The organism is Bacillus sp. MMSF_3328 (genome assembly GCF_030733525.1).
Classification (GTDB): domain Bacteria; phylum Bacillota; class Bacilli; order Bacillales; family Cytobacillaceae; genus Bacillus_AB; species Bacillus_AB infantis.
Genome location: NZ_JASHIV010000022.1, coordinates 1 through 55889, shown reverse-complemented (window position 1 = coordinate 55889; position 55889 = coordinate 1). Strand labels below are relative to the sequence as shown.

Genomic DNA, 55889 nt, shown 5'->3' with positions numbered 1-55889 from the left:
TCCGGCTCCGCCATCTGGTCCGCCATGTCCTGGATCCAGGAGGATGATTTCTCCTGTGAGCGGCAAATTCCATGACTTCCAGGAGTTATTTTCGAGAAAATCGTATCGAAAGATTAAAAATAAGATTATAAGTCCGGCCGCAAAAGCAGCCATCTGCAATTTTCGCTTCATCGTCCTAACCCATCCCTCCGCTTGTCCTCATTCATATATATGGGACAAGGGAAGGGGTTAGAACATTTTTAAAGAGATCAATGAAGTCTCAGCTTATGGCGCCGCTGGCCCTTTTGAAAGCCCTCCATCCACCAATGGCGCACATAATGCTCACAGGTGCCAGCCAGTGACTCGTTCGCAGCCGCTTCTTCACCGCTCCCCCAGTAAAGAAGGAAATTATAGAGCGTATCAACAAAATGCTTTTCCTCGCTCCTGCATCTTTCGAGGACCTGTTCAACGCCTTCTCCATAATAGCCGAACCGGCTGAAGTGGGCCCCAAGGAGGTAGGCTTCGATTGCGACATCATAACAGGCCTCCTCCACTCCTGTATTCATCAGGAGCCCCGACGTAAACCTTATACTTCCAAAATGCCCTTTCACACTTTCCTTCAGAGATTTTATCGAAATGTCCTTTAGGACCGTTTTTTCATATTTGATCTGCTTTTCACGCTGTTTATCTGTAAAGGTTGTAATCACACTCATAGCTTTCTTCACCCCTTAAAGATAGTCTTCATCCGCCCAATGGGTGTCATTCAAGAAAGCACTGGCAATTTTGACAGAGAATAAAGCGGATGAAGGCCACCCATTTTTCAAAAGCTATTGGTGAATCTTTGCAAAGACAGCAAAAAAGACCCCCAGACGTAAGCCTGGGAGCCTTTGATAGAGTAATGATTAACGCTTTGAGAACTGAGGAGCACGACGAGCACCTTTAAGACCGTATTTCTTACGCTCTTTCATACGTGCGTCACGAGTCAATAGTCCAGCGCGCTTTAATGTTGGACGGAATTCTGGATCAGCTTGAAGCAATGCACGAGCGATGCCGTGACGGATTGCGCCAGCTTGGCCAGTGTATCCACCGCCATTAACGTTTACCAGGATATCGTAGCTGTTTAGTGTTTCAGTAGCAACAAGCGGCTGCTTAACTACTTCACGCAAAGCTGCGAATGGGATGTAGCTTTCGATCTCACGACCATTGATGATGATTTTGCCATCGCCAGGAACTAAACGAACACGGGCAACGGAGCTTTTACGACGACCAGTACCGATATATTGAACTTGTGCCAAGATAATAACCTCCCTTTAAAAATTATCCACGAAGTTCGTAAACTTCAGGTTGTTGTGCTTGGTGCGGATGTTCGCTGCCAGCATATACGTGTAATTTTTTGAACATTTGACGGCCAAGTGAATTCTTTGGAAGCATGCCTTTGATAGCAAGCTCAAGCATTTTCACAGGGTAGTTTGTACGCATCTCAAGAGCAGTTCTTGTTTTAAGACCGCCTGGGTGCATTGTGTGACGGTAATAGATCTTGTCAGTAAGCTTCTTACCAGTCAGTTCGATTTTCTCAGCGTTGATGATGATCACATTGTCACCAGTGTCAACGTGCGGTGTGAAAGTTGGTTTATTTTTGCCGCGCAGGACTGCTGCTACTTCACTTGCAAGGCGACCTAGAGTCTTGCCTTCAGCGTCAACAACATACCATTTACGCTCGATATTGTTTGCGTTAGCCATAAACGTACGCATGGGTTTCCCTCCTAAATAATCAATCATATTCATGTTCTTTGATTTCGTATATTATCACACAGATAAGTTCCGGGGCTTATTTGTGGGGTTAAAATACATACCATATTATGATATATCCTATATAGTACAATGTCAAGGGAATGTTACGCCAGGTTTAGTTGTTTTGAAAAAAATAATTTTTTCCTTTTTCCCTTTAATAGAATACCTTCCATAGATACAACCCCTCGGCAGGAGCTGTCTTGCCAGCCAGGCTCCTGTCCCTGCCTGAAATGACTTCCGGGAAGCTCCCCGGATCTCTCGTTCCTGCTCCTGCTTCGAGGAGCGTGCCCGTCAGGATGCGGACCATATTATATAAGAAGCCGCTGCCCGTAAAATGGAGCTCCAGCATCTCCCCTGCCTCCTCGACATGAACCTTCCGGATTTCCCTTACTTTGTCCTCCACATCTGTCCTGGAGGCGCAGAAGCTTGAGAAGTCATGGGTGCCGAGAAGATGTTCCGCAGCTTCCCTCATCGCTCGGATATCAAGGGGGTGAGGATAGTGATAGCTATAGTGCCGCTCAAACGGGCTTCGAATTTTCCCTCTGTAAATAAAGTAGCGATATTCTTTCCCGCATGCATCAAAGCGGGCATGAAAGCCTTCAGCGGCCTTCTCAGTGCTCTCCACAGCGATGTCCTTCGGCAAGAGGGAGTTCAGGGCTGTCACCCATCTGTCCTCAGGAATGGCGAGCGGCGAGTCAAAGTGGATGACCTGCCCTCTCGCATGCACCCCGGCGTCTGTCCTGCCTGAGGCAAAGATCTTCACCGGGTTTCCTTTATGGATTTTGGCCAGTGCCCTTTCCACTTCAAGCTGCACAGTCCGCTTTCCCGGCTGCACCTGGTATCCGGAGAACTGTGAGCCGTCATAGGCAATCTTGCATTTGAATCTTTGCATTTTTACACCCCATTATGTGCGGAATACAGCAAGCAGTGCCGCAACTGCCAGGAGCAGGAGCAGCATAAGGGTGTCCCTTGTGCTCCAGTTCAGCTGCCGGTATTTCGTTCTGCCTTCCCCTCCGCGGTAGCCTCTTGCCTCCATAGCGGTGGCGAGCTCCTCAGCGCGTTTGAACGAGCTGACGAATAAAGGGATCAGCAGCGGAATGATCGACTTTACACGGTCCTTGATCGGTCCGCCTGAAAAATCGACTCCCCTGGCAGTCTGCGCCTTCATGATCTTATCTGTTTCCTGCATGAGGGTCGGGATGAAGCGAAGCGAAATCGACATCATCAGAGCCAGCTCATGTACAGGGAACTTCACCTTGTTCAAAGGACCCAGCAGGCTTTCCAGCCCATCGGTAATTTCAATGGGGGTCGTTGTCAGGGTTAATAGCGACGTCATCATGATCAGCAGGAAAAAGCGCATAGAGATGAACAGACCCTGCTTCAGGCCTTCTTCATAAATTTTCAGCCAGCCAAGGTCGAGGATGACCTCTCCGCCCTTTGTCATGAATACATGCAGCAGCAGGGTGAAAAGCACAAGCCACAGCACCGGCCGCAGCCCCATATAAATGAACCTCGCAGGGACCCTGGATGAACGGACCATCATCAGCGTGTAGACAGTGAGAATGGCATAAGTCAGGATATTATTGGCTAAAAAGACGACACAAACAAATAAAAAGATAATGGCAAGCTTCGCACGGGGGTCCATCCGGTGAAGGACGGAGTCAGCAGGCACATAGCGGCCAAAAATCATTTTCTCCATCATTTGGCCTCACCCCGCTTCACTGCGCCTGCTATCGCATCTGTCAGCTGCTCCATCGTCAGGCAGGTCATTCCGAGCTTCAATCCGAATGCCTTCTCGAACTTCTGCTGAAATTTTACAATCTCCGGTACATCCAGGCCGAGCTCAAGAAGTCCTGCCGGATCCGCAAAGATTTCTACCGGAACGCCTTTTCTGTATACCTCGCCTTTATGCATGATCACAATCTGATCGGCGTAGGCGGCAGCGTCCTCCATGCTGTGGGTCACCAGGATAGTGGAAAGGCCTCTTTCCTTATGGAGCGAATAGAACATCTCCATGATCTCTTTCCGCCCGCGCGGGTCCAGGCCAGCTGTCGGTTCATCCAAAACGATTACATCAGGGTTCATGGCAAGCACACCGGCAATGGCCACTCTCCGCATTTGGCCACCGGATAGATCAAAAGGAGACTTCTCAAGAACCGACTCGGTCAAGCCGACCTGAATGATTGCCTTTCTTGCCCTTTCCTTAGCCTCGGCCTCACTGACGCCAAAATTCATCGGGCCGAAGCAGATATCCTTTTCGACTGTTTCTTCGAAAAGCTGGTGCTCTGGGAACTGAAAGACAATCCCGACCTTTTGGCGGACCGCCTTTAGGTTTTTCTCCTTTTTCCCTGCAGTAATTTCCCTGTCCCCTATTTTGACACTGCCTTTTGTCGGCTTTAACAGGGCATTCAAATGCTGAAGGACAGTAGACTTGCCTGAACCGGTATGGCCGATTAGGGCGAGATATGTGCCTGATGGGATATCAATTGATACATCCTGGATGGCCAGCCGCTCAAATGGTGTGTTTATCTGGTATCTATGCTCTACATTTTGGAGTGAGATGTCCATAGCTTTTCCACCAACTCTTCTTCTGTTAAATAAAATTTTGGGATGGCCAGCCCTTTTTCACGCAGTGCCTTGCTCATTTTTACCGGGAATGGAATGTCCAGGCCGAGCTTTACGAGCTCCTCATCCATCTGGAAAATTTCCTCCGGTGTGCCTTCCCTGTATAATTGCCCCTGGTTCATGACGATGATCCGATCTGCCTTGGCCGCTTCTTCAAGATCATGGGTGATGGAGATAACCGTCATCCTGTGCTCGCTCTTTAACTCTCTTACCGTCTGCAGAACCTCTTCTCTTCCGCGGGGGTCCAGCATGCTTGTAGCTTCATCCAGTATGATCAGCGACGGCCGCAGGGCGATAACCCCTGCAATGGCGACTCTTTGTTTCTGGCCGCCTGAAAGATGGTGCGGCTCTTGATCTAGAAATTGGCCCATATTGACCATCTCTAATGAGGAACTCACTCTTTCTTTCATCTCTTCCTGCGGGACTCCATTGTTTTCTAAACCAAAAGCCACATCATCCTGCACCGTTGTTCCGACAAACTGGTTATCGGGATTCTGGAACACCATCCCTACAGCCCTTCTGACGTCCCAGACGGTCTCTTCTGTCAGTTCAGTCCCCTTCACCAGGATCCTGCCTTCCTGGGCATACTGCAGCCCATTTAAGAGCTTGGCCAATGTAGACTTGCCTGATCCGTTGTGGCCGACAATGGCAAGCCATTCCCCTTCCTGTATGTTAAAGGAAACGTTTCTTAAGGCATACTGGCTGCCGGCATCATATTGAAAAGAAATGTTTTCTAATTGAACAAGTGGATTTGACATAGGGATCCTCCTCTCTGCTCTTCTTGCAGCTGCATAAACAGCCTTGACTTCACTGCTTCAGCGCCTGTCATTTTAAAGTGGGATGAGGCATTACATCATTATCTCCCGGAAATAAAAATAACTCGCCTTTTGGCGAGCCTGATTTGCAGAAGACATTGAATTATTAGCTGAAGTCAGATGGCTGCCGGCACATATGCGCTTGTGTCGTTAATTGCATCAAAGCTCAATAATCGCTTTAGCTGCCTCTCTAATCTGTGCTCTCTGCCAAAAAACCTGAAACTTATAAAAAAGCCTGCACCTCATTCCGGCTGCAGAATATTTACATTCTGTGCGCATAAAACAGTTCCGGAAGAGGTGCATGAGCTAGACGAGACAAGTCCGGGATGCGTATACTGCATCCGTCAGTATGGAACTTGCACTGAGAGGCCCGAGATTCAGGCGCAGCGGAATCTTGCTCATCGTAACGCTCTTGTTTGGCTTGAATATAAGGCTTATGAAGAAAATGGAAGATAAGCCTTTTACAGAAAAAGGGCAAAGAACAAGTTCATGATAAACTGTCCAGCGCCCTTGTTGTCTGCTGCAGCAATTATACTAACTCGATGATAACCATTGGTGCTCCGTCTCCACGACGAGGCCCAAGCTTCATGATTCGAGTGTATCCACCTTGGCGCTCTTCATAACGAGTTGCGATGTCGCTGAATAACTTTTGTACTGCATCTTGGTTTGTCTCAGCATTAGCTACCTCATTGCGAATGAATGCAGCTGCTTGACGGCGAGCATGCAGGTCTCCGCGCTTGCCTAAAGTGATCATTTTCTCAACAACTGAACGCAGCTCTTTCGCACGAGCTTCAGTTGTTTCGATGCGCTCACTGATGATTAAGTCTGTAGCTAAGTCACGTAGCATAGCTTTACGTTGAGCACTAGTGCGTCCTAACTTTCTGTATCCCATGAAAGTTTCCCTCCTTTGTTGAAGTGATCAGTCGGTGATAGACCTAAGAGTGATAGATCCTAAGATCAGTCATCCTTGCGTAAGCCTAATCCCAGCTCTTCTAATTTATGTTTTACCTCTTCAAGAGATTTTCTGCCAAGGTTGCGGACTTTCATCATATCCTCTTCGGTTTTGTTGGCCAATTCCTGAACAGTATTGATGCCTGCGCGCTTTAAGCAGTTATATGAACGGACTGAAAGATCGAGTTCTTCAATGGTCATTTCAAGAACTTTTTCCTTTTGGTCCTCTTCTTTCTCAACCATGATTTCAGCATTTTGCGCTTCGTCAGTAAGGCCGACAAAGATATTCAAATGCTCAGTTAAAATCTTCGCTCCAAGAGCAACCGCATCTTGTGGACCAGTGCTTCCATCAGTCCAAACATCGAATGTTAACTTATCATAGTTAGTCATTTGCCCGACGCGTGTATTTTCTACCTGGTAGGAAATACGCGATACTGGAGTGTAGATGGAATCGATAGGAATGACACCGATTGGTTGATCTTCTCGCTTGTTTTGATCAGCTGGTGTATAACCGCGTCCTCTTTTGGCAGTCAAGCGCATGCGCAAGTGCCCATTGGACCCAAGGGTAGCAATATGAAGATCCGGATTGAGGATCTCGACATCACTGTCATGCGTTACGTCAGCTGCAGTAACCGCACCTTCACCTTGAATATCAATTTCCAGCGTCTTTTCATCATCAGAATAGATTTTAAGAGCCAGTTTTTTAATATTTAAGATTACAGATGTTACATCTTCTACGACGCCTTCAATTGTTGAGAACTCATGAAGTACCCCATCAATTTGAATAGATGTGACAGCGGCACCAGGGAGTGAGGATAAAAGGATACGACGTAAGGAGTTACCCAAAGTAGTACCATACCCACGCTCAAGCGGCTCTACGACGAACTTTCCATACTTGGCATCATCGCTGATCTCAACCGTTTCGATTTTTGGTTTTTCTATTTCGATCATCAAAATATACCCTCCTTCAAAACGTCGAAACCCCGGCTAGCTTCTGCCTGCCGAAATTCCCCCATGTATACGTTCCCGTTTGTGCACAACAACTGGAATAAAGTTTCTGTATAACGGAAAATTGTATCATAACCCATTATAGACAAGGATACAAATTCTATACAGAAAAAATTATACGCGGCGACGTTTTGGCGGGCGGCATCCGTTATGAGGAACCGGAGTAACATCTCTGATAGCCGTTACTTCTAGACCAGCAGCCTGAAGGGCACGAATGGCAGCTTCACGTCCTGCACCAGGTCCTTTAACAGTAACTTCAAGAGTTTTCATACCATGTTCCATAGATGTCTTCGCTGCAGTTTCAGCAGCCATTTGAGCAGCAAATGGAGTAGATTTACGAGAACCTCTGAATCCAAGAGCTCCAGCACTTGACCAAGAAAGAGCGTTACCATGAACGTCTGTGATTGTTACGATAGTGTTATTGAATGTTGAACGGATGTGGGCGATACCACTTTCAATATTCTTTTTAACACGGCGTTTGCGTGTATTAGTTTTACGAGCCATTGTATATTACCTCCTTTACCGATTATTTCTTCTTGTTAGCTACAGTCTTACGAGGACCTTTACGTGTACGGGCATTGTTCTTAGTGTTCTGTCCGCGTACAGGAAGGCCACGACGGTGACGAAGACCGCGGTAAGAACCGATTTCCATAAGACGCTTGATGTTGAGTGAAACTTCACGGCGAAGGTCACCTTCAACTTTGAGTCTGTCGATTACTTCACGGATTTTGTTAAGCTCATCTTCTGTAAGGTCGCGAACGCGAGTGTCTTCAGAAACACCAGCTTCAGCCAAAACCTTTTGAGCAGTATTTTTACCGATACCATAAATGTAAGTCAATGAGATTACTACACGTTTTTCACGTGGAATATCTACACCAGCAATACGTGCCATTCTATGCGCACCTCCTTGTTATTAGCCTTGTTTTTGTTTATGCTTAGGGTTTTCACAGATAACCATAACTTTACCACGTCTGCGGATAACTTTGCACTTTTCGCAGATCGGCTTAACTGATGGTCTTACTTTCATTATCCTAACCTCCTTGATATTACGGAGTGCAATCAGTCTATTTGAAGCGGTAAGTGATTCTTCCGCGAGTCAAGTCATATGGTGAAAGCTCAACTGTTACTTTATCTCCTGGCAGGATGCGGATGAAGTGCATGCGGATCTTGCCGGAAACATGAGCCAAAACAGTATGACCGTTTTCCAATTCTACCTTAAACATAGCATTTGGCAAAGTTTCAATAACTGTGCCTTCTATTTCGATTACATCGTCTTTCGCCATCGAACATGTCTCCCTTCTTCTTTTCAGAATCTCACCTATTCATACGCTGCTTACGCAAAACGTAATTTTCCCTTCATTGCACGGCCGGTTTCATTTATGCTGCACTCGATTTCCGGAGAAACATAATCAGTCAGCTCCAGATGCCGGACGCTCTTCAGCAGCGGATTGCCTGACTTTCGTCTGGCCCCTTCGGCTATTGAGACAAACCGTCCATCTATCAACCTTATAATTATATCATATTCGCCGTCATCCCGCCCATTTTTAATCAAAACAATTTGACCAGAGATCAAATTGATCTTGTCAGGGCCGCAGACCATTTTCAGAATGAGCCTATGCAATCACCTGCACATCAAGCTTTAGTGAGGATTTCATAGCCTGTTTCAGTAATGGCAATGGTATGTTCAAAATGCGCACACATGCTGCCGTCCACTGTAACGACTGTCCAGTCATCAGCCAAGGTTCTTACATACCTGCTTCCGGCATTGACCATCGGCTCGATGCACAGTACCATCCCCGGCTTAAGCACCGGCCCTTTATTAGGCGGACCGTAGTGAGGGATTTGCGGTTCCTCATGTAAGTCTTGCCCGATTCCGTGGCCAACATACTCACGCACAATGGAAAAACCGTTTGCTTCCGCATACGTCTGAATCGCATGAGAGATGTTCGATAAACGTACATCCGGCTTTGACTCTTTAAGCCCTTCATACAATGACTGCTCTGTGACATCCAGCAGTTGCCGGACTTGTCTGTCAACAGTGCCTACAGGGTAGGTCCAGGCGGAATCGCCATGGTAGCCATTATATTCAGCACCTATATCGATGCTGATAATGTCGCCTTCGTTAAGCACCCGATCCCCGGGAATCCCGTGCACAAGTTCATTGTTCACAGATGCACAGATGCTGCCACGGAAACCATTATAACCTTTAAAAGATGGAATTGCATCATGTTTACGTATAAACGCCTCGGCAATTGTATCCAGCTCTCCGGTTGTAATGCCCGGTGCAACATGCTTCTGCAGCTCCTGGTGAGTCAGGGCAACAATACGCCCGGCTTCACGCATGATTTCAATTTCACGCGGTGTTTTACAGATGATCATTAACGCAGGCCTCCGAGGAGCGCATCAAGATCAGTGAACACCTTGGAAATTTCCTGCTGGCCATCAATATTGCGCAGGTACCCTTTTGTTTCATAGAAATCAAGAAGAGGCTTAGTCTGCTTAATGTTGACATCAAGTCTGTTTTTAACAGTTTCGGCGTTATCATCAGCACGCTGATAAAGTTCGCCGCCGCACCGGTCGCATTCGTCTGCCTTTGCCGGGGGATTGAATACCAAGTGGTAAGTTGCCCCGCAGTTCTTGCAGATGCGTCTGCCAGTCAGGCGCTCCATTAAAATGCTTTGATCAACATCAATGTTGATGACATAATCAATCTTTTTATCCAGTTCTGAAAGAATGTCTTCAAGGGCATCAGCCTGGGCAACCGTTCTTGGGAAGCCATCAAGCAAAAAGCCTTTATTGCAATCTTCCTTGCTTAACCTTTCGCGGACTATGCCGATTGTCACCTGGTCAGGGACAAGCTCGCCTTTATCCATGAAAGATTTAGCTTCTAAACCTAGTTCCGTGCCTTCTTTTATAGCTGCACGAAACATATCTCCTGTTGAGATATGAGGGATGCCGTACTTCTCGACAATTTTCTCGGCTTGCGTACCTTTGCCGGCACCTGGGAGCCCCATCAATACTAAATTCACAAGATTTCCCCCTCAGTCTCTAATAAGGTTAATGGGAACTAAAAGTTCCCAAAACCGAATTATTTTATGAAACCTTTATAGTGACGCTTAACCATTTGGGCTTCAAGCTGCTTCATTGTTTCGAGCGCAACACCCACAACAATCAGAAGGCTTGTTCCGCCAATCTGGGCTGATTGCGGCAGTCCGGCGAAATTGATGAAGAAAACCGGAAGGATCGCAATGGCAGTCAAGAAAAGCGCACCGACAAATGTCAAACGATATAAGACACGAGTCAGATATTCCTGAGTGTTTTTACCTGGGCGTATACCCGGGATATAGCCGCCTTGCTTTTTCAAGTTGTCGGCAACCTGCTCCGGATTAACCTGGATAAAAGCATAGAAATACGTAAAGGCAATGATCAATGCACTATACACGATCATACCAATTGGGTGGGTATAGTCGAACACTCTTTGAATCCACATCGTCACATCGTTCTGCTCGAAGAAAGAAGCAATCGTTCTTGGCGTTACGATGAACGAGACTGCAAAGATGACTGGAATAACTCCGGCAGCATTCACCTTTAAAGGCAAATGAGTTGATTGTCCGCCCGCAGGATTGCCTCCTGTGGCCATACGCTTAGCGTATTGGATCGGAATTTTCCTTAATGCCTGCTGGATGAAGATCGTTCCAACAATGATCGCAATGACTGCAACCAGGATCAGGACTACTGTAACAATGCTAAGGAAAAGCTGCTCACCAGCATCTTCAATTTTCTGGGCGTAAATCTGGTTGACCGTGGAAGGTATGGCCGCTACGATACCAGCAAATATGATGATGGAAATGCCGTTTCCGACACCTTTAGATGTGATCTGCTCTCCAAGCCACATTAAGAAGGCTGTTCCTGCTGTCAGTACAGTGGCAATCAGAAGGTAAGTTCCGATGCCCGGATTTTCAATCAGCATGCCGCCAGCCATGTTATTAAAGCCGTAGGACATACCCAGCGCCTGGATGAAACCAAGCACGATTGTAAAGTAACGGGTGAATTGAGCCAGCTTACGGCGTCCCACTTCCCCTTGCTTTGACCATTCAGTAAACTTCGGGACTACGTCCATCTGCAATAGCTGAATGATGATCGAAGCCGTAATATACGGCATGATTCCCATTGCAAGGATAGAGAAGTTGAGAAGCGCTCCTCCGCCGAATGTATTCAGGATTCCAAATACACTCAAGTCATCCTGTGCTTTTAACAGATCAGCATTCACATGCGGTACAGGAATGAATGTACCGATGCGGAATATGATCAGCATTAAAAGGGTGAATAGGATCTTTCGTCTTATATCACCCACGCGCATAAAATTGGAGATTGTCTGAAACATTAGATCACCTCTGTTTGACCGCCGGCAGCTTCAATAGCTTCCTTTGCAGCAGAGGAGAATTTATGAGCTTTAACAGTAAGCTTTTTCTCTACTTTGCCTTTAGCAAGAACTTTCACTCCTGCTTTTTCGTTGCTTACGACTCCTGTTTCGATAAGAAGTTCTGGTGTAACTTCTGTTCCGTCTTCAAAACGGTTAAGTGCATCAAGGTTAACAACTGCATATTCTTTGCGGTTGATGTTTGTGAAACCGCGCTTAGGCAAGCGTCGGAATAAAGGTGTTTGACCACCTTCGAAACCAAGACGTACACCGCCGCCTGAACGTGCGTTTTGACCTTTATGACCTTTACCAGCAGTTTTACCATTGCCTGAACCGATACCGCGACCTTTGCGCTTGCGTTCTTGACGAGAACCCTCTGCAGGTTTTAATTCATGAAGTTTCATTTTGGCACCTCCTTATTGAAAAAATCGAACTTATTTCTCAGAGACCTTTACAAGGTGAGCAACCTTGTTGATCATGCCGCGGATAGCAGCATTATCCTGGTGCTCAACTGTTTGGTTCATCTTACGTAATCCTAGAGCTTTAACTGTTTCGCGCTGGTCTTGAGGACGACCAATCACGCTGCGAGTGAGGGTAACTTCTAGTTTATTCGCCATTTGATTTCCCTCCTTATCCTAACAGTTCTTCTACTGATTTACCGCGTAACTTAGCTACGTCTTCAGCACGTTTTAAGTTATTTAGTCCTTCAAGAGTTGCGCGAACCATGTTGATTGGTGTGTTTGTGCCTAATGACTTAGACAGGATATCAGCTACACCAGCCAATTCAAGAACCGCACGAACCGGACCACCAGCGATAACTCCAGTACCTTCAGAAGCAGGCTTCAAAAGGATTTCGCCAGCACCGAAATGACCGATGATTTGGTGTGGAATAGTTGTTCCAACCATAGGTACTTCGATAAGGTTTTTCTTAGCATCTTCAATTGCTTTGCGGATCGCATCCGGAACTTCCTGGGCTTTACCAGTTCCAAAGCCTACATGTCCGTTCTTATCGCCTACTACTACAAGAGCAGTAAAACGGAAGCGACGTCCACCTTTAACAACTTTCGCTACACGATTGATTGTAACTACGCGTTCTTCAAGTTCAAGTTTGTTTGGGTCAATACGAAGCATCTTTATGTGTCCCTCCTTCTATTAAAATTCTAAGCCGTTTTCACGAGCAGCATCTGCTAATGCTTTAACACGTCCGTGATACAGGTAGCCTCCGCGGTCAAAAACAACAGCTTTAACACCTTTTTCAACAGCGCGCTTAGCAACTAGTTCTCCAACCTTAACAGCAGCATCTGTGTTTCCTGTAGCAGTAAGTTCAACTTCCTTATCAAGTGTTGAAGCACTTGCAACAGTCACTTTGTTCACATCATCGATCAGCTGAGCATAGATATGCTTGTTAGAGCGGAACACGTTTAAACGAGGACGAGCTTCAGTACCGCTAAGTTTAGCACGCACGCGGGCATGTCTTTTTTTGCGGACTTGATTTTTATCAGCCTTCGTAATCATTTAGGTCACTCCTTTCGTTTGCCTATGCGGCATTACTTACCTGTTTTACCTTCTTTACGACGCACATATTCGCCTTCGTAGCGGATACCTTTACCTTTGTAAGGCTCTGGAGGACGAACGTCACGAATGTTAGCAGCAAGTGCACCAACACGTTCTTTGCTTGTGCCTTTTACGATAACCTTCGTGTTAGAAGGCACTTCGATTTCGATTCCTTCTTCAGGAACGATTTCAACAGGGTGAGAGTAGCCAACGTTCAGGATCAGGTTTTTCCCCTGCTTTTGAGCACGGTAACCGACACCGATAAGCTCAAGGCCTCTTTCAAATCCTTTAGAAACACCTTCAACCATGTTTGCGATCAGGGCGCGAGTAGTTCCGTGCAGTGCGCGGTGCTCTTTCGCTTCTGATGGACGGGAAACATTAATGATGTTCTCTTCCACGCTGATTGCCATATCAGGGCTGAATGAACGAGTCAATTCGCCTTTAGGGCCTTTAACTGTCACATTGTTATTATCTACAGTGATTGTAACTCCACTTGGAATTTCAATTGGTTTTTTACCTACGCGAGACATTTATTGCACCTCCATTCTTGAGAAACTCTATTACCAAACGTATGCTAATACTTCTCCGCCAGTTTGCTTAGCGCGGGCTTCTTTATCTGTAAGAACTCCTTGAGAAGTAGATACTAATGCGATTCCTAGACCGTTTAACACGCGAGGAACTTCGTTTGATTTTGCATATACACGAAGACCAGGCTTACTGATGCGCTTAAGACCAGTGATAACGCGCTCGTTGTTTGCACCGTATTTAAGGAAAATGCGGATGATGCCTTGTTTATTGTCTTCGATAAACTCTACATCACGAACGAAACCTTCACGCTTAAGGATTTCAGCGATTTCTTTCTTGATATTAGAAGCAGGAACCTCTAATTTTTCGTGACGTACCATATTCGCATTACGGATGCGTGTAAGCAAATCTGCAATTGGATCTGTCATGACCATTGTTTTTACCTCCTTCCCAGACTTTGGGTTTTACCAGCTAGCTTTTTTCACACCAGGAATTTGTCCTTTGTATGCTAATTCACGGAAACAGATACGGCAAAGCTTAAATTTACGGTATACGGAATGTGGACGCCCGCAGCGTTCGCAGCGAGTGTATTCTTGTACCGGATATTTAGGCGTGCGTTTTTGTTTCGCAATCATTGACTTTTTAGCCACGTTGTCGCCTCCCTCTATTTAGCGATTACTTTTGGAATGGCATTCCAAATTGAGTTAAAAGTTCACGAGCTTCTTCATCTGTGTTAGCTGTAGTAACGATAACGATATCCATACCACGAACTTTGCTTACTTTATCGTAATCAATCTCAGGGAAGATTAACTGTTCTTTCACACCAAGAGTGTAGTTGCCACGGCCGTCAAAGGATTTCTTTGAGATCCCGCGGAAGTCACGTACACGTGGAAGAGATACAGATACTAATTTATCAAAAAACTCGTACATGCGCTCTCCGCGCAGAGTAACTTTAGCACCGATAGGCATGCCTTCACGAAGACGGAACCCAGCGATTGATTTTTTAGCACGGGTTACAACCGGCTTTTGGCCGCTGATAACCGCAAGCTCTTCAACAGCATTGTCAAGCGACTTTGCGTTTGCAACAGCATCGCCGACACCCATGTTGATAACGATTTTTTCAAGCTTTGGTACTTGCATGATTGATTCGTAGTTAAACTTGCTCATAAGAGCAGGTGTAATTTCATTTGAAAACTTCTCTTTTAGGCGGTTCATTCTTGTACCTCCCTTCTTCAATTACTTATTTATCTAGAACTTCACCGGATTTTTTCGCAACGCGAACTTTCTTGCCATCAACCTCTTTGTAACCAACACGTGTCGGGTTACCTGACTTAGGATCGATTGGCATCACGTTTGATACATGAATAGGTGCTTCTTGGCTGATGATTCCGCCTTGCGGATTCACTTGGGATGGCTTAGAGTGCTTCTTTACTACGTTCACACCTTCAACAAGCACACGGCTTTGTTTTGGGAAAGCAGCAAGGATCACACCTGATTTGCCTTTATCCTTACCAGAAATGACCATGACTTTGTCACCTTTTTTTACATGCATCTGTCGCACCTCCTTAAAGGCAATTTGTTTGAATTATAGTACTTCTGGAGCTAGTGATACGATTTTCATAAAGTTGCTGTCGCGCAATTCACGTGCAACTGGGCCAAAGATACGAGTTCCGCGTGGACCCTTATCGTCACGGATAATTACACATGCGTTTTCATCAAAACGGATGTAAGTACCGTCATCACGGCGGACACCGCGCTTAGTTCTAACGATAACTGCTTTAACGACATCACCTTTTTTAACAACGCCACCTGGTGTTGCTTGTTTTACAGTACAAACGATAACATCACCGATATTAGCTGTTTTGCGGCCAGAGCCACCAAGGACTTTAATTGTCAGTACTTCACGAGCACCTGAGTTGTCAGCAACTTTCAAACGTGATTCTTGTTGAATCATGCGTGTAACCTCCCTTCGGGATGAAGCTTATTCCGAACCATTAGATTATAACTGCTTTTTCTACTACTTCTACAAGACGGAAGCGTTTAGTCGCAGAAAGTGGACGAGTTTCCATAATACGAACCACATCGCCAATTTTTGCTTCGTTTTGCTCGTCATGAGCTTTAAACTTTTTAGAGTACTTAACGCGCTTACCATAGAGCGTGTGCTTTTTGTATGTTTCTACAAGAACAGTGACTGTTTTGTCCATCTTGTCGGAAACAACGCGTCCAGTGTAAACCTTGCGTTGGTTACGTTCACTCATTGTGCGAACCTCCTATCAATTATCGATTGTTAACGCCGATCTCTCTCTCACGAATAACAGTTTTCATGCGAGCAATCGCTTTGCGTACTTCACGAATGCGAGCTGTATTTTCAAGTTGTCCAGTCGCCAATTGAAAGCGCAGGTTGAATAGCTCTTCTTTTAAAGATTTTACTTTTTGTTCTATTTCAGCAGTGGTAAGGTCACGAATTTCATTAGCTTTCATTTGATTCACCACCAATTTCTTCTCGTTTTACAAACTTGCACTTTACAGGAAGTTTGTGTGATGCAAGACGTAATGCTTCACGAGCTACCTCTTCAGATACGCCGGCAATTTCAAACATGATTTTCCCTGGCTTAACTACTGCTACCCATCCTTCAGGAGCACCTTTACCAGAACCCATTCGGACTTCTAGAGGCTTTGCAGTGTATGGCTTGTGAGGGAAGATGTTGATCCATACTTTACCGCCACGTTTCATGTAACGAGTCATCGCGATACGGGCAGATTCAATCTGACGGTTAGTGATCCAAGAAGCCTCAAGAGCTTGAAGGCCAAATTCACCGAAGTTCACTTCAGTACCGCCTTTTGATTGTCCACGCATTTTTCCGCGGTGTACACGGCGATACTTAACGCGTTTTGGCAATAACATATTATTTGCCTCCTTCCTCAGTTTTCTTCTTTGTAGGAAGCACCTCTCCACGATAGATCCATACTTTAACGCCTAATTTACCGTATGTTGTGTCTGCTTCTGCAGTAGCATAGTCGATATCAGCACGAAGTGTATGAAGTGGAACAGTACCTTCGCTGTAAGATTCAGAACGAGCGATATCAGCACCGCCAAGACGGCCAGATACCATTGTTTTGATACCTTTAGCGCCAGCGCGCATTGCACGTTGGATAACTTGCTTTTGAGCACGACGGAAAGATACGCGGTTTTCCAATTGACGAGCAATGTTTTCCGCAACTAATTTCGCGTCGATGTCTGCTTTTTTGATTTCAAGAATGTTGATGTGAACACGTTTGCCAGTAAGTGAGTTAAGAGCTTTACGAAGAGCTTCAACTTCAGAACCGCCTTTACCGATAACCATACCAGGCTTAGCAGTGTGGATAGTGATGTTTAAACGGTTAGCTGCACGCTCGATCTCAACTTTAGAAAGTGATGCATCGCTTAAACGCTTCGTAATGTACTCACGCACTTTAAGGTCTTCGTGTAAAAGTTCAGCATAGTCTTTGCCTGCGAACCATTTTGACTCCCAATCACGGATGACACCGATTCGCAAACCGACTGGATTTACTTTTTGACCCACTGATTATCCCTCCTTCTTTTCTGATAAAACGATAGTAATATGACTAGTACGTTTGTTGATTGCACTTGCACGGCCCATAGCACGCGGACGGAAACGCTTCAAAGTTGGTCCCTCGTCAACGAATACTTGAGATACTACTAAATTGTTTACGTCCATTTCGTAGTTATGCTCAGCATTTGCCAATGCGGATTTCAATAATTTTTCAACGACAGGAGAAGCTGCTTTTGGCGTATGGTTTAAGATAGCCACCGCTTCACCTACTTGCTTACCTCGAATTAAATCTACGACTAAACGAGCTTTACGAGGAGCAATACGAACTGTTCTTGCAACAGCTTTAGCTTGCATCAGGATGCCCTCCTCTCATTAACGTCTTGTTTTCTTATCATCATTGCCATGGCCTTTGTAAGTACGAGATGGAGCGAATTCTCCAAGCTTGTGCCCTACCATGTCTTCTGTCACATATACAGGTACATGTTTACGACCATCATAAACTGCGATAGTGTGACCAATGAATTGCGGGAAGATCGTAGAACGGCGTGACCAAGTCTTTACCACTTGCTTGCCTTCGTTTTCATTTAACTTTTCGATCTTTGTCATTAAATGCTCATCAACAAAAGGTCCTTTTTTTAAGCTGCGACCCATGATTGAACCTCCCTTCGTGATCGTTCTACGGTTCTCTTGTGGAACCGTAGCTCAATCCCGTTATTTTTTACGACGACGTACGATAAACTTGTCGGATTTGCTCTTCTTCTTGCGTGTTTTGGCACCAAGAGTTGGTTTGCCCCAAGGAGACATTGGTGATTTACGTCCGATAGGAGCGCGACCTTCACCACCACCGTGCGGGTGATCATTCGGGTTCATTACAGAACCACGGACAGTTGGGCGCTTGCCTAACCAGCGTGAACGACCGGCTTTACCGATGTTGATCAGTTCGTGCTGCTCGTTGCCCACTTGACCTACTGTAGCGCGGCAAGTAGCAAGGATCATGCGAACTTCACCAGAGTTTAAACGAACAAGAACATATTTGCCTTCTTTACCCAATACTTGAGCAGAAGTACCTGCTGAACGTACAAGCTGTCCGCCTTTGCCAGGTTTCAGTTCGATGTTGTGGATAACAGTACCCACTGGAATATTTGCAAGTGGAAGTGCGTTACCCACTTTGATGTCAGCTTCAGGTCCAGACATTACTTCAGTGCCCACTGAAAGGTTCTTAGGAGCAAGGATGTAACGCTTTTCTCCATCCACGTAGTTGATTAGTGCGATGTTGGCTGAACGGTTTGGATCATATTCGATCGTAGCAACGCGTCCTGGAATGCCATCTTTATCACGTTTGAAATCGATGATACGATATTGACGTTTATGTCCGCCGCCTTGGTGACGAACTGTTAACTTACCTTGGTTGTTACGGCCGCCTTTACGCTTTAAAGGAGCTAATAGTGACTTTTCCGGTTTGTCTGTAGTGATCTCAGCAAAGTCAGAAGTAGTCATGCCGCGACGACCGTTGGAGGTAGGTTTATACTTTTTAATCGCCATTTCGTTTCCCTCCTCTTCTAGTTATGGTTATTAGACTTCAAAGAATTCGATTTCTTTGCTGTCTGCAGTTAGTTTTACGATAGCTTTACGGCGTTTGTTTGTATAGCCGCCGAATTTACCCATGCGCTTGAACTTACCTTTGTAGTTCATGATGTTTACTTTCTCAACTTTTACGCCAAAGATTTCTTCGATAGAATCTTTAACTTGAGTTTTGTTAGCTCTAACATCAACTTCAAAAGTATACTTTTTGTCAGCCATCAGGTCAGTAGAACGTTCAGTGATAACGGGGCGCTTAATGATATCGCGTGCATCCATTATGCAAGCACCTCCTCTACTTTTTCAACCGCTGCTTTAGTCATGATAAGCTTATCATGGCTTAGAACATCCAAAACATTGACGCCTGTTGCAGTTACAACAGTCACTCCGGGGATATTGCGCGCAGACAATGCTACGTTCTCATCAAGATCAGCTGTTACGATAAGAGCTTTCTTATCAACAGACAGTCCAGTAAGGACACCCTTGAAGTCTTTTGTTTTAGGAGTTTCTAAAGCAAGGTTTTCTAATACTAGAATGTTTTCTTCTGCCACTTTAGAAGATAGTGCAGATTTGATTGCTAAACGGCGTACCTTTTTAGGCAGCTTATAGCTGTAGCTGCGTGGAGTAGGACCGAATACTGTACCGCCTCCGCGCCATTGTGGTGAACGGATGGAACCTTGACGAGCGCGTCCAGTTCCTTTTTGGCGCCATGGCTTGCGTCCGCCGCCGGCTACTTCAGAACGAATTTTAGTTTTATGAGTTCCTTGACGTAAAGAAGCTCTTTGCATTACAACAGCTTCGAATAGTACGTGGTTGTTAGGCTCAATACCGAAGATGGTTTCATTTAGTTCGATTTCTCCAACTTGTGAACCAGCTTGGTTTAACAATGCTACTTTAGGCATTCTATTTCCTCCTTTCTGACTGGATTAATTATGCTTTAACCGCAGTTTTGATTTTTAGAAGAGCTTTCTTCGCTCCAGGTACGTTTCCTTTGATCAGAAGCAGGTTGCGTTCTGCATCAATTTTAACGATTTCCAGGTTTTGAACAGTGATCTGGTCTCCGCCCATGCGTCCTGGCAATGCTTTACCTTTGAATACACGGTTAGGAGCTACAGGTCCCATTGAACCAGGGCGACGGTGGTAGCGTGAACCGTGTGACATAGGTCCGCGTGATTGTCCGTGGCGCTTGATAGAGCCTTGGAAACCTTTACCTTTAGAGATTCCTGTTACATCAACAGTATCGCCTTCTGCGAAAATATCTACTTTGACTTCTTGACCAACTTCATATGCTGCTAAGTCAACTCCGCGGAATTCGCGAACGAAGCGCTTAGGAGCAGTATCAGCTTTCGCGACATGTCCTTGTTCAGGTTTGTTGGAAAGCTTTTCGCGCTTATCTTCAAAGCCAAGCTGGATCGCTTCATATCCGTCAGTGTCGACAGATTTCACTTGAAGAACAACGTTTCCTGTAGCTTCTACAACAGTTACCGGGATAAGGTCGCCATTTTCAGCAAATACTTGAGTCATACCGATCTTTCTTCCTAAGATTCCTTTGGTCATTAGTCACACCTCCTGAGAATTTAATAATTTATTTCATTATAATTTGATTTCGATATCTACACCTGATGGCAGGTCTAAGCGCATCAGTGAATCAACTGTTTGTGGAGTTGGGTTGATGATGTCGATCAGACGCTTATGCGTACGCATTTCGAACTGCTCACGTGAATCTTTGTACTTATGGACCGCACGCAGGATTGTGTAAATTGACTTTTCAGTCGGCAATGGGATCGGGCCGGACACAGCCGCACCAGAACGCTTTGCAGTTTCAACAATCTTTTCAGCAGACTGATCAAGGATCCTGTGATCATACGCTTTTAAACGGATACGAATTTTTTGTTTTGCCATTATTTTCCCTCCTTTTCGCCTATATTGATATAGACATTCTCCGTGAAAATTTCCCACACACTCGCCATGGCAAAGCGGCCGGGTGTGTCAGCAACCTTTCACTTCATCGCAGTCAAAGACCAACATTGTCTATTATACAGAAACCATTTAAGAATTGCAACATGAAATGTTATATTCTTTTATGTTTCGCACACTTTTACTATTATAGCGGGTATATCGCAGGTTTTCAAGGGGATTGGAAGAAGTCTAACAATTCACTGTGCCTGTTGTATATTTATATATTGAAACTAAAAAGCCTGCTGTCACTCATGCTGGACTCGTTACTGTTTCCTCTCTCTTCTTAAACAGCGCAACCTGTTTCTTCTATACTATAGAGCAGTTTTGCATGGGCAGACATCAAGGGCAACACCATCCAGCATTCCGATAAGTAAACGATTACCCCCTGGTATTGTTATGGAACAGAAATTCAAGCTTGAAACGCAAGCTTTTATCTATTTTCTTCTGGAGCCAGCTTCCACTCACGGCAGGTTGAAAGAGCAACCCTCATGTATGAAAGACCTAAGGTTAGTTCGGAGATAAAAGCAAAAAAGAAGCAGATGGAATTGATCCATCTGCTTCTTTATATATCAATCAGAGATTACTCAGTGATTGTAGCAACAACGCCAGCGCCTACAGTACGTCCACCCTCACGGATAGAGAACTTAGTACCTTCTTCGATAGCGATTGGAGCGATAAGCTCAACAGTCATTTCGATGTTGTCGCCAGGCATAACCATTTCTACACCTTCAGGAAGGTTGCAGATACCAGTTACATCAGTTGTACGGAAGTAGAACTGAGGGCGGTAGTTAGTGAAGAATGGAGTGTGACGTCCACCTTCTTCTTTAGATAGAACGTAAACTTCAGCTTTGAATTTTACGTGTGGAGTGATTGAGCCTGGCTTAGCCAATACTTGACCACGCTGGATGTCTTCACGTGCTACACCACGAAGAAGGGCACCGATGTTGTCTCCAGCTTCTGCAAAGTCAAGAAGCTTACGGAACATTTCAACACCTGTTACAGTTGTTGATTTTGGCTCTTCAGTAAGACCGATGATTTCGATTACGTCACCGACTTTAACTTGTCCACGCTCAACACGTCCTGTAGCAACAGTACCACGGCCAGTGATTGAGAATACATCCTCAACAGGCATCATGAATGGCTTGTCAGTGTCACGTGTTGGAGTTGGGATGTACTCGTCAACTGCAGCCATAAGCTCGTTGATTTTCTCTTCCCAAGCAGCGTCACCTTCAAGAGCTTTAAGAGCAGAACCTTTGATTACAGGAATGTCATCACCAGGGAACTCATACTCAGAAAGAAGGTCACGGATTTCCATTTCTACTAGTTCAAGAAGCTCTTCGTCGTCAACCATGTCACACTTGTTCATGAATACAACAAGGTAAGGTACACCTACTTGACGAGAAAGAAGGATGTGCTCACGAGTTTGTGGCATTGGGCCGTCAGAAGCAGATACTACTAGGATACCGCCGTCCATTTGAGCAGCACCAGTGATCATGTTTTTAACATAGTCAGCGTGTCCTGGGCAGTCAACGTGCGCATAGTGACGGTTAGGAGTTTCGTACTCAACGTGTGCAGTAGAGATTGTGATTCCACGCTCTCTTTCTTCTGGAGCACCGTCGATTTGATCGTAAGCGCGTGCTTCAGCTCCGCCAGACTTAGCAAGAACTGTAGTGATAGCAGCTGTTAGAGTTGTTTTTCCGTGGTCAACGTGACCAATTGTACCAATATTAACGTGGGGTTTTGAACGGTCGAATTTAGCTTTACCCATTAGGAAAATCCTCCTTTAATTTTAAAAAGTTAAGTATTTTTAGAGCTGCTGACAGGCAAGCCGATCAGCAGCTTGGTTCTACAATAGTAGTTATACTTGATTATAAAGGTAAAATCAATTATTCACCTTTATTTTTTTTGATGATTTCTTCAGAAATCGACTTCGGTACTTCTTCATAGTGGTCAAAGTGCATGGAGAATACTCCACGGCCTTGTGTGCTTGAACGCAGGGAAGTTGCATATCCGAACATTTCAGACAGCGGAACCATTGCACGGACAACTTGAGCATTGCCGCGGGCATCCATACCTTCTACACGTCCACGACGGGAAGTGACGTTACCCATGATATCTCCCAGATATTCTTCTGGAATGATAACTTCTATCCTCATGACTGGCTCAAGGATAACAGGGTTACATTTAGAAGCAGCGTTTTTCAGTGCCATTGAAGCGGCAATTTTAAACGCCATTTCTGATGAATCGACATCATGGTAAGATCCATCGAACAGTCTTGCTTTAATATCAACTAGCGGATATCCAGCAAGAACACCTCTGTCAAGGGAATCTTCCAGTCCAGCTTGAACAGCCGGGATGTATTCACGTGGAACAACACCGCCGACGATGCCGTTTTCAAATTCAAAGCCTTTACCTTCTTCGTTTGGAGAGAATTCAATCCAAACGTGTCCGAATTGTCCGCGTCCACCAGATTGGCGTGCGAATTTACCTTCAACCTTAGCTGAAGCACGGAAAGTTTCACGGTATGCAACCTGAGGCGCACCAACGTTTGCTTCCACTTTAAATTCACGTTTCATACGGTCAACAAGGATATCAAGGTGAAGTTCACCCATACCCGCGATGATAACCTGTCCAGTTTCCTGGTCAGTATGCGCACGGAATGTAGGATCTTCTTCCTGAAGCTTTTGAAGAGCAGTTGTCATTTTGTCCTGGTCAGCCTTTGACTTAGGCTCGATGGACAATTGGATAACCGGCTCAGGGAATTCCATGGACTCAAGGATTACAAGGTTCTTCTCATCACAGAGAGTGTCACCTGTAGTAGTATCCTTAAGACCTACGGCAGCAGCAATGTCCCCTGCGTATACTTGAGAGATCTCTTCACGGGAGTTGGCGTGCATCTGCAGGATACGTCCTACACGCTCACGCTTGCCTTTAGTAGAGTTCTGTACGTATGAACCTGAGCTCAATGTACCAGAGTATACACGGAAGAATGTAAGCTTACCGACATAAGGGTCAGTCATAACTTTAAATGCAAGAGCTGAGAATGGCTCTTCGTCACTTGAAGGACGAGTAACTTCTTCTTCAGAATCCGGAAGAGTACCTTTGATTGCAGGTACGTCCAGTGGAGACGGAAGATAGTCGATTACTGCATCAAGCATTTTCTGAACACCTTTGTTTTTGAACGCTGATCCACAGATTACAGGATAGAATTCAACGTTTACAGTACCTTTACGAATAGCTGCTTTCAGCTCGTCGTTAGTGATTTCTTCACCGCCAAGGTATTTCTCCATTAATTCTTCATCAAGCTCTGCTACCGCTTCAATCAGCTTTTCACGGTATTCTTCAGCTTGCGCCTTGTATTCCTCAGGGATTTCACGGTCTTCGATGTCTGTTCCAAGGTCGTTGCCGTAGAAAGTCGCTTTCATCTCGATCAGGTCGATGATTCCTTCGAACTGGTCTTCAGCACCGATTGGCAGCTGGATAGCTGCTGCATTGGCTTGCAGACGATCGTGGAGTGTACCGAGTGAGTAAAGGAAATCTGCACCCAGCTTATCCATTTTGTTTACGAATACCACACGTGGTACACCGTAAGTAGTAGCCTGGCGCCAAACTGTTTCAGTCTGAGGCTCAACCCCTGATTGTGCATCAAGGACTGCTACTGCACCATCAAGTACACGAAGTGAACGCTCAACTTCAACTGTGAAGTCTACGTGTCCTGGTGTATCGATGATGTTTACACGGTGGCCCTTCCACTGTGCAGTTGTTGCTGCAGAAGTGATTGTGATACCGCGTTCCTGCTCCTGTTCCATCCAGTCCATCTGTGAAGCACCTTCATGTGTTTCACCGATTTTGTGGATACGGCCAGTGTAGTAAAGTACGCGCTCAGTCGTAGTTGTTTTACCGGCATCGATGTGGGCCATGATGCCGATATTACGAGTATTATCCAAGGAGAACTCTCTTGCCATTGGGTCTTTCTCCTTCCTAGTAAATGTAATAGTTTGTTTGTGGGTTCAATCCTACCAGCGGTAGTGAGCGAATGCTTTGTTAGCTTCAGCCATTTTATGAGTATCTTCACGCTTCTTCACAGATGAACCTGTGTTGTTGGCAGCGTCAAGGATTTCGTTAGCCAAACGCTCTTCCATTGTTTTCTCACCGCGAAGACGAGAATAGTTAACCAACCAGCGAAGACCAAGAGTCGTACGGCGGTCTGGGCGCACCTCAACTGGTACTTGATAGTTTGCACCACCTACACGGCGCGCTCTTACTTCAAGAACCGGCATGATGTTCTTAAGTGCTTGATCGAACACTTCCATTGGCTCTTTTCCGCTGCGCTCGCTGATGATATCAAATGCTGAATAAAGAATAGCTTGAGATTTACCTCTCTTGCCATCAACCATCATTTTGTTGATAAGACGGCTAACTAGCTTTGAATTGTAAATCGGATCTGGTAATACGTCTCTTTTTGCTACAGGACCTTTACGTGGCATGTAATTTCCTCCTTTCGAAAAAACTGAATATTATTTGTGGTCAATCATTATTTTTTAGCTGCTTTAGGACGCTTAGTACCGTATTTAGAACGGCCTTGCATACGGTTGTTAACACCGGCAGTGTCAAGCGCGCCGCGCACGATGTGGTAACGTACCCCTGGTAAGTCCTTTACTCGTCCGCCGCGGATTAATACTACGCTGTGCTCTTGAAGGTTGTGTCCGATACCAGGAATGTAGGCAGTAACCTCGATTCCGTTAGTCAAGCGTACACGAGCATATTTACGCAACGCTGAGTTTGGTTTCTTCGGAGTCATTGTACCAACACGAGTACATACACCGCGTTTCTGTGGAGATGATACGTTAGTTTGTGCTTTTTTGAAGCTGTTGTAACCTTTGTTAAGCGCAGGTGATTTTGACTTTTCCTCTTTTGTCTTACGAGGCTTGCGCACTAATTGGTTAATTGTAGGCATGATTTTTCCTCCCTTCGTCTTTTGTGTAAGCCCACACATCCAGGTGGTTCATTTTGTTGCAAAAACAAAGTCCTTGCAGATCTTCATCTACAAAAACAGTTTTTAAATAGATATTGCAACAGCTGCCGCACCTACGTCGATTCCGCAGGCCTTTCCCAATGATTTCATCGAGCCGGCCCGGGTGACCGGAACTTTATATTCAAGCGCCGCATTGATCACTTTTTCAACAGCTCTATGGTCTGCATCTTCTGCGATCAGCACTTCGCTGATTGTTCCTGATTTCAGAGCTTTTACTGTTTGCTTTGTTCCTACTATAATATTTCTTGCCTGCAATACTTTATCATAAGACATGATATATCCTCCAAAGTATCCGGTAAATAGGAGCACCTTTGCTATAGTACCATCGCACAAGAATATTGTCAACATCACGGCAAATATTTTTTTAGATTCATGCATATTTCCATTTAGTCTATCTATGAACCTGTGCGTCCTCCTGTTTTGCTATTACTATAAAATGCGGTGCCTCCTTTTCGGCAGGCACCGCATTTCCATTATTCCACTGTAACTGTTTCTTCGGATGCTTCTTCCGCAGTGAAAGGTTCTGCCCTGCGGTAGCGCTGCATTCCAGTTCCGGCAGGGACCAGTTTACCGATGATGACATTCTCTTTAAGCCCGAGCAATTCATCTCGCTTGCCTTTGATGGCAGCATCTGTAAGTACCCTTGTTGTTTCCTGGAAGGAAGCAGCTGACAGGAAGGAATCCGTCTCAAGTGAAGCCTTGGTGATACCGAGCAGTACAGGACGGCCGGTCGCAGGCATTTTGCCGTTTAACAGAGCCTTTTCATTGGCATCTGTGAACTGGTGGATATCAAGAAGCGAGCCAGGCAGCACTTCTGTTTCCCCTGCATCGATGACACGCACCTTGCGAAGCATCTGGCGGACCATTACCTCGATATGCTTATCGCCGATTTCAACACCCTGCATACGGTATACCTTCTGCACCTCGCGAAGCAGATACTCCTGTACAGCATTTACATCTCTTACTTTAATCAATTCTTTAGGGTCAATAGAACCTTCGGTCAATTCCTGTCCGCGGTCTACCCTGTCATCAACAGCCACTTTCAGGCGTGCTGTATATGGAGCAGTATATGTGCGGGATTCAACCTCGCCCTGCACCACAATTTCATGCTGGCGGTCACGGCCTTCATTGATGCCCACGACAACACCTTCAAGCTCTGAAATGACAGCCTGCCCTTTAGGGTTACGTGCTTCGAAAATTTCCTGGATACGCGGAAGACCTTGTGTAATATCGTCTCCTGCTACGCCTCCTGTATGGAAAGTACGCATTGTAAGCTGTGTTCCAGGCTCACCGATGGATTGGGCTGCGATGATTCCGACAGCTTCGCCCACTTCAACCTCCTGGCCTGTTGCCAGGTTGCGCCCGTAGCATTTCTTACATACGCCATGGCGCGTGTTGCAGGTAAAGGCGGAACGGATCCATACAGTCTCAATGCCTGCTTCCACGATTTCAACAGCCAGATCTTCTGTAATAAGATCATTTTCTTTTACGATTACAGCGTTTGTTTCAGGATGCTTGATATCTCTGCGTGCATAGCGGCCAATGAGGCGCTCATCCAGTGCTTCGATAACTTCGGTGCCATCCTTCAGCGCGCTGATCTGCAGTCCTCTGTCTGTTCCGCAATCATCATCACGTACAATGACATCCTGCGCAACGTCAACAAGGCGTCGGGTCAGATAGCCGGAGTCAGCCGTCTTAAGGGCTGTATCCGCCAATCCTTTACGCGCTCCGTGTGTGGAGATGAAGTACTCAAGTACTGTCAGTCCTTCACGGAAGCTGGACTTGATCGGAAGTTCGATGATCCGGCCGGCCGGGTTGGCCATGAGTCCGCGCATACCGGCTAACTGTGTAAAGTTAGATGCGTTACCACGGGCACCGGAGTCACTCATCATAAAGATCGGGTTGGATTTATCCAGGGACTTCATCAGCTTGGCCTGGATAGTGTCCTTCGCAGCACTCCAGATGGAAATGACACGATCATAGCGTTCGTCCTCAGTGATGAGACCGCGCCTGAATTGTTTAAGGACATTATCAACCTTGCCTTGGGCTTCCTGAATGATTTCCTGCTTTTCTTTAAGAACGACGATATCTGCCACACCGACTGTGATGCCGGCTTTAGTGGAATGTCTGAAACCGAGATCCTTCATGCGGTCAAGCATTTTGGATGTTTCAGTGATCTTAAAGCGCTTGAACACTTCCGCAATGATGTTTCCAAGGATTTTCTTCTTGAAAGGATCAACAAGCGGCATATTTTTAATAGCTTCTTTTACATCCGTTCCCCGTTCTACAAAGTAGCGGGCAGGCGTTTCTTCTTCAAGATTCGTCTTAGTCGGCTCATTGATATACGGGAATGAAGTCGGCAGGATTTCGTTGAAAACGAGCTTTCCGACAGTCGTGATCAGAAGCTTTTTCCTTTGTTCCTCTGTGAATGTTTCATTGTTCAGTGTACCTGCATTCACTGCTACACGGGTATGAAGGTGGACATAGCCGTTCTGATAAGCAAGCAGTGCTTCGCTTGTATCGTTGAAGACCATTCCTTCTCCTACTGCCCCTTCTCTTTCCATAGTCAGGTAATAGTTACCAAGCACCATATCCTGGGAAGGTGTAACAACAGGTTTTCCATCCTTAGGGTTCAGGATGTTCTGAGCCGCAAGCATTAGAAGGCGTGCTTCTGCCTGTGCTTCAGATGACAGCGGTACGTGGACTGCCATTTGGTCACCGTCAAAGTCGGCATTGTATGCTGTACATACAAGCGGATGGAGACGGATTGCGCGCCCTTCAACCAATGTTGGTTCAAAGGCCTGGATTCCGAGCCTGTGAAGAGTAGGTGCACGGTTCAGCAGAACTGGGTGCTCTTTGATTACCTCTTCAAGCACATCCCATACCTCAGGCTGGACTCTTTCAATTTTGCGCTTTGCTGATTTGATATTGTGAGCCAGTCCTTTTTCCACCAATTCCTTCATGACGAAAGGCTTGAAAAGCTCAAGCGCCATTTCCTTCGGCAGACCGCACTGGTACATTTTCAGGTTAGGACCTACTACGATAACAGAACGTCCGGAGTAGTCAACACGCTTACCAAGCAGGTTCTGACGGAAACGGCCCTGCTTCCCTTTCAGCATGTGTGAAAGAGATTTAAGCGGCCTGTTCCCCGGGCCTGTGACAGGACGTCCGCGGCGGCCATTGTCAATCAGGGCGTCTACAGCTTCCTGGAGCATGCGCTTTTCGTTCTGGACGATGATGCTTGGAGCACCGAGGTCCAGCAAGCGCTTCAGACGGTTGTTCCGGTTGATGACACGGCGGTACAGATCGTTCAGGTCAGACGTCGCGAATCTTCCTCCGTCAAGCTGAACCATTGGACGAAGCTCAGGAGGGATGACAGGAAGCACGTCCAGGATCATCCATGATGGTTCATTTCCAGATCCACGGAAGGCTTCAAGTACCTCAAGGCGCTTGATGGCGCGTGTGCGGCGCTGGCCCTGGGCAGTTGTCAGTTCTTCTTTAAGCGCGTCTACTTCTTTGTTCAGATCGATATCAGAAAGCAGCTTCTTGATGGATTCTGCACCCATGGATGCCTGGAACTTATTGCCGTACTTCTCACGGTAAGCGCGGTATTCCTTCTCAGACAGAAGCTGTTTTTTCTCTAGTGCTGTATCGCCGGAATCAGTTACTACATATGAAGCAAAGTAAATGACTTCTTCAAGCGCACGCGGTGACATATCCAGAACAAGGCCCATGCGGCTTGGGATGCCTTTGAAATACCAGATATGCGATACAGGAGCAGCAAGCTCGATATGGCCCATTCTTTCGCGGCGAACCTTCGCGCGGGTGACTTCCACTCCGCATCGGTCGCAGACTACGCCTTTATAGCGCACCCTTTTGTATTTTCCGCAATGGCATTCCCAGTCTTTCTGAGGTCCGAAAATACGCTCGCAGAATAAGCCGTCTTTTTCAGGCTTTAATGTACGATAGTTGATTGTTTCAGGTTTTTTGACTTCACCAAAAGACCAGGAACGGATCTTATCAGGTGAAGCAAGACCGATCTTCATATACTCAAAATTGTTTACATCCAGCAAGGGGCCTACCTCCCTTTCAATCTCGGGTTATACCCTTATTGCTAATCCGGCAATAATATGCCGCCCTCCGCCTTAGGCGGAGCGGCAGTCAAATTTATATAGTTATTCTATTTATTCTTTGCTAGCTACTTTTTCAGTGTTTGCTTCCTCTGTATCCGGCGCGATGGTCAGCGATTCAGCCTGCTGTACATCATCATCGTCCTCAAGGTCGCGCATTTCAATTTCTTTCTCATCGCCTGACAGGATCTTAACATCCATACCCAAGCTCTGAAGCTCTTTCATCAATACGCGGAAGGACTCCGGCACTCCCGGCTCAGGTACATTCTCGCCTTTGACAATCGCTTCGTACGTTTTCACACGTCCGACTACGTCATCTGATTTAACTGTCAGGATTTCCTGCAATGTATAGGCGGCACCGTAAGCTTCAAGCGCCCAAACCTCCATCTCCCCGAAACGCTGTCCGCCGAACTGGGCTTTACCGCCAAGAGGCTGCTGCGTAACAAGTGAGTAAGGGCCGGTTGAACGGGCATGGAGCTTATCATCAACCATGTGGGCCAGTTTGATCATGTACATGACGCCGACAGATACACGGTTGTCGAACGGTTCTCCCGAACGGCCGTCGTACAGGACTGTCTTCGCATCACGGGCCATGCCGGCTTCTTCAATTGTTGACCAGACATCTTCCTCGCGCGCTCCATCAAATACCGGTGAAGCAACGTGAATGCCCAGCGCTCTCGCAGCCATGCCGAGGTGAAGCTCAAGCACCTGCCCGATGTTCATACGGGAAGGAACCCCCAGCGGATTCAACATGATGTCGACTGGTGTGCCATCTGGAAGGTAAGGCATATCTTCTTCCGGAAGGATCCGGGAGATAACCCCTTTATTTCCGTGGCGTCCTGCCATTTTATCTCCCTCGGAGATTTTACGCTTCTGAACGATATAAACACGTACAAGCTGGTTCACGCCTGGCGGCAGCTCATCTCCGTCTTCACGGTTGAAGACTTTGACATCAAGCACGATTCCGCCTCCTCCGTGAGGAACACGAAGGGAAGTATCACGCACTTCACGGGCTTTCTCGCCAAAGATGGCATGCAGGAGGCGTTCTTCTGCTGTCAGCTCTGTTACACCCTTAGGAGTAACCTTACCGACAAGCAGGTCGCCATCCTTTACTTCAGCACCCGTACGGATGATTCCGCGCTCATCAAGATTGCGGAGTGCATCTTCACCGACATTCGGGATGTCGCGGGTGATTTCTTCAGGCCCTAGCTTTGTATCTCTTGATTCTGATTCATATTCTTCAATGTGGATGGATGTATAAACGTCGTCTTTTACAAGGCGTTCGCTCATGATGATCGCATCCTCATAGTTATAGCCGTCCCAAGTCATGAAGGCAACAAGCACATTGCGGCCCAGCGCAAGCTCGCCAAGCTCCATGGAAGGGCCGTCGGCAAGGATCTCGCCTTTTGTCACACGGTTCCCGACAGCAACAATCGGACGCTGGTTATAGCATGTTCCCTGGTTGGAACGGATGAATTTCAGCATCCTGTATTTATCAAGGTCGCCTTTGACTTCCTGGCCATTGACCTCGGAAATGCGGCGCACCCAGACTTCACGAGCTTCAACATGCTCGACGATTCCTTCGTGCTTGCAGATGACAGCCGCACCGGAGTCTTTTCCGGAAACATACTCCATTCCTGTACCTACACGAGGTGCTTCAGGCTGCAGCAATGGCACAGCCTGACGCTGCATGTTCGCCCCCATGAGGGCACGGTTGGAGTCATCGTTTTCAAGGAAAGGAATACAAGCTGTTGCAGCTGATACTACCTGTTTAGGAGAAACATCCATATAGTCGACGCGGTCTTTCGGCACAACTGTATTTTCCCCGCGGAAACGCGCAACGACTTCATCGTCAAGGAAAGTACCGTCATCGCCAAGACGCGCATTCGCCTGTGCAACAACATAGTTATCTTCTTCATCAGCTGTCAGGTAATCGATCTGGTCTGTCACTCTGCCTGTCTCAGGGTTGATGCGGCGGTAAGGCGTTTCGATGAATCCGAAGCGGTTTACCTTCGCAAAGGATGACAGTGAGTTGATCAGACCAATATTCGGTCCTTCCGGCGTTTCAATCGGACACATGCGGCCATAGTGTGAATAGTGAACGTCACGGACTTCAAAGCCGGCGCGCTCACGAGTCAGACCGCCAGGCCCCAATGCAGATAGACGGCGCTTATGCGTCAGCTCGGCAAGCGGGTTTGTCTGGTCCATGAACTGTGAAAGCTGTGAGCTGCCAAAGAACTCTTTGATAGAAGCGATCACAGGCCTGATGTTGATCAGCTGCTGCGGTGTAATTGTATTTGTATCCTGGATGGACATCCTCTCGCGGACAACACGTTCCATCCTGGAAAGTCCGATTCGGAACTGGTTCTGGAGCAGTTCGCCTACTGAACGAAGACGTCTGTTCCCCAGGTGGTCGATATCATCGGTATCGCCGACTCCATGAAGAAGGTTGAAGAAATAGCCAATGGACGCAATGATATCAGAAGGCGCGATATTCTTGACCGCTTCCTCGACATAGGCATTGCCGATGATATTGATCTCTTTTTCTCCGTCTTCATTAGGGGCATACACCTTGATGGATTGAAGAAGGACCTCGTCCTCCACCACTCCTCCTGAAGGAGCTGCTGTCCTGAAGCCGATATTGTTCTCAAGATTAGGGATGATGCGGTCCAGGTTGCGGCGGTCCAGCATAGTCCCTTTCTCAGCGATGATTTCGCCTGTTTCAGGATCAACCAGAGTCTCAGCAAGGCGCTGATTGAACAGTCTATTTTTAATATGAAGCTTCTTATTGATCTTGTAGCGTCCAACATTCGCTAAATCATAGCGTTTTGGATCAAAGAATCTGGAAACGAGCAGGCTTTTTGCATTTTCTACAGTCGGCGGCTCGCCCGGACGAAGACGCTCATAGATTTCCAGAAGGGCTTTATCTGTACTTTCTGTGTTGTCTTTTTCAAGCGTATTGCGGATATATTCATTGTCTCCGATCAAATCAATGATTTCTTGATCAGAGCCGAACCCAAGTGCACGCAAAAGAACCGTAACGGGCAGTTTCCGAGTACGATCTATTCTAACGTATACGACATCCTTGGCATCTGTTTCATATTCAAGCCAGGCGCCGCGGTTCGGGATAACAGTAGCAGAGAAGCCTCTTTTCCCGTTTTTATCCAGCTTTCCGCTATAGTATACACTCGGTGAACGTACTAACTGAGAAACGATGACGCGTTCTGCTCCATTGATCACAAACGTACCTGTTTCTGTCATAAGCGGGAAGTCACCCATAAAGACATCCTGGTCTTTAACTTCGCCTGTTTCTTTGTTTACAAGACGCACTTTAACACGCAAAGGTGCTGAATATGTAACATCTCGTTCTTTCGATTCCTCAACGGAATACTTTGGATCGCCAAGGCTGTAATCAATAAATTCAAGCGATAAGTTACCAGTAAAGTCTTCAATTGGCGAAATGTCCTGGAACATTTCACGAAGACCCTCATCAAGAAACCATTGATAAGAAGAGGTTTGGATTTCAATTAAATTAGGCAAATCCAAAACTTCACTGATTCGTGCGTAACTTCTACGTTGGCGGTGTCGTCCATACTGAACTAGTTGACCTGTCAACTGATTCACCCCTCAAATCAAGCGTTATTTATCGAAAAGCGCAAGCACCCTGTCCAAAAGAGAAACCGGCATTGATACAAACCGGCATTGCCAATCCCCCTCGGGCGCAGACAGCTTTTACTTTTCATAAGACAAAAAGAAAAAGGGTTTTCAACTCAAAAACCACATTTTCACATTTCGACTATTATTTTATTAGCTTTCCCATTATAGCCAAATTTATACAGAACGACTGCAAAATAGCAAATAAATCGGAAAGTATTATGTTGGCATTTTACAATACTATCATAGAGAAAAAGTCAAGTCAACTTTTTTTCGCTTTTAAAATAAAGTAGCCTTTTTTCTTCTCTACGGTTTCCACGTCTGAAAAAAGCGAGTCAAGTTTCTCGATCGCTGAAGGGGCACCCTGCTTTTTCTGGATGACAACCCAGAGCTCTCCGCCCGTCAGCATGTGCTCAAAGCTTTGTTCAAAAATGTCATGGACAACCTGTTTTCCGGCACGGATTGGCGGATTTGTCAGGATAGCCGCAAACTTGCCCCCTCCAACACCGGTTAACCGGTCACTTTCATAGATGGCAGCATTGCTGACTGAATTCCCGGCTGCATTTTCCTTTGCCAGTTCGATTGCCCGGAGATTCACATCAACCATGTGGACCGTCCTTTCCGGAAAGCTTTTGGCGATGGACAAGCCGATCGGACCGTAGCCGCAGCCAACATCCAGAATATTTCCTTCCAGCTCCGGCAGTTTGAACGCTTCAACAAGAAGCCTTGAACCGAAGTCCACTTCTTTTTTTGAAAATACACCATTATCGGTTTTAAATCGGAAGGAATGCCCTCTTAGGGAAAAATCCCAATAGGCAGGGTCACTTTCCGTTTTTGATGTGCGGGAATAATAATGTTCGGTCATAGAATCACCTCCAACCTGAGGAAACACATTGAGGATCATGCATCCTGTTCGGACGAATTATAAATCATACAAAAGAAAAAAGCAAAAAGCCCGCTAGGCAGCGGGCTTTTCAAAGTTGGCATTACTTAACTTCAACGCCAGCTCCAACTTCTTCAAGCTTAGCTTTGATTTCTTCAGCTTCTTCTTTAGAAGCGCCTTCTTTAACAGGCTTAGGAGTGTTGTCAACAAGTTCTTTTGCTTCTTTAAGACCAAGACCTGTGATTTCACGAACAACTTTGATAACTTTGATTTTTTGGTCGCCTGCAGATGCAAGAACAACGTCAAATTCAGTTTTCTCAGCTGCAGCATCTCCGCCAGCAGCGCCACCCATTACAGCTACAGGAGCTGCAGCAGTTACGCCAAACTCTTCTTCGATTGCTTTTACTAGGTCGTTAAGTTCTAGAACAGTCATGCTTTTGACTGCTTCAATGATTTGTTCTTTAGTCATGATAAAATTTCCTCCTTATGATTGGTTTGATTTTTTTATAAAAAGACTAGCTTACGCGCCTTGTTCTTCTTTTTGATCTGCAACAGCTTTTGCAGCAAGAGCAAGATTGCGGATAGGTGCTTGAAGTACGCTGAGTAGCATAGACAGCAAGCCTTCGCGTGATGGAAGTTCAGCAAGAGCTTTAACATCCTCAACAGAAGCGATGTTGCCTTCGATTACACCAGCCTTGATTTCAAGAGCCTCATGTTTTTTAGCGAAATCGTTTAGGATTTTCGCAGGTGCAACTACATCTTCATTACTGAATGCAATCGCATTTGGACCTGTCAGTGCTTCGTTCAAGCCAGAAAGCTCAGAAGCTTCTGCAGCACGGCGAGCCATGCTGTTTTTGTAAACCTTGAACTCGATTCCCGCATCACGAAGCTGCTTACGAAGTTCAGTTACTTCAGCAACAGTCAGTCCGCGGTAGTCAACTACAACCGTTGATTTGCTTGCTTTGAATTTATCGGCAATCTCGTCAACGATCAATTTCTTTTGTTCAATAGCGCTGCTCATCCTTACACCTCCTGTAGATTTTTTCATTTATACCGTCCAAAGAAAAACCTCCACATCTTGCAGACATGGAGGAAGTATACAATAGCCGTTCAAAAGAAAATCTATCGTATGACCTCGGCAGGAAATTAAGCTGTCGCACCTGCTGTCTACGGTACAAATGTTATTTTATTTTCACAACAGTTTAGATTATATGAAATAAACCGGCTGTTGTCAATTGGTATTATTTTACTGCGGCTGTAGAAGGATCAACTTTGACGCCAGGGCCCATAGTTGTTGTTACAGTAACAGATTTTACGTAAGTTCCTTTTGCTGCAGCAGGCTTAACCTTCAGCATAGTATCGTAGATCGTGTTGAAGTTTTCAGCAAGCTTCGCATCTTCGAATGAAGTTTTTCCGATTGGAACGTGGATGATTCCAGCTTTGTCCAGACGGTACTCAACTTTACCAGCTTTGATTTCGTTTACTGCTTTTTCTACATCAAAAGTAACTGTTCCAGTTTTAGGGTTTGGCATTAAGCCTTTAGGACCTAATGTACGTCCAAGCTTACCAACTTCACCCATCATGTCTGGAGTAGCAACGATTACATCAAATTCGAACCAGCCTTGGCTGATTTTGTTGATGTACTCGGAATCGCCTACGTAGTCAGCTCCGGCAGCTTCAGCTTCCTTCGCTTTTTCACCTTTAGCGAATACTAATACACGCTGAGTTTTACCAGTTCCGTTTGGAAGCACGACTGCTCCGCGGATTTGCTGGTCAGCTTTCTTAGGGTCAACCCCAAGACGGAAAGCCACTTCAACAGTTGCATCGAATTTCGCATAGTTTGTTTTCTTAGCAAGCTCAATCGCTTCAGCGACTGGGTAAGCTTTAGAACGATCTACAAGCTTAGCAGCTTCTAAATACTTCTTACCTTTTTTAGCCATTATTATTTCCTCCTTGAATTGTGGTTTTAGCGGAATAACCTCCCACGTCCCAAAAGCAGGGGCGCCCTCCCTCGAAAAGGCCGGGCGCCCGGGCTTTACAGAACAAAGGTTGCGAGTGAATCCAATTCAGCCGCAACCCCGTTAGAACCTAATCTTCGAGCATGGATCAGTCTTCGATGACGATACCCATGCTGCGTGCAGTACCTTCTACCATGCGCATAGCGGATTCAACGCTAGCAGCATTTAAGTCAGGCATTTTAGTCTCAGCAATCTCGCGTACTTTATCACGCTTAACTGTTGCTACTTTATTACGGTTTGGTTCACCAGAACCAGACTCGATTCCAGCCGCTTTCTTAAGAAGAACGGCAGCAGGAGGAGTTTTCGTAATAAATGTAAATGAACGGTCTTCAAAAACCGAGATTTCAACAGGGATGATCAGTCCAGCCTGTTCAGCTGTACGAGCATTAAACTCTTTACAGAATCCCATGATGTTAACACCGGCTTGACCCAATGCAGGACCAACTGGCGGTGCTGGATTTGCTTTACCAGCAGGGATTTGCAATTTAACTACCTTGATAACTTTTTTAGCCACGAGACACACCTCCTTAAAGTCCGTGATGTGGTAATAGGGAATTTCCCTCCCACTCAACTTGTAGTCTTTATATTAAAAATAAAGAACATAGCAATTTGTCCAGCCTCGTTATCCGAGACATACTGACCTATGAAATAGTAACATTTTTAAAAGCGGATTTCAAGTTTTTCAGGCTATAATTTTTCAATTTGTGTAAAATCGAGCTCGACAGGAGTTTCCCGCCCGAACATATTAACCAGAACTTTGATCTTCGCTTTGTCTTTATCAATCTCTTCAATGGAGCCCGTGAAGTTCGCAAAAGGACCTTCGTTCACCTTGACGGTCTCGCCGATTTCGAAGTCGATGTCCACGCGCTTTTCATCAACGCCCATGCGCTTAAGGATAACATTTACTTCCTCAGGGAGCAATGGCGTCGGCTTTGAGCCCGACCCTGCCGAACCGACGAACCCTGTAACGCCCGGTGTATTGCGGACTACATACCAGGAGTCGTCTGTCATGACGATCTCGACAAGCACATAACCCGGAAATACCTTTCGCTTCACCACTTTTTTCTTGCCATTCTTAATATCTGTTTCTTCTTCTTCAGGCACAATCACGCGGAAGATCTTATCTTGCATCGCCATTGTTTCCACCCGTTTTTCCAGGTTGGCTTTTACTTTGTTTTCATAACCTGAATAAGTATGGACTACATACCAGTTTTTTTCCATTCAAGAGGACTGTTCGTCCTTCCCTCCCTGTCTAAATAAAATCAAACTTCCCTCTGTAGGTTTCCAATATACCTGTGAACACGGCCGGATCCTGTTTACTCCTCCGGCTCCCTTAAAGAGTTCCGCTCTTCCCAGGCCAAAACAGGCGCGGATGCCTGTCTTTTTTTAAGCAAATGAAAAAACCCGTTTCCGGGCTTTGCAGAAGTTTCCTGTGTTATTCTCCATTATACCATGAGATTACAGGAGTTATTCAAGAATTAAACGAATCAATTCAGAAATACCTAAGTCAAGAACGGCGAAGAAAAGGGCGAAGAACGTTACTGTCACAAGGACTGTTATCGTATAGCTGGTGAGCTCCTTGCGCTTTGGCCAGCTGACCTTTCTCATTTCGCGTCCAATATCACGGAAAAAATTCACGGTTCGTAACCTCCAACTTTCAAGGGTTGCTTGCTGATCTATGGATGAGTGCTATTGCTATTTTGTTTCCCGGTGGACAGTATGAGCCTTGCATGTATCACAGAACTTTTTTAATTCCATACGCTCTGATTCTTTATTGCTCATGGTCGAATAGTTGCGGGACCCGCATTCTGCACAAGCCAGTACAACTTTTTTCCTCATATCGGCACCTTCTTATTGCTTGTCTGTTTCCTTACAAACTTTAACATGACACCCCTATCATGTCAATAAGAGTCAGAATCATAGGAAATAAGGATCTATTTGTAATAATTGGCTTTACAATGAAAATTCGCGGACTTCAAGATATCTCTCCAGCTTCCTCTTGACCCGCTGCAGGGCGTTGTCAATCGACTTCACATGCCTGTTCAGCTCCTCAGAGATTTCCTGATAGGACTGCCCGTCAAGATAGAGGGCAAGGACCTTCCTTTCCAGATCGCTCAGGAGCTCGGACATTTTCACTTCAATGTTGTCGAATTCCTCCTGGTTGATGATCAGCTCTTCCGGGTCCATCACCTTAGCGCCGGAGATCACATCCATCAGCGTCCTGTCCGATTCTTCATCATAAATCGGCTTATCAAGCGAAACATAGGAATTGAGCGGTATATGCTTTTGGCGGGTGGCGGTTTTGATCGCTGTTATGATCTGCCGGGTGATGCACAGCTCGGCAAACGCCTTGAAGGAAGACAGCTTGTCCTCTTTGAAGTCCCTGATGGCCTTATAGAGGCCGATCATGCCCTCCTGGACGATGTCTTCTTTATCAGCGCCTATCAGGAAATAGGACCTTGCCTTGGCACGCACGAAATTCCGGTACTTTTGGATCAGATAATCCAAAGCCTCGCTCTCGCCCCTGTGGACCAATTCAATTATCTCTTCATCTTCGAGCTGAAGATAATTCTTTTCCTCTTCGTTGATCATCGTCTTGAAATCGGTACTCACACAGATCCCCCTGACCGCACAAACCACTGGATAGAAATATTATACAGCAGGAAAATTTTGAGCGTCAACCGCTCATTTCTGTCCTCTGCGCCATTTTTCAAAAATTTCTGCCACTTCATCAGTGAGCGGGATCTTTGAAACCGGCTTTTTTTCCTGGATTTTCTTCACCTTTTTTTCGATCCTTTTTTCCGTGCTCTCCATCTCGATCAACAGCTCCCGCGCGGATATGCGCAGGGCGCCCTGTCCGAAAATGGCCCATTGCTCGGTATAATCGGACGTGGCGACATGGATTTGTGTTTTAATGTTGTTCAGGCTGATGGCGAGTTTTTCAATGCGTTCATCTGCTGACTCATTTTCTTTTGTAAAAACAACCTCGACTTTATAGTTCTTGAACTTTTTCTCTGTTCCTTTGACATAATGGGCATCAAAGACGATGATGACCCGGTATCCTGAGTATCCCTGGAATTCCGCCATCTTTTCTACAAGCTTGTCCCTTGCTGCACCAAGATCCTTGTTCTTCAGCTCCCTGAGATCAGGCCAGGCGCCAATGATGTTATAGCCGTCCACTATAAGGATGTCCATCTTTTATCCCTCTAGCGGATGGCGTTTGCGGTATACCTCATACATTAAAAGTGCTGCTGCAACAGAAGCGTTCAGAGATGTTACATGCCCGGCCATCGGCAAATGGATCAGAAAATCGCACTTGTCGCGGATCAGGCGGCCCATCCCCTTTCCTTCACTGCCGATCACAAGGCCCAGCGGCATAGTTCCGTCAAAACGGCGGTAATCCTCGCTTCCCTTTGCATCCGTCCCGGCGATCCAGACACCTTTTTCCTTCAGCTCATCAATCGTCCTGGCCAAATTGGTCACTCTTGCGACGGGGATATGCTCGATTGCACCGGTCGATGCCTTCGCCACTGTGGCGGTCAGCCCCACTGCCCTTCTTTTCGGAATGATGATGCCATGGGCACCGACAGCATCTGCCGTCCTCATGATGGAGCCCAGGTTATGGGGGTCTTCAATCTCATCCAGCAGCAGGAAGAACGGAGCTTCATTCTTTTTCTCCGCTGCCGCGAAGAGATCATCCACCTCTGCGTACTCATAGGCCGCGACCGCTGCCACGACGCCCTGGTGAATTCCTTCTGCCATCTGGTCAAGCTTCTTCTTCGGCACAAACTGCACAAGCACCCCGTTTGTTTTGGCAAGGCCGATAACCTGCTGCATTTGCCCGCCCTGGGATCCTTCCGCTATAAAAATCTTGTTGATATCCCGCTCAGCCCTTAAGGCTTCCAGCACGGGGTTTTTCCCAATAATAAAATCCTGGCTCACTTTCCTTGCCCCCCTTTCCTTTCTTCGGCGTGAAGGAAGGCGGCAGAGATGATTTCCTCCAGCCGCTCCTCCGCTCCAGATAAATATAGATAGCCAATCAGCGCTTCAAATGCAGTGCTGTACCGGTATGTCTGCACATCAGTATTTTTCGGGATGGTTCCGGACTTGGCATTCCGCCCCCTCCTGACAACGGCAGCTTCCTCTTCATCCAGAAAGTCCGCTTCAAGGAATTTATGGATCACATAGGACTGCGCCTTGGCGGATACATAAGCCGTCGCCTCTTTATGAAGGAAGTTCGGCCTCACGGTCCCCTTCTGGATCAAGTGATTCCGTACATACTGCTCAAATACAGCATCGCCCATATAGGCAAGCGCGAGGCTGTTCAGCTGCTTTTCATTGACTTTATTTTCGTAGCGGAGCATGACGTCAGCCTCTTTTCCATCTTGTGCCCTGGGCCGTATCTTCCAGAATGATGTTCATTTCCTTCAGCTGATCACGGATCTGGTCGGAAAGCTGGAAGTTCCGCTCTTTCCTCGCCTGGTTGCGCTTTTCAATCAGCGCATCGATCTCATCATCCAGCAGCTCTTCGCCGCCAAGCGACAGACCGAGGACATCGAACAGAATTTCAAATTCTTTCATGAAGGCTTCGATTACTTCGACGCTCGTATTCTTTTCCAGCAGATAATAATTCGCCTGCCTTGAAAGCTCGAACAGGACGGAGATCCCGTTTGCTGTATTGAAGTCATCATCCATTTCCTTGATAAATTCCCCGTGGAGATCTTCAATCTTCTTCAGCCATTCGCTGTTGTTGTCTGTCAGCTCGGCGCTTGCTTCCTTCCGGTGTGCAAGGTTCTGATAAGAAGTTGTGATTCTTTCCAGCCCGCTGCGTGTATTTTCAAGCAGCTCATCGCTGTAATTGATCGGGTGGCGGTAATGGACAGACAGCATGAAGAATCTCAAAACCTGCGGATCATGCTTTTTGATGATGTCATGCACAAGGACAAAGTTGCCAAGCGACTTGGACATCTTTTCATTATTGATATTAATATACCCGTTATGCATCCAATAGCGCGCAAATGTCTTGCCTGTCAGCGCTTCGGACTGGGCGATTTCATTTTCGTGGTGCGGGAACGAGAGATCCTGGCCGCCGGCATGGATATCAATCGTGTCGCCAAGATATTTCCTCGCCATGGCAGAGCACTCGATATGCCAGCCCGGACGTCCTTTGCCCCATGGGCTTTCCCAGGATATCTCTCCTTCTTTCGCCGTTTTCCAGAGTGCAAAGTCAAGGGCATCCTGCTTTTTCTCCCCTACAGCAATCCTGGCTCCGACACGGAGTTCGTCAATGGATTGCTGTGACAGCTTGCCGTATTCATCGAATCTTCTGGTGTGGAAATACACATCTCCATTTGATTCATAGGCAAATCCTTTCTCAATCAGGGCCTCGATGAACTGGATGATAAGATCCATGCTCTCAGTTACGCGCGGGTGCACATCCGCCCGTTTGCACCCAAGCGCTGACACATCCTCAAAATATGCATCAATGAAACGCTCGGCAATGGATGGAACATCCTCCCCAAGCTCCTTGGCAGCTCTGATCAGCTTATCATCCACATCCGTAAAATTGGAGATATATTGCACATCATAGCCCCTGAACTCCAGATATCTTCTTACCGTATCAAAAACGATCGGCGGACGGGCATTTCCTATATGGATATAGTTATATACGGTCGGTCCGCATACATACATTTTGACTTTCCCTTCTTCAAGGGGGATAAACTCTTCCTTCTGCCTGGACATTGTATTATAAATAGCAATTGCCATTATTTAAGGCTCCTTTCTCTTCTCAAATCCTCCAGTTCGACCTGCATCTCCTGAAGCTTCTTCTCCATCTCGACCAGCCTGTCGCTCACTGGATCGGGCAGATCGCTGTGGTTGAGATCCTTCTTAAGCTTTACGCCATCTTTGATGACCACCTTGCCCGGAATCCCCACTACCGTTGAATTGGGGGGAACATCCCTAAGGACGACCGACCCCGCTCCCACTTTCGAGTTCTCGCCGATGGTGATGGAACCTAAAACCTTCGCACCGGTGGCTATCAGGGCATTATCTTTGATGGTCGGGTGGCGTTTTCCTTTTTCCTTGCCGGTCCCGCCGAGGGTGACGCCCTGGAACACCGTCACATTATCGCCGATTTCGCATGTCTCGCCGATCACTACGCCCATGCCGTGGTCAATGAAGAAACGCCGGCCGATTTTTGCACCAGGGTGGATCTCAATACCGGTGAAGAATCGGCTGATCTGGGAAACAACCCGGGCCCAAAAATAGAATTTCCTTTTGAACAGGGCATGTGCCAGCCGATGTGCCCATATGGCATGGACTCCGGAATACGTAAGTATAACTTCAATATAGCTCCTGGCTGCGGGGTCCTGGTCAAAAACCACCTCTATATCCTCTTTAAGCCTTCGGAACATTTGTTCTCCCCTCCCTGTTATTGCCTATCTGACGGTTGAAATTTATCTTCCGGACAGCCTGCATCCCTTCAGGGAATTCCCTTCCGGAGCGGCTCATATACGAGTGAACGGGTGCTCAAGCAGGCCTCGGGCTGTTTATTCAAGCCCGGCAAGCTTTGATCCTTAACAACAAAAAAGCGCCCCTGTCATAATGACAGAGACGCTGAAAGCGCGGTTCCACTCTGTTTAGGCACATGTAAAAAAGGCCCCAACTCTGCCCTGTTAACGGTAGGAAATCCGCCCAAATCTACTCTGCATTTTCGAAATGGGACTCAGAGGGGCACTTCAAAAAATGAGGGGCCTGAACCACTTTCAGCCGGTGATGGTTCTCTCTTTCAGCCTTATCCCGTTATGGGCCAGGCTATGAAGCATCATTTTTCTACTCTTCCTCTTCAACACTTTTGAATCATGAAATTTGAATTACTCTTACTATATTACATTTTTGCCAAGATGTTAATCATTAATGCTTGCCAAACGATTTTTTACCTTGTCTTTTCCTAAAAGAGCGATGGCCTTAGGAAGATCCGGTCCATGTGTCTGGCCTGTAATGGCTGCACGTACAGGCATGAACAGCTTCTTGCCTTTATGGCCTGTGCCTTTCTGGACTGCCTTCAGGGCTGCTTTGATTTCTTCTGCCGTAAAATCTTCCAGGGAATCAATCTCGGTCAGGAAGGCAGAAAGCACTTCCGGCACCTGCTCTTCGCTCAGGACTTCTTTCGCTTCTCCATCATAGCTGACGTCCTCTGTGAAGAAGATACCTGAAAGGTCAACGATTTCAGCGCCATAGCTCATTTGGTCCTGGTAAAGGGAAATGAGCCCGCGCACCCACTCTTCATCTGCGGCTGTCAGGTTTTCACTTACTTTTCCTGCCTTGATGAGATGAGGAAGTGAAATTTCCACCAGCTTATCGAGTTCTTCCTGCTTGATGTATTGGTTATTCATCCATGTCAGCTTCTGCTTATCAAACAGAGCTGGCGACTTTGAAAGCCGGTCCGCTTCAAAGATATTGATCAGCTCTTCCTTCGTGAAGATCTCTTCTTCTCCGGCAGGCGACCATCCAAGCAGGGCGATGAAGTTGAATAATGCTTCCGGAAGATAGCCAAGGTCTTCGTACTGCTCGATGAACTGGATGATGGATTCATCCCGCTTGCTGAGCTTCTTGCGGCTTTCATTGACGATGAGCGTCATATGGCCAAAGACAGGAGGCTCCCAGCCGAAGGCCTCATAGATCATCAGCTGCTTTGGTGTGTTGGAAATATGGTCGTCCCCGCGCAGTACGTGGGAAATTTTCATCATATGGTCATCGGCAGCCACCGCAAAATTATAAGTTGGAATTCCATCTTTCTTTACGATGACAAAATCGCCGAATCCGTCAGACTCAAAGGAAACTTCGTCCTTGACCATATCATTGAATGCATAAACCTTCCCTTTGGGCACGATGAATCGGATGCTTGGCCTGCGGCCTTCAGCCTCCAGTTTTTCCCTTTCCTCCTGGGTCAAATGGCGGCATTTGCCGGAATATTGGGGGTTGTCTCCCCTTGCCATCTGCTCTTCGCGCTCTGCTTCAAGCTCTTCCTCTGTGCAATAGCATTTATAAGCAAGATCTTTATCCAGGAGCTCCTGGTACAGCTCTTGGTAGAGATCATTCCGTTCTGACTGGCGGTACGGGCCGTATCCCCCATCTTTATCAATGCTTTCATCCCAGTCGATTCCAAGCCACTGCAGATACTTCAGCTGGCTTTCCTCTCCGCCTTCAATATTCCTCTTAAGGTCGGTATCCTCGATCCTGATGATGAATTTCCCGCCTTTTGAGCGTGCGAACAAATAGTTGAACAGCGCTGTGCGGGCATTGCCTATATGTAAATGTCCGGTTGGGCTTGGCGCATAGCGGACCCTGATTTCATTAGACATGAATAAGCCTCCTATTGTAGTCATTTTCCTTCTTCTTTGCTATATTCTAACACCGTGTTTTTGCCTTATAAAGCTAATTTTTTCGGGGGCTCAGTCCTTTTTCTGCAGCAGGACGGCAGCCTGTGAAGCGATCCCTTCGCCCCTGCCCGGAAAACCGAGCTTTTCTGTTGTCGTTGCCTTGACATTGATGCGGTCCGCATCTGCCTGCAGCAGCTCTGCAATCCGCTCTCTCATCTGGCCGATATAAGGCGCCATTTTCGGCATTTGCGCAATGATGGTGCAATCGGCATTCACAAGCTTATATCCTTTCTCATCTACAATCTTCCATACATGCTCCAGCAGCTTGGCTGAATCAGCATCCTTGAATTCAGGATCTGTATCCGGAAAGTGCCTGCCGATATCGCCTTCCCCTATTGCCCCGAGACACGCGTCTGCAATGGTATGAAGAAGCACATCCGCATCAGAATGGCCCAGCAGCCCCTTTTCATAGGGAATTTCTATACCGCCGATAATCAGCGGCCTTCCTTCGGTTAATTGATGTACATCAAAGCCCTGTCCAATACGAAACATAGTATATTCCCCTTTATGTCAGTTACTTCGAGCTTCACGTTTCCGGATAATCGCTTCTGCAAAATAAAGATCCTCCGGGGTTGTAAGCTTGATATTATCATAATTTCCTTCAACGATTTTTACAGGGATGCCGAGCCGTTCTGCCAGGCTGGCATCATCTGTGCCGAGGTAATCCTCCTCAGCCGCTTTCTGATGAATGTGCAGGAGGGTGGAAACACGAAAAGCCTGTGGGGTTTGGACTGCCCACAGACTTGATCGTTCAACTGTTTCCAGGATTTGATTGCCGACAGCCTTTTTCACAGTATCCTTCACTGGCACGGCCAATACTGCGCTGCCATCCTGATCCGCAGCCTCCGTCAGCTCCCAGATCAGGTGCTGGTCGATGAAGGGGCGGGCCGCATCATGCACCATGGCAATGCCATCGCCCTGCAGCTCCTTCACCGCATTATAGACGCTGTATTGGCGTTCGGATCCACCGGGAACGAGTCCAATGACTTTCTTGATATCGTAAAAGGCAAGAAGCTCTTGGATCTCCGCCTTCTCGGACGGATTGACCGCAAGCAGGATGCCAGTACAATCCGGATCGCTTTCAAACACCCTCAGCGTGTGTATGAAAACCGGCACACCGCGGATCTCAAGCAAAAGTTTATTTTTGCCGGCGCCCATCCTTTTCCCCTGGCCTGCAGCAGGAATAATTACCTGATAAGGCATAAACAGTCTCCCAACTCTCTTTTATAAAGCTTTTTCAAGCAGCTTAGGCTTTGCAAATATCATGCGGCCCGCAGAGGTCTGCAGCACGCTGGTGACAAGGACATCGATGTGCTTGCCGATATAATCGCGGCCATCTTCGACGACAATCATTGTACCGTCATCCAGATAAGCAACACCCTGATTATGCTCTTTCCCGTCCTTGATGACCTGCACCTTCATCTCTTCTCCAGGCAGCACCACCGGCTTGACCGCATTGGCCAAGTCATTGATATTGAGCACAGATACCTTCTGGAGCTCGCATACCTTGTTAAGATTAAAGTCATTTGTCACCACAACACCGTTCGTCAGCTTTGCCAATTTCACAAGCTTGCTGTCTACTTCCTGGATCTCCTCAAAGTCCCCTTCATAAATCTCGACCTTGATGGAAAGCTCCTTCTGGATACGGTTCAGGATATCCAGCCCCCGCCTCCCCCTGTTCCTTTTCAATACATCTGAAGAATCAGCTATATGCTGAAGCTCCTCAAGGACAAACTGGGGTATGACGATGGTTCCTTCAAGGAAGCCCGTCTGGCAGATATCCGCGATCCTGCCGTCAATGATCACACTTGTATCCAGAATCTTTAATGCGTTTTTCTCAACTGGCTCTGCTTCCTCTTCACCGGATTTCTTTTTCCGGCTCGTAAATAATCCCAGAAGCTCATCCCGCTTTTTAAAGCCCACCTGGAAGCCAAGATAGCCAAAAATCAGCGTCAGCAGGATCGGGGCGACCGTATTGACAATCGGAAATTCGATTGCATTGAGCGCAAAGCCGATCAAAAATGCCACTATCAGGCCGAAAGCAAGGCCCACACTGCCAAAAATAATATCTGTTATAGGCGCTTTCACCAATGATTCCTCTACCCATCTCACGAAATTGGTTACATAATCAACTGCCCAAAAAGATATAAGATAAAAAATAATGGCACCTAAAATAGCGGACACATACGGATTATTTAAAAGAGGAATGTCGTCCAAAGCAACTAGCCCGAGCAAGTCCGGAATCAAAAAGATCCCAAGGGTCCCCCCGGTAATAAGAAAGCATGCCTGTACAATGCGTTTTAACATTCCTTCACCTCCTTTTAATCATTATAAACAAATTCCCTGAATTGAAACCTGCAGAATATGTTAATTTGGTTTTTTGTAACATTATTTAAATATAATAATATCGGAGGTTTTATATACTGATACACCTTAAGCGTAGCACCGTGCAAACAGAGTGTCAAATAATATAAAACCACCATTTTAGCATACTGTATAGACCAATTCAATGGGCAATTAAAGCTGACGGTCCGCAAACAGCTGCTCCTTGACCAGCTTGAGGCCCTCACGGATTTTTCTCGCCCTGACTTCACCGATGCCTTCCACCTCATCAAGATCCTCTACTGAAGCTGCTGTGATTTCAGGAAGCTCCTGGAATCTGGTGATGAGATTTTCAATAATGATTGGCGGGAGCCGGGGGATTTTATTAAGCATCCGGTACCCTCTTGGACAAATTCCTTCATCCAGGTGGACATAGCCGCTATAGCCGATCAGCTTCAGGAGGATGCTGTCCTCGATCGTTTCGCCGCTTGCCAGCTCCTGCATTTTGCTGATTGCTTCCTTCGTGCTGACATCCTTATCAAAGGCATAGTCTTTGATGATCAAAGAAGTTTCCTTTTCCATGTCAGTCAAGAGCTCGTTCATCTGCAGGCGGATCAGCCTGCCTTCTGTACCCAGTTCACTCAGGTAGGACATCAGTTCCTGCTTGATCTTCAGCACCATCTCATAGCGGTGCAGCACCTGAAGAACATCACTGTAGGTCACAAGCTCTTCAAACTCAAGGATCCCGAGGCTTGCGATGCTCTGCTCCAGCACCACTTTGTATTTCTCAAGCGTCTGGACTGCCTGGTTGGCTTTTGCGAGAATGACGGCGATGTCTTTCAATGCATATCTGAAATGGCCCTGGTAGAGTGTGATGACTGTCCGCCGCTGTGAAATGGCAACGACAAGCGCCCCTGTCTCCTTTGCCACCCGCTCTGCCGTCCGGTGCCGCATCCCGGTTTCCGAAGAAGGGATGCCCGGGTTCGGGGCAAGCTGGGCATTGGCTATAAGAATCTTGCTGCCTGTCTCATTCAGGACGATGGCGCCATCCATTTTGGCCAGCTCATACAAATAACTTGGCGTGAAAGGGCAATTGATCTGAAAGCCCCCATCTACAATCGCCTTCACCTTTTCATTGCAGCCCAGTACAATCAGTCCGCCTGTGTTTGCACGCAGGACATTATCGATCCCTTCGCGTATCGGTGTTCCCGGTGCCAGAAATTTCAAAATGTCGCTCCGGGTCTTTTCGCCCAGCTTTTTATTGTCCATATCTTATCCTCCTAATGCCGCTTTTAAGGCCTCGCTGACTGTATTAACCCCGATTAGCTGCACGCCCGGCGGAGAGTCCCAGCCTCCAAGGTTCTTAGCAGGAAGGATGATCCGTTCAAACCCAAGCTTAGCAGCTTCCTGGACACGCTGTTCAATCCTGGAGACACGGCGGACTTCGCCGGTCAAACCCACTTCTCCAATGATGCAATCAGAGGCCTGTGTTGGCTTATCCCTGAAGCTTGAGGCAATGCTGACGGCAATTGCCAGGTCAATCGCAGGTTCATCCAGCTTAACGCCGCCTGCCACCTTCAAATAAGCATCCTGATTTTGCAGAAGCATCCCGACACGCTTTTCAAGCACAGCCATTAAAAGCGGGACGCGGTTATGATCGATCCCGGTTGCCATCCTCCGCGGATTCCCGAAGCTCGTCGGGGAAATGAGCGCCTGAATTTCAACCAGCACCGGCCTCGTCCCTTCCATGGAGGCAACAACTGTAGATCCGGATGCCCCCTGGGAGCGCTCTTCAAGGAATATTTCCGATGGATTTTCCACCTCTTCAAGGCCGAATTCCTTCATTTCAAAGATGCCCATTTCATTGGTCGATCCGAAACGGTTCTTAACAGCCCTGAGAATGCGGTACGTATGATGCCTTTCACCCTCGAAGTAGAGGACTGTGTCAACCATATGCTCGAGCAGCCTCGGGCCGGCAATCGATCCTTCCTTCGTGACATGCCCCACGATAAAGATCGCGATGCCTTTGGTCTTTCCGATCCTCATCAGCTCCGCGGTACATTCCCTTACCTGCGAGACGCTTCCAGGGGCCGAGGTGATATCCGGATGAAAAACAGTCTGGATTGAATCAATGATCACAAAGCTGGGATTTTCATTTTCAATGGTCCGGCTGATTTCCTCGAGATTCGTTTCTGCATATACGAGCAGCTTATCTGATACAACCCCAAGCCTGTCAGCCCTGAGCTTTGTCTGCCTCATGGATTCCTCTCCGGAAATATAAAGAACAGAATGATCCTTCCGGGCCAGCTGGGAAGATACCTGCAGGAGGAGCGTCGACTTCCCGATTCCGGGGTCGCCCCCGATCAGAACAAGCGAGCCCCTTACCACCCCGCCTCCCAGAACGCGGTTGAGCTCCTTCAGGTCTGTATAGATCCGCGGTTCATTGACTGTCTCAATTGAGGTGATCGGCGTCACTTTAGAAGCAAGGGTTACGCCTGCCGAATGGGCAAATGCACCCCTTCTTCCTCCAGCTGCAGGCTTCTCCGTTTCCTCCACCATTGTATTCCACTGCCCGCAGGCAGGACATTTGCCCATCCACTTGGCGGACTCATAGCCGCATTCCTGGCAGATGAATTTGGTCTTTCTTTTTGCCATCCGTTTCTCCCTTTCTATTTCATTCTCTTCTATTGTGAAAAGTGCACCATTAGTTTCATTATAGGGAAAGTATATTATACTTCCCCGCTTATATAAAAATGCCTGTCCAAGGAAAGTAGTGGAAATGGCTGATTTTTTATATAAGGACAGATTGAAATGCCTTCAATGGAAAAAAGGTACACGCATTGTGCACCGTGTACCTTTTTTATTATATAATATGACGTTTATTTAGATAAGTTTGTTGCAGTTTCAGGAGATTCTTCTGTTTTCACGACAAATTCCCCATCTTCTACATCGATAATGACATTCTGCCCTGTCAGCACCTGGCCCTTCAGCAGCTCCTCTGACAAACGGTCCTCGATATGCTTTTGGATCGCGCGGCGGAGCGGCCTTGCACCATACTCAGGGTCGTACCCTTCCTCGGAAATTTTCTCTTTTGCCTTATCGGTCAGGCCAAGGACAATTTCCTGTTCCTGCAGGCGTTTAACCAATTGATCGGAAAGCAATGTAACGATTTCCTTGAGATGTTTTTTCTCAAGGGCGTGGAACACGATGATTTCATCGATCCGGTTAAGGAATTCAGGGCGGAAAGCCTTCTTAAGCTCTTCCATTACCTTGCCTTTCATATCCTTATAGTCCTGCTCTCCATCCTGGATGTTAAAGCCGACATATTTATTGCGTTTCAGCGCTTCTGCCCCGACATTGGATGTCATGATCAGGACTGTGTTGCGGAAGTCGACTGTCCGGCCTTTAGAATCTGTCAGGCGTCCATCCTCAAGAACCTGAAGGAGGATATTGAATACATCCGGATGTGCTTTCTCAATCTCATCCAGAAGGACAACTGAGTATGGCTTCCTGCGGACTTTTTCTGTCAGCTGGCCGCCTTCCTCATATCCTACATATCCCGGAGGTGAACCAACAAGACGGGAAGTTGAATGCTTCTCCATATATTCAGACATATCGATGCGGATCATTGCATCTTCATCGCCGAACATCGCCTCTGCAAGCGCACGCGCAAGCTCAGTCTTACCGACCCCAGTAGGGCCGAGGAATACGAAGGAGCCGATTGGGCGCTTAGGATCTTTCAGCCCGGCACGCGCACGGCGGACCGCTTTGGAGATCGCCTTGACCGCTTCTTCCTGGCCAATGACACGGGAATGAAGAATTTCTTCCATGTTCAGGAGCTTGGCTGTTTCTGTCTGAGCCAGCTTCGCTACAGGAATTCCAGTCCAGCTTGCTACTACATGTGCAATATCATCAACTGTGACTTCGCTGTTTTCCTTCCCCTGCTTCTCTTTCCAGCTCTTCTTTGTTTCCTCCAGCTGCTCGCGCAGGCGCTGTTCAGAGTCTCTGAGGGATGCAGCTTTCTCGAACTCCTGGCTTTGGACGGCAGCATCTTTTTCCTTCCTGACTTCTTCAAGCTTCAATTCAAGCTCTTTCAGGTTAGGGGGAGTAGTGTAAGAACGCAGGCGTACTTTTGAACCTGCTTCATCAATCAGATCGATCGCCTTATCCGGAAGGAAGCGGTCTGAGATATAACGATCAGAAAGCTTAACAGCTGCCTCGATGGCTTCATCTGTGATGGATACTCTGTGATGGGCCTCATAGCGGTCGCGCAGCCCCTTAAGGATCTGAACAGACTCATCTGCTGTCGGTTCATCTACCGTGATCGGCTGAAAACGCCTTTCAAGCGCAGCATCCTTTTCGATATACTTTCTGTATTCATCCAGGGTAGTGGCACCGATGCACTGCAGTTCGCCCCTTGCAAGGGATGGCTTCAGGATATTGGAAGCATCGATTGCCCCCTCTGCTCCTCCTGCACCAATCAAAGTATGAAGCTCATCGATGAAGAGAATGATATTGCCAGCCTGGCGGATTTCATCCATTACTTTTTTCAAGCGGTCTTCGAATTCGCCACGGTATTTTGTTCCGGCAACAACTGTCCCCATATCCAGTGTCATAACCCTTTTGTCGCGGAGGATCTCCGGCACTTCATTGTTAATGATCTGCTGTGCAAGTCCTTCTGCGATGGCTGTCTTACCGACGCCAGGCTCCCCGATCAGGACCGGATTGTTCTTTGTCCGGCGGCTCAGCACTTCAATGACGCGCTGGATTTCCTTGCTTCGGCCGATGACCGGATCAAGGCTGCCTTCCCTGGCAATGGCTGTCAGGTCTCTTGCAAGGCTATCAAGGGTCGGTGTATTGGCGCTTGCTGCTGATCCTCCCTGATGGCTTCCTGAATCATTGCTGCCCAGAAGCTGGAGCACCTGCTGCCTTGCTTTATTCAAGCTGACTCCCAGATTGTTCAGCACCCGTGCGGCAACACCCTCACCCTCACGGATTAAGCCGAGCAGGATATGCTCTGTGCCAACATAAGAGTGGCCCAGTTTTCTGGCCTCATCCATTGAGAGCTCAATGACCTTTTTAGCCCTTGGTGTATAGTGGGGAGTCTGTGAGGAATCCTGGCCGCGGCCAATAAGGTTTTCCACCTCTTTTTGGATCTTTTCAGAGCCCAGTCCGAGTGCATAAAGCGCCTTTGCAGCAATCCCTTCTCCTTCACGGACGAGGCCGAGCAGGATATGCTCTGTGCCGATATTGCTGTGTCCTAAGCGAATGGCTTCCTCCTGTGCTAATGCCAATACTTTTTGAGCTCTTTCAGTAAATCGTCCGAACATCATAATTTCATCCTCCCGACTATTGTTTTTCCATTTTCAATCTTTCGCGTATAAGTGCAGCCCTTCTAATATCACGTTCTTCAGGCCGGAGCGGCCCGCCGGCATATTGCTGCAGGAAACCGGGCTGTGTAAGAATCATCAATTCATTTAAAATATTTTTGGGAATATCTTTGATGTATCCCATATCTATACCCAGCCGGACATCAGATAAGCATTTTGCCGCTTCTTTTGATTCAATGATCCGGCTGTTGGAGAGAATCCCATAGGAACGGTACACTCTGTCTTCTAATTGTATGTTTGAAGTCTTTGCTAATGCTTCCCGGGCATATCTTTCCTGGGCGATGAGCTGGCCCACGACACTCTTCAGATCTTCTACGATATCTTCCTCAGACTTTCCGAGCGTGATCTGATTGGACACTTGAAAAATATTGCCCAGCGCCTCGCTTCCTTCGCCATATGTCCCTCTCACCACAAGCCCCAGCTGATTGATGGCCGGGATGATCCGGTTCATCTGATGGGTGAGCATCAGACCTGGGAGATGCATCATGACAGAAGCCCTGAGCCCTGTTCCGACATTGGTCGGGCAGCTGGTAAGATACCCGTAGTCTTCATCAAAGGCAAATTCAAGGTTCTCCTCAAGCCAGTCATCCAGCTTATTGGCCATCTCAAGTGCCTCGGTCAGCCTGAATGCAGGAAACAGGCATTGAATCCGGATATGGTCTTCCTCGTTGACCATGATGCTGACCTCTTCATTTTCTGACAGGAGACAAGCCCCGTAAGGAGACTGCTCAGCCAGATTGGGGCTGATCAGATGCTTTTCAACAAGCACCCTTTTCTGGAGGGGCTGAAGACTTCCCATCTCTAAAAGCTCCAATCCTCCAAGCCCTTTGAAAGGCTTCTCGGTGGAAATCTTCCTGATATCTTCAATGATGCTCTGTCCTTCTTCATTTGAAAAAAGAGTAGGAAACTTATATATATTCATATTCCTTGCCAGACGGATGCGGGAGCTTAGCACAATATCAGAATCAGGGCCTTCCGCACTCATCCAGGAACTGACCGCCTGGCTGATGAAACGTTCCAGTGACATGATATCAGTCCCCCTCCCTGCCGCTGCTCAGCTGTTTTTCAAGGGACCGTATCTCATCCCGCCGCACGGCAGCTTTTTCAAACTCTTCCTGCAGGATCAATTCCTTCAATTCTTTTTTCATATCCTCAATCTTTCTCCTGAGCTGAATGCTCCCGCCGGCTCTTGCCGGTATCTTCCCTCTATGGGACCAGTTCCCGCTGTGGAGGCGCTTCAGGATCGGGTCAAGCTGCCCCCTGAATTCCGAATAGCAGTGGGCACAGCCAAACCGTCCGATTTTAATGAACTGCTTAAAAGTCATCTGGCATTTGCTGCACTGCAGAACTTGCTCCTGCGGCCTTTGCTCTTTTTTCGGCTGCTGCAGACCAGGCTCAATATTCAAAAGCCCCGCCAGCAGGCTGTTAAGGGAAAAGCCTGAAGCCTGATTATTGATCATGAACATTTCGCCTTTTTCCTTGGCGCAGACCTCGCAAAGATGGAATTCGGTCTTCCCGCCATTTATGCTCTTTGTAAAATGCAGCGTTGCCGGCCTCTGATTACATTCTTGGCAAATCATGCACTCACCTCTCCAGCTGCTTAATCTTTATTTATACTTCAACGAAGTCAGCATTGCTCTCAGCATTCTTGATCGCAATTCATCGCGGAACGGAAGCTCTATATATAAAACCGACCGGTCGATTACACTGAGCATGATTTTAGCTTCGCGGCGTGTGATGACTTCCTCTTCCACCAGGCGCAAGATGACGCTCTCAGCGCTTCCCTGCGATATCCTGCTTTGGATCAGCATCAGCAGCTGATCAATCAGGTCCGCATGATCATAGGACTGTACCTTCATGATCCGGATATATCCTCCGCCGCCCCGCTTGCTTTCAACAATATATCCTTTTTCGATTGTAAATCGGGTATTAATGACGTAATTGATCTGCGAGGGGACACATTGGAATTTATCAGCCACTTCGCTTCTTTTGATCTCGACACTTTCCCGTTCACTCAGCTCCAAGACTTCCTTCAGATATTTCTCGATTATGTCGGATATATTCCTCACCAGGCCTCCTCCTCCCTGACTTTGACTATATTTGACTTTAATTATAAATGAATTATGTAAAAAGTTGCAAGATGGATGCCTTATTAATTTTCCCATTTAATAAATATCTCAAACGTAACAAGAGCAAATTCTTCCAGCTGTATAGAGTATTCAGCCGGTGGGCTTTTGGGTGCTTGTCATGGGTGGGAAATTTGGTTTTGGTGAAAGGGGGGACGTGTATGCAGGGTACGTTTGCAGCTCGCTGGGGAGGGCAGCCGGAATATACGGGTGAAGGAAGGAGAGTGAATGCGAGTGGGGATGATGGGGAGTTGAATGGGTGCTAAGTTGGGGTGGGGTGAGCTGGGTTGAGGGAGATTGGATGGGACGTTTCTTTGCTTGGCAATGGTGTGTGGTAAGTGGATGAGTGAGAAGTTCGCTAGACGATTTGATTAGACGTAGGAGTTGGTAAACTATTTGGCAGAACGGTTAGATATGACGTTAGGTTGGTAGGATATCGGTAGGAGTGAGTAAGTTTGCGGTTTTTGCTAACAGCTCTCTTATGTCGGATAAAAACCAGGTTTATTCATCCATCAGGACTTTTCTTTTTCCAGCAGCATGAAAGTGCTAGGTGACGGTGCTACTGTGTTTGGATTTGAACGAAGATGGCAATCTATTGATGGAGCTTGCGGATGGGATCCCGCGATTTTTGTGGCAATTGGTAAATTAAGCGAGGAATTCGGTAGATTAATCGGTCATTTGATTGAATAAATCGTTGAGTTGGTAAATTAATCGGTCGTTTGATTAAATTCACAGTTTAAACGCCTGCTAGCTCATATATTTGATTTAAAACACTGCTTGTTTGCCCGCCCGGCATCTATTTTTCAGCCATTTGGGGAAGTTTGCGGGCAGACTATGACTGTTTTGTGGCAAATGGTAAATTATTTAAGGAATTCGGTAAATTAATCGTCCAATTGATGAAATCCATATTTCAAACAGCCGCTCTCCCTTTTTTCAAACCACAAGCAACGCTCTTAAAGCCCTCCGGCTATTCATTTTCACCAAACGATCCCTTTTCTGATCAAAACCCACTCCAACATAAACTAAAAAGCACAAAAAAAGAACAGTCTCACAGACTGTTCTTCGTTTCGCCCGGCAGCGTCCTACTCTCACAGGGGGAGAGCCCCCAACTACCATCGGCGCTGAGAA

At 46.8% G+C, this 55889-nt stretch carries 71 protein-coding genes and 1 other annotated feature (1 of these 72 running past the window's edge); of the genes, 1 reads left to right on the top strand and 70 read right to left on the bottom strand.

Annotated features, from left to right (window positions below):
- From cwlD to RBB45_RS22355, 70 genes are all read right to left on the bottom strand, one after another.
- A protein-coding gene (cwlD, locus tag RBB45_RS22700) for an N-acetylmuramoyl-L-alanine amidase CwlD (RefSeq protein ID WP_101552830.1) crosses the window boundary here: on the bottom strand, positions 1-171 show its 5' end (the start). It extends 549 nt beyond the left edge of the window; the window shows 171 of its 720 coding nt (coding positions 1-171); it begins with the start codon at positions 169-171; its stop codon lies off the left edge, out of view.
- Between the two features lie 77 nt (positions 172-248).
- Complete coding sequence (locus RBB45_RS22695) at positions 249-692, bottom strand: YbaK family protein (protein ID WP_022543221.1); 444 nt, start codon at positions 690-692, stop codon at positions 249-251.
- Between the two features lie 189 nt (positions 693-881).
- On the bottom strand, positions 882-1274 hold the full coding sequence (gene rpsI / locus RBB45_RS22690; RefSeq protein ID WP_009791292.1) for a 30S ribosomal protein S9: 393 nt from the start codon (positions 1272-1274) through the stop codon (positions 882-884).
- Between the two features lie 22 nt (positions 1275-1296).
- Positions 1297-1731 (bottom strand): 50S ribosomal protein L13, encoded by a 435-nt coding sequence (rplM, locus tag RBB45_RS22685; protein ID WP_009791293.1) that lies wholly within the window; start codon positions 1729-1731, stop codon positions 1297-1299.
- Positions 1732-1924: 193 nt separating this feature from the next.
- Positions 1925-2662, bottom strand: coding sequence for a tRNA pseudouridine(38-40) synthase TruA (gene truA, locus RBB45_RS22680; protein WP_009791294.1), 738 nt, complete (start codon positions 2660-2662; stop codon positions 1925-1927).
- 12 nt (positions 2663-2674) lie between these two features.
- Positions 2675-3472 carry an energy-coupling factor transporter transmembrane component T family protein gene (locus RBB45_RS22675; RefSeq protein ID WP_009791295.1) on the bottom strand — a complete coding sequence of 266 codons (798 nt, stop codon included), beginning with the start codon at positions 3470-3472 and terminating at the stop codon, positions 2675-2677.
- Entirely contained in the window at positions 3469-4338 is an 870-nt protein-coding gene (locus tag RBB45_RS22670; RefSeq protein ID WP_306010391.1) for an energy-coupling factor ABC transporter ATP-binding protein, read from the bottom strand. The genes RBB45_RS22675 and RBB45_RS22670 overlap by 4 nt, the downstream gene beginning before the upstream one ends.
- A complete protein-coding gene (locus tag RBB45_RS22665) occupies positions 4314-5153 on the bottom strand; it encodes an energy-coupling factor ABC transporter ATP-binding protein (protein ID WP_101552833.1) in 840 nt (279 codons plus the stop codon). Before RBB45_RS22665 ends, RBB45_RS22670 begins: the two co-directional genes overlap by 25 nt.
- Positions 5154-5739: 586 nt before the next feature.
- Positions 5740-6102 (bottom strand): 50S ribosomal protein L17, encoded by a 363-nt coding sequence (gene rplQ / locus RBB45_RS22660; protein ID WP_009791300.1) that lies wholly within the window; start codon positions 6100-6102, stop codon positions 5740-5742.
- A 65-nt stretch (positions 6103-6167) separates the two neighbouring features.
- Positions 6168-7112 (bottom strand): DNA-directed RNA polymerase subunit alpha, encoded by a 945-nt coding sequence (locus RBB45_RS22655; RefSeq protein ID WP_009791301.1) that lies wholly within the window; start codon positions 7110-7112, stop codon positions 6168-6170.
- A gap of 171 nt (positions 7113-7283) precedes the next feature.
- The gene (rpsK, locus tag RBB45_RS22650; protein ID WP_009791303.1) at positions 7284-7673 is read right to left on the bottom strand and encodes a 30S ribosomal protein S11; all 390 of its coding nucleotides are present in this window, start codon (positions 7671-7673) and stop codon (positions 7284-7286) included.
- Positions 7674-7695: 22 nt separating this feature from the next.
- Positions 7696-8061: a 30S ribosomal protein S13 gene (gene rpsM / locus RBB45_RS22645; protein ID WP_009791304.1), complete on the bottom strand. Its 366-nt coding sequence runs from the start codon at positions 8059-8061 to the stop codon at positions 7696-7698.
- A 21-nt stretch (positions 8062-8082) separates the two neighbouring features.
- Positions 8083-8196 carry a 50S ribosomal protein L36 gene (gene rpmJ, locus RBB45_RS22640; protein ID WP_000868344.1) on the bottom strand — a complete coding sequence of 38 codons (114 nt, stop codon included), beginning with the start codon at positions 8194-8196 and terminating at the stop codon, positions 8083-8085.
- 37 nt (positions 8197-8233) lie between these two features.
- On the bottom strand, positions 8234-8452 hold the full coding sequence (gene infA, locus RBB45_RS22635) for a translation initiation factor IF-1 (protein WP_009791305.1): 219 nt from the start codon (positions 8450-8452) through the stop codon (positions 8234-8236).
- 50 nt (positions 8453-8502) lie between these two features.
- Complete coding sequence (locus RBB45_RS22630) at positions 8503-8790, bottom strand: KOW domain-containing RNA-binding protein (protein ID WP_224952345.1); 288 nt, start codon at positions 8788-8790, stop codon at positions 8503-8505.
- A gap of 11 nt (positions 8791-8801) precedes the next feature.
- Entirely contained in the window at positions 8802-9548 is a 747-nt protein-coding gene (gene map / locus RBB45_RS22625) for a type I methionyl aminopeptidase (RefSeq protein WP_009791307.1), read from the bottom strand.
- Positions 9548-10198 (bottom strand): adenylate kinase, encoded by a 651-nt coding sequence (locus RBB45_RS22620; RefSeq protein WP_094769453.1) that lies wholly within the window; start codon positions 10196-10198, stop codon positions 9548-9550. Before RBB45_RS22620 ends, map begins: the two co-directional genes overlap by 1 nt.
- 59 nt (positions 10199-10257) lie before the next feature.
- Complete coding sequence (gene secY, locus RBB45_RS22615; RefSeq protein ID WP_009791309.1) at positions 10258-11553, bottom strand: preprotein translocase subunit SecY; 1296 nt, start codon at positions 11551-11553, stop codon at positions 10258-10260.
- A complete protein-coding gene (gene rplO, locus RBB45_RS22610) occupies positions 11553-11993 on the bottom strand; it encodes a 50S ribosomal protein L15 (RefSeq protein WP_022543220.1) in 441 nt (146 codons plus the stop codon). Before rplO ends, secY begins: the two co-directional genes overlap by 1 nt.
- Before the next feature lie 30 nt (positions 11994-12023).
- Positions 12024-12206, bottom strand: a complete 183-nt coding sequence (gene rpmD / locus RBB45_RS22605) for a 50S ribosomal protein L30 (protein ID WP_009791311.1) — start codon at positions 12204-12206, stop codon at positions 12024-12026.
- A gap of 13 nt (positions 12207-12219) precedes the next feature.
- Positions 12220-12720 carry a 30S ribosomal protein S5 gene (gene rpsE, locus RBB45_RS22600; RefSeq protein WP_009791312.1) on the bottom strand — a complete coding sequence of 167 codons (501 nt, stop codon included), beginning with the start codon at positions 12718-12720 and terminating at the stop codon, positions 12220-12222.
- Positions 12721-12741: 21 nt separating this feature from the next.
- Positions 12742-13104, bottom strand: a complete 363-nt coding sequence (gene rplR / locus RBB45_RS22595; protein ID WP_009791313.1) for a 50S ribosomal protein L18 — start codon at positions 13102-13104, stop codon at positions 12742-12744.
- 32 nt (positions 13105-13136) lie between these two features.
- Complete coding sequence (gene rplF / locus RBB45_RS22590; RefSeq protein WP_009791314.1) at positions 13137-13673, bottom strand: 50S ribosomal protein L6; 537 nt, start codon at positions 13671-13673, stop codon at positions 13137-13139.
- Between the two features lie 30 nt (positions 13674-13703).
- Positions 13704-14102 carry a 30S ribosomal protein S8 gene (gene rpsH / locus RBB45_RS22585; protein ID WP_009791315.1) on the bottom strand — a complete coding sequence of 133 codons (399 nt, stop codon included), beginning with the start codon at positions 14100-14102 and terminating at the stop codon, positions 13704-13706.
- 30 nt (positions 14103-14132) lie between these two features.
- Positions 14133-14318, bottom strand: a complete 186-nt coding sequence (locus tag RBB45_RS22580) for a type Z 30S ribosomal protein S14 (RefSeq protein WP_009791316.1) — start codon at positions 14316-14318, stop codon at positions 14133-14135.
- A gap of 25 nt (positions 14319-14343) precedes the next feature.
- Positions 14344-14883, bottom strand: coding sequence for a 50S ribosomal protein L5 (rplE, locus tag RBB45_RS22575; protein ID WP_009791317.1), 540 nt, complete (start codon positions 14881-14883; stop codon positions 14344-14346).
- 25 nt (positions 14884-14908) lie between these two features.
- Complete coding sequence (gene rplX / locus RBB45_RS22570; protein WP_009791318.1) at positions 14909-15220, bottom strand: 50S ribosomal protein L24; 312 nt, start codon at positions 15218-15220, stop codon at positions 14909-14911.
- Between the two features lie 33 nt (positions 15221-15253).
- The gene (gene rplN / locus RBB45_RS22565) at positions 15254-15622 is read right to left on the bottom strand and encodes a 50S ribosomal protein L14 (protein ID WP_009791319.1); all 369 of its coding nucleotides are present in this window, start codon (positions 15620-15622) and stop codon (positions 15254-15256) included.
- 40 nt (positions 15623-15662) lie between these two features.
- Positions 15663-15926 (bottom strand): 30S ribosomal protein S17, encoded by a 264-nt coding sequence (rpsQ, locus tag RBB45_RS22560; protein WP_009791320.1) that lies wholly within the window; start codon positions 15924-15926, stop codon positions 15663-15665.
- A 19-nt stretch (positions 15927-15945) separates the two neighbouring features.
- Positions 15946-16149: a 50S ribosomal protein L29 gene (gene rpmC, locus RBB45_RS22555; protein WP_003351417.1), complete on the bottom strand. Its 204-nt coding sequence runs from the start codon at positions 16147-16149 to the stop codon at positions 15946-15948.
- Positions 16139-16573, bottom strand: a complete 435-nt coding sequence (gene rplP, locus RBB45_RS22550; RefSeq protein ID WP_009791321.1) for a 50S ribosomal protein L16 — start codon at positions 16571-16573, stop codon at positions 16139-16141. The genes rpmC and rplP overlap by 11 nt, the downstream gene beginning before the upstream one ends.
- Position 16574: 1 nt before the next feature.
- Positions 16575-17231 carry a 30S ribosomal protein S3 gene (rpsC, locus tag RBB45_RS22545; protein WP_009791322.1) on the bottom strand — a complete coding sequence of 219 codons (657 nt, stop codon included), beginning with the start codon at positions 17229-17231 and terminating at the stop codon, positions 16575-16577.
- 3 nt (positions 17232-17234) lie between these two features.
- Positions 17235-17576, bottom strand: coding sequence for a 50S ribosomal protein L22 (gene rplV, locus RBB45_RS22540; protein ID WP_009791323.1), 342 nt, complete (start codon positions 17574-17576; stop codon positions 17235-17237).
- An 18-nt stretch (positions 17577-17594) separates the two neighbouring features.
- Positions 17595-17873 carry a 30S ribosomal protein S19 gene (rpsS, locus tag RBB45_RS22535; RefSeq protein WP_009791324.1) on the bottom strand — a complete coding sequence of 93 codons (279 nt, stop codon included), beginning with the start codon at positions 17871-17873 and terminating at the stop codon, positions 17595-17597.
- 60 nt (positions 17874-17933) lie between these two features.
- The gene (gene rplB, locus RBB45_RS22530) at positions 17934-18764 is read right to left on the bottom strand and encodes a 50S ribosomal protein L2 (RefSeq protein WP_009791325.1); all 831 of its coding nucleotides are present in this window, start codon (positions 18762-18764) and stop codon (positions 17934-17936) included.
- A 30-nt stretch (positions 18765-18794) separates the two neighbouring features.
- The gene (gene rplW, locus RBB45_RS22525) at positions 18795-19082 is read right to left on the bottom strand and encodes a 50S ribosomal protein L23 (RefSeq protein WP_170939578.1); all 288 of its coding nucleotides are present in this window, start codon (positions 19080-19082) and stop codon (positions 18795-18797) included.
- The gene (gene rplD / locus RBB45_RS22520) at positions 19079-19702 is read right to left on the bottom strand and encodes a 50S ribosomal protein L4 (protein ID WP_009791327.1); all 624 of its coding nucleotides are present in this window, start codon (positions 19700-19702) and stop codon (positions 19079-19081) included. The genes rplW and rplD overlap by 4 nt, the downstream gene beginning before the upstream one ends.
- Positions 19703-19730: 28 nt before the next feature.
- Positions 19731-20357, bottom strand: a complete 627-nt coding sequence (rplC, locus tag RBB45_RS22515; RefSeq protein WP_009791328.1) for a 50S ribosomal protein L3 — start codon at positions 20355-20357, stop codon at positions 19731-19733.
- A gap of 36 nt (positions 20358-20393) precedes the next feature.
- The gene (rpsJ, locus tag RBB45_RS22510; protein ID WP_009791329.1) at positions 20394-20702 is read right to left on the bottom strand and encodes a 30S ribosomal protein S10; all 309 of its coding nucleotides are present in this window, start codon (positions 20700-20702) and stop codon (positions 20394-20396) included.
- Positions 20703-21339: 637 nt separating this feature from the next.
- Positions 21340-22527 (bottom strand): elongation factor Tu, encoded by a 1188-nt coding sequence (tuf, locus tag RBB45_RS22505; RefSeq protein ID WP_009791331.1) that lies wholly within the window; start codon positions 22525-22527, stop codon positions 21340-21342.
- Between the two features lie 118 nt (positions 22528-22645).
- Positions 22646-24724 (bottom strand): elongation factor G, encoded by a 2079-nt coding sequence (gene fusA / locus RBB45_RS22500; RefSeq protein WP_009791332.1) that lies wholly within the window; start codon positions 24722-24724, stop codon positions 22646-22648.
- Between the two features lie 51 nt (positions 24725-24775).
- Positions 24776-25246, bottom strand: a complete 471-nt coding sequence (gene rpsG, locus RBB45_RS22495) for a 30S ribosomal protein S7 (protein WP_009791333.1) — start codon at positions 25244-25246, stop codon at positions 24776-24778.
- A gap of 47 nt (positions 25247-25293) precedes the next feature.
- Positions 25294-25716: a 30S ribosomal protein S12 gene (gene rpsL, locus RBB45_RS22490; RefSeq protein WP_009791334.1), complete on the bottom strand. Its 423-nt coding sequence runs from the start codon at positions 25714-25716 to the stop codon at positions 25294-25296.
- A 102-nt stretch (positions 25717-25818) separates the two neighbouring features.
- Positions 25819-26067: a 50S ribosomal protein L7ae-like protein gene (locus tag RBB45_RS22485; protein ID WP_022543219.1), complete on the bottom strand. Its 249-nt coding sequence runs from the start codon at positions 26065-26067 to the stop codon at positions 25819-25821.
- Positions 26068-26267: 200 nt separating this feature from the next.
- Positions 26268-29867 carry a DNA-directed RNA polymerase subunit beta' gene (gene rpoC / locus RBB45_RS22480; RefSeq protein ID WP_009791336.1) on the bottom strand — a complete coding sequence of 1200 codons (3600 nt, stop codon included), beginning with the start codon at positions 29865-29867 and terminating at the stop codon, positions 26268-26270.
- Positions 29868-29978: 111 nt separating this feature from the next.
- Complete coding sequence (gene rpoB, locus RBB45_RS22475) at positions 29979-33539, bottom strand: DNA-directed RNA polymerase subunit beta (RefSeq protein ID WP_035401163.1); 3561 nt, start codon at positions 33537-33539, stop codon at positions 29979-29981.
- Between the two features lie 301 nt (positions 33540-33840).
- The gene (locus RBB45_RS22470; RefSeq protein ID WP_009791338.1) at positions 33841-34443 is read right to left on the bottom strand and encodes a class I SAM-dependent methyltransferase; all 603 of its coding nucleotides are present in this window, start codon (positions 34441-34443) and stop codon (positions 33841-33843) included.
- A gap of 121 nt (positions 34444-34564) precedes the next feature.
- Positions 34565-34930 carry a 50S ribosomal protein L7/L12 gene (gene rplL / locus RBB45_RS22465; RefSeq protein WP_022543217.1) on the bottom strand — a complete coding sequence of 122 codons (366 nt, stop codon included), beginning with the start codon at positions 34928-34930 and terminating at the stop codon, positions 34565-34567.
- A gap of 51 nt (positions 34931-34981) precedes the next feature.
- Positions 34982-35482, bottom strand: a complete 501-nt coding sequence (gene rplJ, locus RBB45_RS22460; protein ID WP_022543216.1) for a 50S ribosomal protein L10 — start codon at positions 35480-35482, stop codon at positions 34982-34984.
- A 32-nt stretch (positions 35483-35514) separates the two neighbouring features.
- Positions 35515-35652 (bottom strand) — a sequence feature (ribosomal protein L10 leader region).
- A gap of 50 nt (positions 35653-35702) precedes the next feature.
- Positions 35703-36401: a 50S ribosomal protein L1 gene (gene rplA / locus RBB45_RS22455; protein WP_009791555.1), complete on the bottom strand. Its 699-nt coding sequence runs from the start codon at positions 36399-36401 to the stop codon at positions 35703-35705.
- A gap of 166 nt (positions 36402-36567) precedes the next feature.
- Entirely contained in the window at positions 36568-36993 is a 426-nt protein-coding gene (gene rplK, locus RBB45_RS22450; RefSeq protein WP_141195060.1) for a 50S ribosomal protein L11, read from the bottom strand.
- Between the two features lie 173 nt (positions 36994-37166).
- Entirely contained in the window at positions 37167-37700 is a 534-nt protein-coding gene (gene nusG / locus RBB45_RS22445) for a transcription termination/antitermination protein NusG (protein ID WP_009791553.1), read from the bottom strand.
- Positions 37701-37946: 246 nt separating this feature from the next.
- A complete protein-coding gene (gene secE, locus RBB45_RS22440) occupies positions 37947-38117 on the bottom strand; it encodes a preprotein translocase subunit SecE (RefSeq protein ID WP_009791552.1) in 171 nt (56 codons plus the stop codon).
- A gap of 57 nt (positions 38118-38174) precedes the next feature.
- On the bottom strand, positions 38175-38318 hold the full coding sequence (gene rpmG, locus RBB45_RS22435; protein WP_009791551.1) for a 50S ribosomal protein L33: 144 nt from the start codon (positions 38316-38318) through the stop codon (positions 38175-38177).
- Positions 38319-38432: 114 nt separating this feature from the next.
- Complete coding sequence (gene sigH / locus RBB45_RS22430; RefSeq protein ID WP_009791550.1) at positions 38433-39071, bottom strand: RNA polymerase sporulation sigma factor SigH; 639 nt, start codon at positions 39069-39071, stop codon at positions 38433-38435.
- Between the two features lie 93 nt (positions 39072-39164).
- Positions 39165-39674 (bottom strand): NYN domain-containing protein, encoded by a 510-nt coding sequence (locus RBB45_RS22425; RefSeq protein WP_009791549.1) that lies wholly within the window; start codon positions 39672-39674, stop codon positions 39165-39167.
- Between the two features lie 3 nt (positions 39675-39677).
- Complete coding sequence (gene rlmB / locus RBB45_RS22420) at positions 39678-40421, bottom strand: 23S rRNA (guanosine(2251)-2'-O)-methyltransferase RlmB (RefSeq protein WP_009791548.1); 744 nt, start codon at positions 40419-40421, stop codon at positions 39678-39680.
- Positions 40418-40843: a Mini-ribonuclease 3 gene (locus RBB45_RS22415; RefSeq protein ID WP_129614066.1), complete on the bottom strand. Its 426-nt coding sequence runs from the start codon at positions 40841-40843 to the stop codon at positions 40418-40420. The genes rlmB and RBB45_RS22415 overlap by 4 nt, the downstream gene beginning before the upstream one ends.
- Before the next feature lie 4 nt (positions 40844-40847).
- Positions 40848-42245, bottom strand: coding sequence for a cysteine--tRNA ligase (cysS, locus tag RBB45_RS22410; protein ID WP_009791546.1), 1398 nt, complete (start codon positions 42243-42245; stop codon positions 40848-40850).
- On the bottom strand, positions 42245-42895 hold the full coding sequence (gene cysE / locus RBB45_RS22405; RefSeq protein WP_009791545.1) for a serine O-acetyltransferase: 651 nt from the start codon (positions 42893-42895) through the stop codon (positions 42245-42247). Before cysE ends, cysS begins: the two co-directional genes overlap by 1 nt.
- Positions 42896-43387: 492 nt before the next feature.
- Positions 43388-44845 carry a glutamate--tRNA ligase gene (gene gltX / locus RBB45_RS22400; protein WP_094769451.1) on the bottom strand — a complete coding sequence of 486 codons (1458 nt, stop codon included), beginning with the start codon at positions 44843-44845 and terminating at the stop codon, positions 43388-43390.
- Between the two features lie 90 nt (positions 44846-44935).
- Complete coding sequence (gene ispF / locus RBB45_RS22395) at positions 44936-45415, bottom strand: 2-C-methyl-D-erythritol 2,4-cyclodiphosphate synthase (RefSeq protein WP_009791542.1); 480 nt, start codon at positions 45413-45415, stop codon at positions 44936-44938.
- Between the two features lie 18 nt (positions 45416-45433).
- Positions 45434-46126, bottom strand: coding sequence for a 2-C-methyl-D-erythritol 4-phosphate cytidylyltransferase (gene ispD / locus RBB45_RS22390; protein ID WP_094769450.1), 693 nt, complete (start codon positions 46124-46126; stop codon positions 45434-45436).
- Positions 46127-46147: 21 nt separating this feature from the next.
- Complete coding sequence (locus tag RBB45_RS22385) at positions 46148-47230, bottom strand: PIN/TRAM domain-containing protein (RefSeq protein ID WP_009791540.1); 1083 nt, start codon at positions 47228-47230, stop codon at positions 46148-46150.
- Between the two features lie 210 nt (positions 47231-47440).
- Entirely contained in the window at positions 47441-48514 is a 1074-nt protein-coding gene (gene disA / locus RBB45_RS22380; RefSeq protein WP_009791539.1) for a DNA integrity scanning diadenylate cyclase DisA, read from the bottom strand.
- Between the two features lie 3 nt (positions 48515-48517).
- Complete coding sequence (radA, locus tag RBB45_RS22375; RefSeq protein WP_306010390.1) at positions 48518-49900, bottom strand: DNA repair protein RadA; 1383 nt, start codon at positions 49898-49900, stop codon at positions 48518-48520.
- A 224-nt stretch (positions 49901-50124) separates the two neighbouring features.
- The gene (gene clpC, locus RBB45_RS22370; RefSeq protein ID WP_009791537.1) at positions 50125-52578 is read right to left on the bottom strand and encodes an ATP-dependent protease ATP-binding subunit ClpC; all 2454 of its coding nucleotides are present in this window, start codon (positions 52576-52578) and stop codon (positions 50125-50127) included.
- 16 nt (positions 52579-52594) lie between these two features.
- Entirely contained in the window at positions 52595-53662 is a 1068-nt protein-coding gene (gene mcsB / locus RBB45_RS22365) for a protein-arginine kinase McsB (RefSeq protein WP_009791536.1), read from the bottom strand.
- 4 nt (positions 53663-53666) lie between these two features.
- On the bottom strand, positions 53667-54215 hold the full coding sequence (gene mcsA / locus RBB45_RS22360) for a protein-arginine kinase activator protein McsA (protein ID WP_224952346.1): 549 nt from the start codon (positions 54213-54215) through the stop codon (positions 53667-53669).
- Positions 54216-54242: 27 nt separating this feature from the next.
- Positions 54243-54707: a CtsR family transcriptional regulator gene (locus tag RBB45_RS22355; RefSeq protein WP_263623464.1), complete on the bottom strand. Its 465-nt coding sequence runs from the start codon at positions 54705-54707 to the stop codon at positions 54243-54245.
- A gap of 899 nt (positions 54708-55606) precedes the next feature.
- Between RBB45_RS22355 and RBB45_RS22350 the strand changes: the two genes are divergently transcribed.
- Positions 55607-55889, top strand: a 283-nt coding sequence (locus tag RBB45_RS22350; RefSeq protein WP_306010389.1) for a hypothetical protein, incomplete at its 3' end; no start/stop codon positions are given.

Excerpts from the sequence above, each read along its gene's own strand:
- RBB45_RS22695 (WP_022543221.1), bottom strand. The coding sequence starts at position 692 with ATGAGTGTGATTACAACCTTTACAGATAAACAGCGTGAAAAGCAGATC.
- rplM (WP_009791293.1), bottom strand. The coding sequence starts at position 1,731 with ATGCGTACGTTTATGGCTAACGCAAACAATATCGAGCGTAAATGGTAT.
- truA (WP_009791294.1), bottom strand. The coding sequence starts at position 2,662 with ATGCAAAGATTCAAATGCAAGATTGCCTATGACGGCTCACAGTTCTCC.
- RBB45_RS22675 (WP_009791295.1), bottom strand. The coding sequence starts at position 3,472 with ATGATGGAGAAAATGATTTTTGGCCGCTATGTGCCTGCTGACTCCGTC.
- RBB45_RS22670 (WP_306010391.1), bottom strand. The coding sequence starts at position 4,338 with ATGGACATCTCACTCCAAAATGTAGAGCATAGATACCAGATAAACACA.
- RBB45_RS22665 (WP_101552833.1), bottom strand. The coding sequence starts at position 5,153 with ATGTCAAATCCACTTGTTCAATTAGAAAACATTTCTTTTCAATATGAT.
- rplQ (WP_009791300.1), bottom strand. The coding sequence starts at position 6,102 with ATGGGATACAGAAAGTTAGGACGCACTAGTGCTCAACGTAAAGCTATG.
- RBB45_RS22655 (WP_009791301.1), bottom strand. The coding sequence starts at position 7,112 with ATGATCGAAATAGAAAAACCAAAAATCGAAACGGTTGAGATCAGCGAT.
- rpsK (WP_009791303.1), bottom strand. The coding sequence starts at position 7,673 with ATGGCTCGTAAAACTAATACACGCAAACGCCGTGTTAAAAAGAATATT.
- rpsM (WP_009791304.1), bottom strand. The coding sequence starts at position 8,061 with ATGGCACGTATTGCTGGTGTAGATATTCCACGTGAAAAACGTGTAGTA.
- rpmJ (WP_000868344.1), bottom strand. The coding sequence starts at position 8,196 with ATGAAAGTAAGACCATCAGTTAAGCCGATCTGCGAAAAGTGCAAAGTT.
- infA (WP_009791305.1), bottom strand. The coding sequence starts at position 8,452 with ATGGCGAAAGACGATGTAATCGAAATAGAAGGCACAGTTATTGAAACT.
- map (WP_009791307.1), bottom strand. The coding sequence starts at position 9,548 with ATGATCATCTGTAAAACACCGCGTGAAATTGAAATCATGCGTGAAGCC.
- secY (WP_009791309.1), bottom strand. The coding sequence starts at position 11,553 with ATGTTTCAGACAATCTCCAATTTTATGCGCGTGGGTGATATAAGACGA.
- rplO (WP_022543220.1), bottom strand. The coding sequence starts at position 11,993 with ATGAAACTTCATGAATTAAAACCTGCAGAGGGTTCTCGTCAAGAACGC.
- rpmD (WP_009791311.1), bottom strand. The coding sequence starts at position 12,206 with ATGGCGAATAAACTAGAAGTTACCCTCACTCGCAGCGTGATTGGTCGT.
- rpsE (WP_009791312.1), bottom strand. The coding sequence starts at position 12,720 with ATGCTTCGTATTGACCCAAACAAACTTGAACTTGAAGAACGCGTAGTT.
- rplR (WP_009791313.1), bottom strand. The coding sequence starts at position 13,104 with ATGATTACGAAGGCTGATAAAAATCAAGTCCGCAAAAAAAGACATGCC.
- rplF (WP_009791314.1), bottom strand. The coding sequence starts at position 13,673 with ATGTCTCGCGTAGGTAAAAAACCAATTGAAATTCCAAGTGGAGTTACA.
- rpsH (WP_009791315.1), bottom strand. The coding sequence starts at position 14,102 with ATGGTCATGACAGATCCAATTGCAGATTTGCTTACACGCATCCGTAAT.
- rplE (WP_009791317.1), bottom strand. The coding sequence starts at position 14,883 with ATGAACCGCCTAAAAGAGAAGTTTTCAAATGAAATTACACCTGCTCTT.
- rplX (WP_009791318.1), bottom strand. The coding sequence starts at position 15,220 with ATGCATGTAAAAAAAGGTGACAAAGTCATGGTCATTTCTGGTAAGGAT.
- rplN (WP_009791319.1), bottom strand. The coding sequence starts at position 15,622 with ATGATTCAACAAGAATCACGTTTGAAAGTTGCTGACAACTCAGGTGCT.
- rpsQ (WP_009791320.1), bottom strand. The coding sequence starts at position 15,926 with ATGAGTGAACGTAACCAACGCAAGGTTTACACTGGACGCGTTGTTTCC.
- rpmC (WP_003351417.1), bottom strand. The coding sequence starts at position 16,149 with ATGAAAGCTAATGAAATTCGTGACCTTACCACTGCTGAAATAGAACAA.
- rplP (WP_009791321.1), bottom strand. The coding sequence starts at position 16,573 with ATGTTATTGCCAAAACGCGTTAAGTATCGCCGTGTACACCGCGGAAAA.
- rplV (WP_009791323.1), bottom strand. The coding sequence starts at position 17,576 with ATGCAAGCTAAAGCTGTTGCAAGAACAGTTCGTATTGCTCCTCGTAAA.
- rpsS (WP_009791324.1), bottom strand. The coding sequence starts at position 17,873 with ATGGGTCGCAGCTTAAAAAAAGGACCTTTTGTTGATGAGCATTTAATG.
- rplB (WP_009791325.1), bottom strand. The coding sequence starts at position 18,764 with ATGGCGATTAAAAAGTATAAACCTACCTCCAACGGTCGTCGCGGCATG.
- rplD (WP_009791327.1), bottom strand. The coding sequence starts at position 19,702 with ATGCCTAAAGTAGCATTGTTAAACCAAGCTGGTTCACAAGTTGGAGAA.
- rplC (WP_009791328.1), bottom strand. The coding sequence starts at position 20,357 with ATGACCAAAGGAATCTTAGGAAGAAAGATCGGTATGACTCAAGTATTT.
- rpsJ (WP_009791329.1), bottom strand. The coding sequence starts at position 20,702 with ATGGCAAAACAAAAAATTCGTATCCGTTTAAAAGCGTATGATCACAGG.
- tuf (WP_009791331.1), bottom strand. The coding sequence starts at position 22,527 with ATGGGTAAAGCTAAATTCGACCGTTCAAAACCCCACGTTAATATTGGT.
- fusA (WP_009791332.1), bottom strand. The coding sequence starts at position 24,724 with ATGGCAAGAGAGTTCTCCTTGGATAATACTCGTAATATCGGCATCATG.
- rpsG (WP_009791333.1), bottom strand. The coding sequence starts at position 25,246 with ATGCCACGTAAAGGTCCTGTAGCAAAAAGAGACGTATTACCAGATCCG.
- rpsL (WP_009791334.1), bottom strand. The coding sequence starts at position 25,716 with ATGCCTACAATTAACCAATTAGTGCGCAAGCCTCGTAAGACAAAAGAG.
- RBB45_RS22485 (WP_022543219.1), bottom strand. The coding sequence starts at position 26,067 with ATGTCTTATGATAAAGTATTGCAGGCAAGAAATATTATAGTAGGAACA.
- RBB45_RS22470 (WP_009791338.1), bottom strand. The coding sequence starts at position 34,443 with ATGACCGAACATTATTATTCCCGCACATCAAAAACGGAAAGTGACCCT.
- rplL (WP_022543217.1), bottom strand. The coding sequence starts at position 34,930 with ATGACTAAAGAACAAATCATTGAAGCAGTCAAAAGCATGACTGTTCTA.
- rplJ (WP_022543216.1), bottom strand. The coding sequence starts at position 35,482 with ATGAGCAGCGCTATTGAACAAAAGAAATTGATCGTTGACGAGATTGCC.
- rplA (WP_009791555.1), bottom strand. The coding sequence starts at position 36,401 with ATGGCTAAAAAAGGTAAGAAGTATTTAGAAGCTGCTAAGCTTGTAGAT.
- nusG (WP_009791553.1), bottom strand. The coding sequence starts at position 37,700 with ATGGAAAAAAACTGGTATGTAGTCCATACTTATTCAGGTTATGAAAAC.
- rpmG (WP_009791551.1), bottom strand. The coding sequence starts at position 38,318 with ATGAGGAAAAAAGTTGTACTGGCTTGTGCAGAATGCGGGTCCCGCAAC.
- sigH (WP_009791550.1), bottom strand. The coding sequence starts at position 39,071 with ATGATCAACGAAGAGGAAAAGAATTATCTTCAGCTCGAAGATGAAGAG.
- RBB45_RS22425 (WP_009791549.1), bottom strand. The coding sequence starts at position 39,674 with ATGGACATCCTTATAGTGGACGGCTATAACATCATTGGCGCCTGGCCT.
- RBB45_RS22415 (WP_129614066.1), bottom strand. The coding sequence starts at position 40,843 with ATGCTCCGCTACGAAAATAAAGTCAATGAAAAGCAGCTGAACAGCCTC.
- cysS (WP_009791546.1), bottom strand. The coding sequence starts at position 42,245 with ATGGCAATTGCTATTTATAATACAATGTCCAGGCAGAAGGAAGAGTTT.
- cysE (WP_009791545.1), bottom strand. The coding sequence starts at position 42,895 with ATGTTCCGAAGGCTTAAAGAGGATATAGAGGTGGTTTTTGACCAGGAC.
- gltX (WP_094769451.1), bottom strand. The coding sequence starts at position 44,845 with ATGTCTAATGAAATCAGGGTCCGCTATGCGCCAAGCCCAACCGGACAT.
- ispF (WP_009791542.1), bottom strand. The coding sequence starts at position 45,415 with ATGTTTCGTATTGGACAGGGCTTTGATGTACATCAATTAACCGAAGGA.
- ispD (WP_094769450.1), bottom strand. The coding sequence starts at position 46,126 with ATGCCTTATCAGGTAATTATTCCTGCTGCAGGCCAGGGGAAAAGGATG.
- RBB45_RS22385 (WP_009791540.1), bottom strand. The coding sequence starts at position 47,230 with ATGTTAAAACGCATTGTACAGGCATGCTTTCTTATTACCGGGGGGACC.
- disA (WP_009791539.1), bottom strand. The coding sequence starts at position 48,514 with ATGGACAATAAAAAGCTGGGCGAAAAGACCCGGAGCGACATTTTGAAA.
- radA (WP_306010390.1), bottom strand. The coding sequence starts at position 49,900 with ATGGCAAAAAGAAAGACCAAATTCATCTGCCAGGAATGCGGCTATGAG.
- clpC (WP_009791537.1), bottom strand. The coding sequence starts at position 52,578 with ATGATGTTCGGACGATTTACTGAAAGAGCTCAAAAAGTATTGGCATTA.
- mcsB (WP_009791536.1), bottom strand. The coding sequence starts at position 53,662 with ATGTCACTGGAACGTTTCATCAGCCAGGCGGTCAGTTCCTGGATGAGT.
- mcsA (WP_224952346.1), bottom strand. The coding sequence starts at position 54,215 with ATGATTTGCCAAGAATGTAATCAGAGGCCGGCAACGCTGCATTTTACA.